Here is a 53,098-nt window from a genome sequence, read left to right as displayed (position 1 = left end):
TGTCCCGCAGATTACCGGGCACGATGAGCTCACGGCCAGCCAGGAATCTTCGTTCCGGGTCGTCGCCGACCTCGCGCGGGCGTACGGCGCGATCGCTGCCGGAGGCGCGCACGACGACCACCGCTGCCGCGCGCGTCTTCGCCGCTCGTATCGCACCGTGGTTCGTCCTGGCGGTGATCCTGGCGGCATGTAGCGGTCCGGGAGCCGACACGACCCCGATGCCGGCTACCGCAACGGCGACCGCCGCGCCACTGCGTTCCGTCGCCGTCGTCACCCACGGCAGTCCGGGCGACGCGTTCTGGAATGTGGTGAAGAACGGCGCCGAGGCAGCCGGCCGTGACCTCGATGTCCAGGTCGATTACAACTCCTCGGGCGATCCCGGTGAGCAGTCGCATCTCGTGGACAATGCGGTGGCCCGGCATGTCGACGGACTGGTGGTGTCGATGGCGAACCCGCAGGCGCTGCGGCCCGCGGTCGCACGCGCGGTGGCGGCGGGCATTCCGGTGGTCACGATCAATTCCGGCGCGGCCGACAGCGCGGCTGTCGGTGCGATCGGGCACGTCGGCCAGAGCGAGCGACAGGCCGGGACGGCCGCCGGAAAGCGCCTGCGCGAGGCGGGAAAGGCGAAGATGCTCTGCGTGATTCACGAAGCCGGCAATATCGGTGCCAACGAACGCTGCGCCGGGGCGATCGACGGGTTCGGTGGCAATGCCACCACGCTACAGGTGGATATCAACAATCCGACCGATGCGCAGTCGCGGATCAAGGGCGCACTCGAGGCCGACCGCTCGATCGACGCCGTGCTCACGCTGAATTCGCAGATCGCCGCGCGCGCGGTGGACGGAGCTCGGGAAGCGCACGCCCGCGCCGCCGTCGCCACCTTCGATCTCAATTCCGATGTGGTGGAGGCGATCCGGTCCGGCGCGCTGCTGTTCGCCGTCGACCAACAACAGTACGAACAGGGCTATCTACCGGTGGTGATGCTGCAGTTGTACCGGCGCAACCTCGACACCGTCGGCGGTGGGATGCCGGTGCAGACCGGGCCGGCGTTCGTGGACGCATCCGACGTCGACGCCATCGCCCCCCTCGTGGCCCAGGGCACGCGGTGAGCGGGGATCTGAAATGAGCGATCCCGCAACGGTTTCCGAACCCTCGCATCCCGTCGAACCCGCACCTGCGGGCGCGAACCGGCCCGCCCTGGTCGATCGGCTGATCGTGCGGCCCGAGCTCGGGGCCGGGCTCGGTGCGCTGGTGGTCTTTATCTTTTTCGCCGTCGTCACCGACCGCTTTCTCAGCCCGCTCGGGGTGTCCACCTGGCTCGACGACGCCTCCACGCTCGGCATCATGGCGGTCGCGGTGGCACTGTTGATGATCGGTGGCGAATTCGATCTCTCCGCCGGCGTGATGACCGCCTCCACCGCGATCGTGACGGCCTTGCTCGCCGTGCACGCCGGCTGGAACGTCTGGTTCGCCCTCGGGGCGTCGCTGCTCTTCGCGCTCACGGTCGGGGCGCTGAACGGCTGGGTGGTCGTGCGCACCGGGCTGCCCAGTTTCATCGTCACGCTCGGCACATTCCTGGCCCTGCAGGGTCTCAACCTCGGGGTCACCCGGCTGGTGACGGGGACCGTGCAGGTCTCGGGCATCCGTTCCGCGCCCGGATACTCCTCGGCCGGCTGGGTGTTCGCGGCCACCACGCGGGTGGGCGACGCTCGCATCCAGGCGTCGGTGCTGTGGTGGATCGCGGCCACCGCGGTGGCGCTGCTGCTGTTGGTCCGCACCCGGTTCGGGAATTGGATCTACGCCGTCGGCGGCTCGCTGCCCAGTGCCAGGGCCGTCGGTGTTCCGGCGGCGCGGACCAAGATCCTGCTGTTCATGGGTACCGCTTTCGCCGGCTGGATCGTCGGAGCGTGCAATCTGCTGCGCTTCGCGAGTGTGCAGGCCAATCAGGGTGTGGGACTGGAGTTTCAGTACATCATCGCCGCGGTGGTCGGCGGCTGCCTGCTGACCGGCGGCTTCGGCTCGGTGCTGGGTGCGGCGATCGGCGCGTTGATCTTCGGGATGGCCCGACAGGGAATCGTGTTCGCCCGCTGGGACAGTGACTGGTTCATGCTGTTTCTCGGCGTGCTGCTGCTGGCGGCGGTCTCGGTCAACGACGCCTTCGCCAAACATGCGGAAAGGTTGCGCCGATGATCGCGCCCGTGGACCCACCGCTGCTCGAACCGCCGCTCATCGAAACCGTCGGCATCGGAAAGAGTTACGGCCGTGTCGTGGCACTGCAGGGCATCAACCTGCGAGTCGAGGCCGGACGGGTCACCTGCGTCCTGGGTGACAACGGCGCCGGAAAATCGACGCTGATCAAGATCCTCGCCGGAGTCCACCAGCACGACGCCGGCGAATTGCGCGTCGACGGGGAGCCCACGCGGTTCGCCTCGCCCCGTGCGGCTCTGGATCGAGGGATCGCCACCGTGTATCAGGATCTGGCGGTCGTGCCGCTGATGAGCGTGTGGCGCAATTTCGTGCTCGGGTCCGAACCGACCGTCGGTGTCGGGCCGTTCCGCCTGCTGGATCGCGGAACCGCCCGCGAGATCACCCGAAAGGCACTGTCCGACATGGGTATCGAGATCCAGGATCTGGAACGACCCGTGGGCACCCTGTCCGGCGGCCAGCGCCAATGTGTGGCGATCGCCCGCGCGGTGCATTACGGCGCCAGGGTCTTGATCCTCGACGAACCCACCGCCGCGCTCGGGGTCAAACAGTCCGGGGTGGTGCTGCGATACGTCGCGCAGGCGCGCGATCGCGGGCTGGGGGTGGTGCTGATCACCCACAATCCGCACCATGCCTACCCGGTCGGGGATCGCTTCCTGCTGTTGCGGCGAGGCCGGGAGCTCGGAAGTTACGACAAGTCCGAGATCGACGTCGCGGAGTTGACACGGCAGATGGCGGGCGGCGCGGAACTGGAAGCGCTGCAACACGAATTGCGGCGTCCGGAGCGGTAGGAAGGGGCCGAGCGCCGGCGGCGCTGGACTGTCGGTGAGGGGCCGGTTACCCTCTGGCTGGCCCGATATCGAGAAGAAGTGAGAAGCATAGTTGCACGGCACCGTGAAGTGGTTCGACAGTGAGAAAGGCTTCGGTTTCATAATCCCGGACGGCGGGGGACCGGAGGTTTTCGTCGAATACACCGAGGTCTTCGGCGATGGTTTCCGTCGATTGGTCCAGGGCCAGCGCGTGGAGTTCGATGTCCGCCACACCAAGGCCGGCCCGGAGGCCAAGAGCGTGCGAATCCGCCCCGTCGGATAGTTGTGGCGTTACCCACACATCGCTCGATGTGTCAGCGGGATCACTTTTCCCGAAATCGGGTTAACGCGCCCTGTGGGGACCTCGATATGTTGATCGTCAGTTTGTACGACCGAATTGAAACAACGAAGAGGTATTTATGATCCCCGTTATCATCGACACCGGTAGCGCTGCTGTGAACGGCCTGTTCGACACCCTGGGTGCGGCCTTCCACGGCCTGGTCAACACCCTGTGGACCGGCTCGTTCGGTGGCTGATCGCTGATTTCGGTCGCACGACGCGATCTCGGGTCGACCCCGGGCCATGGTGCCCGGGGTCGACCCGTTTCATCGGGGAAAGGGCGCTCCCGCGCCATTTCGATATATCGTCCGGGCGCTACTCGGCCCTCGGGTCCGCGCTATCACGGGACAATCACGGCCGAACATTGTGAAATGTTACCACTTCGGAAATGTTGCCGGGGCGGCGTGGTTTTCCGTCCACCATGGTGGCGCGCGGTCACGGTCCGTGGCAGGCTGGATGATCGAGACCGGCCCGATCGTGACGTTGATCGGCTCGGCTCGTCTACAGAAGGTATGAAATGGCGCAAGGCGTAGTGAAGTGGTTCAACAGCGAGAAGGGCTTCGGGTTCATCGCTCAGGACGACGGTGGTCCCGATGTGTTCGTGCACTACTCGGCTGTGAGCGGTAGCGGATTCCGGTCCCTCGACGAGGGGCAGCGCGTGCAGTTCGAGATCGGGCAGGGCCAGAAGGGCCCGCAGGCTCAGAACGTGAGCGTTATCTGATCGAGTCCGCCGACCGCACGCCACTCCACGTAGCGTGAGAAGGTCCGCGACTTAACTTGGGGCCCCGCACCTTTCGAGGTGCGGGGCCCCTTCGCATCTCCTGAACCGGCGCCTGTTCGCCCGCCGCGTCGCGCGGGCCGCGCCGGACCGGGTGCCGGTGCGGGCGCGCTCCGGACGCGGTGTGAGGGCGCCTGCCTACCGGGCGGTACATCGGCGCCGGAGCGCGCCCATTAAGCTGGGCCGCGGTAAATGCCGACCTCTTTCCCCAGGAGTGCCCCACAGTGAGCCAAAATGGCCGTCCTGTTGTTCTGATCGCCGACAAGCTCGCCCAGTCGACCGTCGATGCGCTCGGTGACGGTGTCGAGGTTCGCTGGGTCGACGGCCCCAATCGACCCGAGCTGCTGGCCGCCGTGCCCGAGGCCGACGCGCTGCTGGTCCGCTCGGCCACCACCGTCGACGCCGAGGTGCTCGAGGCCGGTAAGAACCTGAAGATCGTCGCCCGCGCGGGCGTCGGCCTCGACAACGTCGACGTCCCGGCCGCCACCGAGCGCGGTGTCATGGTCGTCAACGCACCGACCTCCAACATCCACACCGCCGCCGAGCACGCGGTGACCCTGCTGCTGGCCGCGGCTCGCCAGATTCCGGCCGCCGATGCCACCCTGCGTGAGCACACCTGGCAGCGCAGCAAGTTCAACGGTGTCGAGATCTTCGGCAAGACCGTGGGCGTCATCGGCCTGGGCCGCATCGGCCAGTTGTTCGCGCAGCGTCTGGCCGCGTTCGAGACCAAGGTCATCGCGTACGACCCCTACACCTCCCCGGCACGCGCCGCCCAGCTGGGCATCGAGCTGCTGAGCCTGGACGAGGTGCTCGAGCGCGCCGACTTCATCTCCATTCACCTGCCCAAGACTCCCGAGACCAAGGGCATGCTGAATCGGGAGACCCTGGCCAAGACCAAGAAGGGCGTGATCATCGTCAACGCCGCCCGTGGCGGTCTGATCGACGAGCAGGCGCTGGCCGACGCCATCACCTCCGGCCACGTGCGCGCCGCCGGCATCGACGTGTTCGAGACCGAGCCGTGCACCGACAGCCCGTTGTTCGAGCTGCCGCAGGTCGTCGTGACCCCGCACCTGGGCGCCTCCACCGCCGAGGCCCAGGACCGCGCCGGCACCGATGTCGCCAAGTCGGTCCAGCTCGCCCTCGCCGGCGAGTTCGTGCCGGGCGCGGTGAACGTCGCCGGCGGGGCGGTCAACGAGATCGTCGCCCCCTGGCTGGACATCGTCCGCAAGCAGGGTGTGCTGCTGGGCGCCCTCGCCGACGAGCTGCCCGTCTCGCTGGAGATTCAGGTCCGTGGCGAGCTGTCCTCGGAAGATGTTGCGGTGCTGGAGCTCTCGGCGCTGCGGGGTGTGTTCTCCGCACTCGTCGAGGACGCCGTGACCTTCGTCAACGCCCCGTCGCTTGCCAAGGAGCGGGGCCTGGAAGCCACCGTCAGCACGCACAGCGAAAGCCCGACGCACCGCAGCCTGGTCGACCTGCGTGCGGTTTTCGGCGACGGCCGCACCCTGAACGTCGCCGGCACCCTGACCGAGCCCGCTCAGGTCGAGAAGATCGTCAACATCAACGGCCGCAACTACGACATGCGGGCCGAGGGCCTGAACCTGGCCGTCCTCAACTACGACGATCGCCCCGGCGCGCTGGGCAAGATCGGCACCAAGCTGGGCGAGGCCGCGATCGATATCCAGGCCGCGCAGCTGAGCCAGGACATCGACAAGGAAGGCGCGACCGTCATCCTGCGTGTCAACGAATCCGTCCCGGCCGATGTGCAGTCCGCGATCGCCGAAGCGGTCGGCGCCGCGAAGGTGACGCAGGTCGACCTGAGCTGAGTGATCCGAGCCGGAATCGGCTCGGTCACAGCGCTTTCCGGTGCGCGCGAATCCCACCGCGGTGACGCGGAACGGGATTCGCGCGCACTGCGCTTTTCGGTCGGTGCGAATCGTGGTTCCGGGGGAGATCTCCGCGCCGACATCGGGCGTCTCGCGGATCGGCACTGTGCGGGAGCGCGTGGATCTCACTCATTGGGAGCGGCTTGCCCTGGTTAGCGGGGTGATCCGCCCGACCGATAGTGTGGCGGGGTCGGCGATTCGGCCGGGCGTTGCGCCGCCGATCGACCGCCCTTTGGCTGATTCGGCCGCATAGGCGTTGTGCGGGCCGCGAGCAGGAACGAACGGAGCGTTGTCATATGAAGCTGGCTGTCATCGCCGGTGACGGTATCGGGCCCGAGGTCATCGCCGAGGCGCTCAAGGTGCTCGATGTGGTCGTGCCGGGGGTCGAGAAGACCCACTACGACCTGGGCGCCAAGCGGTATCACGCGACCGGTGAGGTGCTGCCGGAATCGGTGCTGCCGGAGCTCAAGCAGCACGACGCCATCCTGCTCGGCGCGATCGGCGACCCGTCGGTGCCCAGCGGCCTGCTCGAGCGTGGTCTGCTGCTGCACACCCGGTTCGCCCTCGACCACCACGTGAACCTGCGCCCGTCGAAGCTGTTCCCGGGAGTGACCAGCCCGCTGACCGGCGAGCCGGAGATCGATTTCGTCGTCGTGCGCGAGGGCACCGAGGGCCCGTACACCGGCACCGGCGGGGCGATCCGCGTGAACACCCCGCACGAGGTGGCCACCGAGGTCTCCACCAACACCCGCTTCGGCATCGAGCGCGTCGTGCGCTACGCCTTCGACAAGGCCCAGCAACGTCGCAAGCACCTCACGCTGGTGCACAAGACCAACGTGCTGAGCTTCGCCGGGTCGCTGTGGCAGCGCACCGTCACCGAGGTGGGTGCGGAGTACCCCGACGTCGAGATCGCCTATCAGCACATCGACGCCGCGACCATCCACATGGTCAACGATCCGGGTCGCTTCGACGTGATCGTCACCGACAACCTTTTCGGAGACATAATCACCGACCTGGCCGCGGCGGTGTCCGGTGGCATCGGCCTGGCCGCGTCGGGCAATATCGACGCCTCCGGCACCAACCCGAGCATGTTCGAACCGGTGCACGGTAGCGCTCCCGATATCGCCGGGCAGTCCAAGGCGGATCCGACCGCCGCCATCCTCTCGGTCTCGCTGCTGCTGAACCACCTCGGCCGGTCGGAGGAAGCCGCCCGCATCGAGGCCGCGGTGGCCAAGGACCTCGCCGCCCGGTCGGGCGCGGCCTCCACGGTCGAGATCGGCGACCGCATCGCCGCCTCGCTCTGAGCCGGGAACGAACGATCCCCCTGCCGCGAATTGCTTTGCGCGACAGGGGGATCGGTCGTATCCGGGGACGCCGGTGATCAGTTCCCGGTGAGCAGCCGGTTGAAGGTGGCGTTGATCTCGCCGCTGTTGGGGCTGGTGAGCGCACCGCCGATTGCCGCGCCGATGGCGCAACCGGGGATGACGAACAGCCAGAAGCCGAGCAGGCAGCCGACGATGGCGCCGACCGCGCCGCCGTTCTGCACACCCCAGACCCACTGGTTGATGAGCTGGTTGGCGGTGTCGGTGAAGGCGATCTGCTTCAGCGTCAGCGTCTGCCCGTCGTTGCTCACGACGGCGGAGACCGGAACCGCGGTGTCGTGCACGGCGAGCGGGATGCTCTCCACGACGGCGCCGGCGGCGTCGGTGATGTCGATCGCGCGAGCGGCGTCATTGGCGACGAAGCGGCCGGAGGCGAGGGTCGCGGACACCGTGTGGGCGGCCGTGTCGGTCGAGGTGGTCAGCTGCTGGGTGGCCGCCGGCTGAGGCTGCTGCGGAGCGGCGGGTTCGGCGCTCGCCGTGCCGGCTCCGATTGCCAGGGCACCAGCGGTGATCGCGGCGATGGCCATGGTGCGGCCGAAGGTGAGTTGAAAAAGTGACACAGTCTGTCCTTCATCAGGTGAATGGAGCTAAGTCATAGTACGCATCGCGCACCGGAAGGGAATGCTGCTCGGCACAACATCTATCGATCGGATTACGGTCCGACATGCCGGATCACCCCCCTTCGGACGACGATCCGCGAATCTCGCCGGCCGTCGTCGATAGGCACCGTACCGCCGAAATACCCGTCCCGCGTGTGAGTTTCACGACAGCCGGGCTCGCGGTCAGCCGTCACGGTCGGGTCGAAACGCGAACGCCCGCAATCCTTCCCGGAAGGATTGCGGGCGTTCGGCGGGGACGTTATCGGCCGCGTCCGATCGGCACCAGTGGCACCGCGATCGCCGCGATCACGGCTGCGACGAGATAGGTCGCCGGGAAACCGGCGGCGGTGATCAACGCGCCGAAAATCGGTGCGACAGCGGCGGATGCCAGATTCTGACCCGTGTTCTGAATACCCAGGCCGCGGCCGCTCCAGTAGGGGCCCGCGATCTCGGCGACCGCGGTGAAGGCGAGGCCGTTGTCGGCCACGGTGATCACCGAGGCCGCGAACAGGATCGGAATCGCCGCCCACCACCAGTGCAACCACGCGGCGCCGGCCAGTGCCGCCATCGAGATCAACGCCGCGATCGCAACGGTGTGCAGCGGCCGCAGCCGGCTACCGACCCGATCCGACCAGACCCCGGCGCCGATCCGCCCGGCCGCGCCCAGAATCTGGGTCGCCGTGACGATGGCACCCGCGGTCGGCAGTGACAGCCCCGCATCGCGATGCAGCCACAGCAGCGCGAAGGTCCACAGCGTGGCCTGTGGAATCACCAGCAGCACCGACACGGCGTGAATGCGCCACAGGGTGGAATCGCCGCGATAAGGATTGTCCGGATGCTCGCCGTTGCTCGCCGGCCGGGGCGGATCGACGATGCCCACCAGGCAGCCGATCGCGGCCACTCCCGCCATCGCGGCCGGCACCAGGATGGCGGTGGAAAATCCGTGTGCCGCAGCGACGGCCGGAATCGACAGCGCGGCGATCGCCACCCCCAGTGGTTGCGCGGTCTGGCGGATACCCATCGCCAGTCCGCGCTGGTCGACGGGGAACCAGCCCACGATCACCCGACCACTGGCGCCGTTGGTGCTGGCCGCGCCCATTCCGGCCAGAAACAGCAACACCCCGAGCAGGCCGTAGTGGGTGACGGTCGCAGCCGCCACACCGGCCACACACATCACAACCGGACCGGCGACCAGGACTGTGCGTTCGCCCACCCGGTCGACGACATAGCCCCACGCGATCAAGGTGCATACCAGGCCGACGGTGGGCATCGCGACCAGCAGTCCCGCTGTGGCCAAGGGCATTCCGCGATCGGTCAACGCGGGCAGCAGGAACGGAGTGCCGTGCACGATGACCGCGCTCGAGCTCTGGGCGAAGACTCCGAGGGCGAGCATGGTCCACCGCCGGGTCGCGCGCACTTGTGTCACGGTGGTCATCACCCTCACCTCGAATCTCATATTTTGGGATCAGAGTCTTACTCTGTGAACTCGCTCCTACCGTACACCCAGGATGTGCCCGGTGGGCAACTCGAAATTCGTCACAGCGTCGGGTCGCAGACCGGGTGGTCGGCAGCATTCGGGCAGGTGGATAGACTCTTCGCCATGCGTCTAGGTCGTGTTGCCAGCCCCGACGGGGTCGCGTTCGTGAGTATCGAAACCGACGGTTCCGGCGAGATCGCTCGGGAGATCGCCGAGCATCCGTTCGGTACCCCGACCTTCACCGGCCGCACCTGGCCGCTGGCCGATGTCCGCCTACTGGCTCCGATCCTGGCCAGCAAGGTGGTGTGTGTCGGTAAGAACTACGCCGCGCACGCCGCCGAGATGGGCGGGCCGGCGCCGGAGGATCCGGTGATCTTCCTCAAGCCGAACACCTCGATCGTGGGCCCGAATCTGCCGATCCTCTTGCCGCCCAGTTCCTCTCAGGTCGAATACGAGGGCGAACTCGCCGTCGTGATCGGCCGGCCGTGTAAGGACGTACCGGCCGCCCGGGCCGCCGATGTTGTCCTCGGCTACACCGTCGCCAACGATGTGACCGCGCGTGACCAGCAGCGTCACGACGGTCAATGGACGCGGGCCAAGGGGTACGACACCTTCTGCCCGCTCGGGCCGTGGATCGAAACGGAGCTGGATCCGAGCGATCTGGAGATCACCACCGAGCTCGACGGTGAGGTGCGCCAGCGCAGTCGGACTTCGCTTCTGCTGCACGATATTCCGAAGGTGATCGAATGGGTCAGCCGGGTGATGACACTGCTGCCCGGCGATGTCATCCTCACCGGAACTCCGGAAGGTGTAGGACCGATGACGGATGGGCAAACCGTATCCGTGACGGTTCAGGGCATCGGCACCCTCACCAATCCTGTTGCCGCCAAACGCTGATCGAGAGAAGGACTATGACTGACGTACGGGTCCGCTTCTGCCCGTCACCCACCGGCACACCGCATGTCGGCTTGATCCGCACCGCGTTGTTCAACTGGGCGTTCGCTCGGCACCACGGCGGCACCTTCGTCTTCCGCATCGAAGACACCGATGCCGCACGCGATTCCGAGGAGTCGTATCACGCGATCCTGGACGCATTGCGGTGGCTGGGGCTCACCTGGGACGAGGGGCCGGAGGTCGGCGGGCCCTACGGACCGTACCGTCAATCGCAGCGGCGCGAACTCCATCTCGATGTCGTCCAGCGGTTGCTGGCGGCCGGTGAGGCCTACGAATCCTTCTCCACCCCAGATGAAGTCGAGGCCCGTCATCGCGCCGCCGGCCGCGATCCCAAGCTCGGTTACGACAATTTCGATCGCGATCTGACTCCCGAACAGATCGCCGCCTACCGGGCCGAGGGCCGGCCGGCCGTGGTGCGGTTGCGGATGCCCGACGAGGATCTGGTGTGGCACGATCTGGTCCGCGGCGAAATCGTCGCCAAAGCGGGGACGGTGCCCGATTTCGCCCTCACCCGGGGTACCGGCGATCCGCTCTATACGCTGGTGAATCCCGTCGACGACGCGATGATGAAAATCACTCATGTGTTGCGCGGGGAAGACCTGCTTTCCTCCACGCCGCGACAGCTGGCGTTGTATGCGGCATTGCAGCGGATCGGGGTCGCCGAGTTCACGCCCGAGTTCGGGCATCTGCCCTTCGTGATGGGCCAGGGCAACAAGAAGTTGTCGAAACGTGATCCGGAGTCGAATCTGTTCGTTCACCGCGATCGCGGATTCATTCCTGAAGGTTTGCTGAATTACCTGGCTTTGCTCGGATGGAGCCTCACCGACGACCGTGATGTCTTCTCGATGACGGAGATGGTCGAGGCCTTCGACATATCGAAAGTAAATTCGAATCCGGCCCGCTTCGACCAGAAGAAGGCCGATGCGATCAACGCCGAACACATTCGTTTGCTGGAGGCGGGAGATTTCGCCCGTCGGTTGCGGGAGTTCCTCACCGCGCAGGGCCACATCGGTGCGGAAGTGGATGAGCGAGTTTTCGCTTCGGCAGCGGAGTTGGTGCAGACCCGGATCGTCGTCCTCGGCGATGCCTGGGACCTATTGAAGTTTCTGTTCGTCCCGGCCGCGGACTTCCGGGTCGACGAGGCGGCGGCGCAAAAGAATCTCGGCCCCGACGCGGTGCCCGTGTTGCAGGCCGCGATCACTGCTCTGGACGGTGTTTCGGAATGGACACCGCCCGCGCTCGAGGAGGCGCTGAAAAAGGCCCTGGTGGACGATCTGGGCCTCAAACCGCGGAAGGCGTTCGGTCCGGTGCGGGTCGCGGTGACCGGTTCACACATCAGCCCGCCACTGTACGAATCGCTGGAGTTGCTCGGCCGCGAGGTGACCATGCAGCGGTTGCACGCGGCGCTGGCCTGAGTCCGGTCCGGCCCGGTGCGCGCCCGCGCCGGGCCCGGCGGGCGGGCCGGATCGCCCAGTAAGCGAAAAATATGGCTCTGACCAGCCGATTTGTATAAGTCGGGGAGGGGTTTGGTACTCTTCTTCTCGGCCCGGAACGAGGCCTCGAACCGCCAGGGGAGAGACCGAAAGCCCAGGTCATTGGGGTATGGTGTAATTGGCAACACAGCTGATTCTGGTTCAGCCATTCTAGGTTCGAGTCCTGGTACCCCAGCGGAGAATGTTGATTCGCTTCGTTCGGTCGAGACGGAACAGCATCCCCGGCGATTTGGTCGCCGGGTCTCGGCCGGTTAAGCTTGCCGAGCCTCCTCGATCGAAAGATCACGGAGTTCTCCCCTCGGGGAAGTCCTCTGGCCCCGTCGTCTAGCGGCCTAGGACGCCGCCCTCTCAAGGCGGTAGCGCGGGTTCAAATCCCGTCGGGGCTACAGTCGAAAGCCCTCCAGCTCCAGCTGGAGGGCTTTTTCGTGCCACACTCAGTTCTCGACCGGCCAGGTCGATCCGCCCGGGGGCATGGCCGGCATGCCGAGCTTGCGATGATCCCAGCTGCGGATCCGCTCCGCCACGACGCGGATCGCGACGCGCTTGTTCAGCATCGCCTCCACCATCGGGCGCACGTCCTCGGTGTAAGGGCCCGTGTAGCGCTCCCAGACACTGACACCGACCTTGAACAGCGCCTCCGGATCGTCGACGATTTCCGCCCGGCCTTCGATCGACACGCCTCGCAACTGGTCGTAGGTGTCGCCGGCCTCGACGAGAACGCTCACGCGCGGATCGCGGCGCAGATTCACCGCCTTCTGCGATTTCGCCTTGGTCTCGAACCAGATCTCGCCGTCGACCAGGCCGTACCACATCGCGGTCAGGTGCGGCATGCCGTTCTTGCCCAGCGTGGCCAATGTGATGATCCGGTTGCGTTCGAGAAATTCGGTGATCTCCGTCTCGGACATCACGATCTGTGCGCGTTGGTTCACTCCCATGCGGTCACCATACTTTACGGCGTATGGCCAACGTCACAGCTCGGGAATCCGGTGCTCAGAGCCGCTTGTGCAGAGCCTCGGCGGCAGCGACGAGATCGGCTGCCCAGCGCGCCCCCGGCCTGCGGCCCATCCGATCGATCGGCCCGGAAACCGAAACCGCCGCGATCACCTGCGCGTTGCCGTCGCGGACCGGCGCCGAGACGCTCGCCACCCCGGCCGATCGTTCGGCGGCGCTCTGCGCCCAGCCGCGGCGGCGGACCTCGGTGAGCGCGCGTTCGCCGAAGACCGCATCGGCCAGTACGCTGCGCTGCAATTCCGGATCGGCCCAGGCCAGCAGCACTTTCGCGGCCGAACCGGCGGTCAGTGGCAGACGCGCGCCGACCGGAACGGTGTCGCGTAGCCCGGCCGCCGGCTCCAGCGCGGCCACGCAGATGCGGGAATGGCCGTCGAGCCGGTAGAGCTGCACGCTCTCCCCGGTGATCTCGCGCAGTCGCGGCAGGATCACGGCGGCGGCATCGAGCAGGGGATCCTCGGCGGTCGTGGCCAGTTCCGACAGCGCCGGTCCGGGCCGCCAGGAGCCGGCGGTGTCGCGCGCGAGCATGCGATGGGTCTCCAGGCCCACGGCCAGGCGATGCGCGGTGGCCCGGGGCAGTCCGGTGCGGGCGCACAGCTCGTTGAGGCCGCAGGGTTGTTCGGCGACCGCGTGCAGGACCGCCATGGCTTTGTCGAGCACCCCGATACCGCTATGCTGTCTCATAGAACGATATTAGCGTCTCGCATAGTGAGATGCGCAAGTTCGACCCGAACCGAGGATCGACAACTGAATCGCAGCCCGCGGCGGGCGAGCGGGCCGCCGCCGGTGCCCATCGGGCGGCGCGGGCGGCGAATGTCCGCTCACCGCTCGCCTCCGCTCCGCACAGCCCGCGGAGCGGGGTCGGGTGTCGCGACCGCCCACGCGCGGCGCCACGGGCCGGGAACGGGCTCCGGCCGGTATCGCGAACCGGGGGCCGTGCCGGGCGACATTGTCGCAATCGAACAGAGAAAGGTGAATGACATGGCCGAGCGGCCACGCACGCTGGCGGAGAAGGTCTGGGATCAACATGTCGTCGTACGGGGTGCGGGTGACGGGGATCAGCGGGAGCCGGACCTCATCTACATCGATCTGCATCTGGTGCACGAGGTGACGAGCCCGCAGGCCTTCGACGGGCTGCGGGCGGCCGGCCGGCCGGTGCGGCGACCCGATCTGACGATCGCGACCGAGGATCACAATGTCCCGACGGTCGATATCGATAAACCGATCGCCGATCCGATCTCGCGCACCCAGGTGGAAACCCTGCGGCGCAATTGCGAGGAATTCGGCGTTCGCCTGTATCCGATGGGCGATATCGAACAGGGCATCGTGCACGTGGTGGGCCCGCAGCTGGGTTTGACCCAGCCGGGGATGACCGTGGTGTGCGGTGATTCGCACACCTCGACCCACGGTGCTTTCGGTGCGCTGGCAATGGGTATCGGCACCAGCGAGGTCGAACACGTGATGGCGACCCAGACGCTGTCGCTGCGGCCGTTCAAGACCATGGCCGTCAATATCGACGGTCAGCTGCCGCCCGGGGTCACCAGCAAGGACGTGATTCTGGCGGTCATCGCCCGGATCGGGACCGGTGGCGGCCAGGGGTATGTGCTCGAATACCGCGGTGAGGCCGTGCGCGCCATGTCGATGGAGGCGCGGATGACGATGTGCAACATGTCGATCGAGGCCGGTGCCCGGGCGGGCATGGTGGCCCCCGACGAGACCACCTACGAGTTCCTGAAGGGCCGCGAGCACGCCCCCAAGGGCGCGGACTGGGACGCCGCGGTGGCGGCCTGGGAGGCGCTGAAGACCGATCCGGACGCGGAATTCGACGCCGAGGTTCACATCGACGCGAGCACGCTGACCCCGTTCGTCACCTGGGGAACCAATCCCGGCCAGGGCGCCCCGCTGGGGTCCGTGGTGCCGAATCCGGACGATTTCACCGACGAAAACGAGCGCGCGGCTGCCGAGAAGGCATTGAGTTACATGGACTTGGAGCCGGGTACTCCGCTTCGCGATGTCGCCGTCGACACCGTTTTCGTCGGTTCGTGCACCAACGGCCGGATCGAGGATTTGCGCGCGGTCGCCGACGTTTTGAAGGGTCGCAAGGTCGCCGACGGCGTTCGGATGTTGATCGTGCCCGGTTCGATGCGGGTACGGGCGCAGGCCGAATCCGAGGGGTTGGGCGAGATTTTCACCGCGGCGGGCGCGGAATGGCGGCAGGCGGGCTGTTCGATGTGCCTGGGAATGAACCCGGATCAGCTTTCCCCCGGTCAGCGCTGTGCGTCGACCTCCAACCGCAACTTCGAGGGCCGGCAGGGTAAAGGCGGGCGTACACATCTGGTTTCGCCGCAGGTCGCGGCCGCTACGGCGGTCCGGGGCCGGTTGTCGGCGCCCGCGGATCTGAACTGACCGGCCGGAATTCACTCGAGGACTACAGGAGCAGCCATGGAAGCCTTCAAGGTGCACAAGGGGATCGGCGTGCCGCTGCGCCGGTCGAATGTCGATACCGACCAGATCATCCCGGCGGTCTATCTGAAACGGGTGACTCGAACGGGATTCGAGGACGGTCTGTTCGCCGCCTGGCGCAACGATCCGTCGTTCATTCTCAACACCAGCCCGTTCGACCGGGGAACAGTGTTGGTCGCCGGTCCGGATTTCGGTACGGGATCATCGCGAGAGCATGCGGTTTGGGCGTTGATGGACTACGGCTTCCGGGTGGTGATCTCTTCCCGCTTCGCCGACATCTTCCGGGGCAACGCCGGTAAGGGCGGCTTGTTGGCCGCGCAGATGTCACAACATGATGTCGAATTGCTCTGGAAGTTGATCGAAGAACACCCGGGCCTGGAATTGATCGTCGATCTGGAGGCCCGCACGGTGACCGCTGGAACCACCGTGTTGCGCTTCGATATTGATGACTACACCAGGTGGCGTCTGCTGGAAGGTCTGGACGACATCGGACTGACGCTTCGGCAGGAAGACGCGATCGAGCAGTTCGAAAAGGCAAGGCCAACTTGGAAACCGACCACCATTCCGCAGGCTATTTCTCGGGACTGAACGGTCTCGAGCGTTAGCTGAGAGCAACCAATCGAGGTTGCTGCGCGTGTGCCACGCCACATGAAATTTGGCGTGGCACATAGACTCTTGCCCATTCAGGGTTTACCGTGGTACCTAGTCGGTCCGACGACGGGCCATTAGTCTGCGGAGGATTCAATGAACAAGGCGGAACTGATCGATGTTCTGACCGAGAAGTTGGGTACTGACAGGCGCACGGCCACTGCGGCAGTCGAGCACATTGTCGACACGATCGTGCGTGCGGTGAACAAGGGTCAGAGCGTCACAATCACCGGATTCGGTGTATTCGAACAGCGCAAGCGGGCGGCACGGGTAGCGCGTAATCCCCGTACCGGCGAGACGGTGAAGGTGAAGCCCACTTCGGTGCCCGCGTTCCGCCCGGGTGCGCAGTTCAAGGCGATCATCTCGGGCAAGCAGAAGATCGCGGCCGCCGGTCCGGCCGTGAAACGCGGTGTGGCAGCGCCGGTGTCGGGTGCGGCGAAGAAGGCCGCCGCCAAGAAGACCACGGCCAAGAAGACTGCCGCCAAGAAGACGACGGCGAAGAAGGCAGCCCCGGCCAAGAAGGCGACCGCGGCGAAGAAGGCCCCGGCCAAGAAGACGACCGCCACGAAGGCCACCGCCAAGAAGACGACGGCCGCGAAGAAGGCCCCGGCCAAGAAGACCACGGCCACCAAGGCGACCGCCAAGAAGACCACGGCGAAGAAGACGACCGCGGCCAAGAAGGCGCCCGCCAAGAAGACCGCTGCCAAGCGCACGGCGACCAAACGCACCACGCGGCGATAGCGAGTGATGCGACGCCGATGACCCCGGCCGTTTCCGGACCGGGGTCATCGCGTTTTCGAGCGGGATGTGGCCATGGTCGCCGGCCGGCGTCGGTGGCCGGCGTGCTCAGTGGGTGCGTAGCGATCGATCGAGATGGTCGGCGGCCACGAGCCGCCCGTCGGCGACCGACAGCACCCATACGCTGCCCTTGCGATTTCGCGCGGGCGGCAGCGTGAGCCCGTCGGCCTCGGCCCACCGGCCCAGCAGATCCGGAATGACCTTGCCCTGACTACACACCACGGGCACGGAACGGGGGACGACGAGTTCCCGCAACCGATCCAGACCGGCCTGCGGAGCTGCGGCGTAACCGGTTTCCGACAGCAGCGGCTCGCCGGCGATCTCCAGGTCGAGGGCCTGCGCCACCGGTTCCACGGTTTGTACGCAGCGCAGCGGCGGAGCGGAATACACGGCGGTGGGGCCGAATGCGAGCAGATTCGGCGTCAACGCCCGAACCTGTTCGCGACCGGCCTTTTCCAACGGCCGTTCGTCGTCGGGCCCGCTGAACCGCTCGCGGCGGCCCGCTTTGGCATGCCGCACCAGCAACAACGTGGCGGTATCCGGCGGCAGACGCAGGAAATTACGGATGATTCGGCGATCCATGGGGTAGGACAGCTGATCCATCACCCGATCCACGCGATGCCACCGCAGTTGGTCGACTTCGGAATTGGTCACGAATTCACCGCTGGTGGCGGTGGCGGTCCAGTAGTCGACACGTTTGAGTTTGCGGTGCCCGGGTACGGGATATGTGACCCGACCGAGATAGCGACCCAGACGGCAGTTCAGGCCGGTTTCTTCGGCCACCTCGCGGACCGCGGCCACCATCGCGGTTTCGCCCGGATCGAGTTTTCCTTTCGGCAGCGACCAATCGTCGTATTTGGGTCGATGCACGAGGGCGACCTCGATCGGGCCGCCGTCGCGCGGCCGCCGCCACACCACCGCGCCGGCGGCGATGATGTTGGCGGTGACGCGGGGATCGGAGATGCTGCCCTCGACGGCCAGGGCGTCGTCCGCCGCGTCGGTGGCGCCGCCCCGGCCGTCGAAGGCGGCATCGCCCTGGTCGGAGTAACGGTCGAAATCCCGTGTCGCCGAGGATGTCACTGCTGTTCCGGTCGACGCAGTCGCATGAGGAACTCCTGATGGTCGCGTACTTCGACCCCGCGGCGTTCGGCGTCGGGGCTCGGTTGCGCCGCCCAACTGCCATCGGGCTGCAGTACCCAGCAGCGAGTGGCCGGATCGAGGGCGGAATCGAAGACCACGGCCAGACGCTCGCGCAGTTTCGGATCCTTGACCTGTGCCATGACCTCCACCCGGCGATCGAGATTGCGGTGCATCATGTCGGCGCTGCCGATCCAGTATTCGTCCTGCGCCTGGAGGTGCATGATGCGCGAATGTTCGAGGAAGCGCCCGAGAATCGAGCGCACCTCGATGTTGTCGCTCATCCCCGGCACGCCGGGCCGCAAACCACAGATACCCCGGACCACGATCTGCACCGGCACGCCGGCCTGCGATGCCCGGTAGAGCGCGTCGATGATCTGCTCGTCGACGATCGCATTGGCCTTGAGACGAATTCGCGCGGGGACGCCCTGGTGGGCCAGTTCGGTTTCGCGCTGGATTCGCGCCACGATGCCCGAGCGCACACTGCTCGGCGCGACCAGCAGATTGCGGTAATTGGCCTTGCGTGAATAACCGGTCAGCGAATTGAACAGGTCGGTGAGATCGGCGCCGATTTCCGGTGCGGCGGTGAGGAGTCCGACATCCTCGTACAGCCGCGCGGTCTTCGGGTTGTAGTTCCCGGTGCCGATATGGCAGTAGCGGCGGATGGTGGCGCCCTCACGGCGAACCACCAGACAGGTCTTGCAGTGGGTCTTCAGCCCGATCAGGCCGTAGACCACGTGCACGCCCGCCTGCTCCAGGGCGCGGGCCCATTTGATGTTGGCCTGCTCGTCGAAGCGGGCCTTGATCTCCACCAGCGCGACCACCTGCTTACCCGCCTCGGCCGCGTCGATCAGCGCGTTCACGATGGGCGAGTCGCCGGAGGTGCGGTACAGCGTCTGCTTGATCGCGAGGACCTGCGGATCCGCCGCCGCCTGCTCGATGAAACGCTGCACGCTGGTGGAGAACGAGTCGTAGGGGTGGTGCACCAGCACATCGCCCTCGCGCAGCGCGGCGAAAACGTTTCGCGGCGTTTCCCTTTCGCCGAACGCGGGCGGCGTGGCCGGCACATAGGGCGCGTTCTTGAGACCGGGCCGGTCGACGCCGTAGACCTGCCACAGACTGGACAGATCGAGCAGCCCGGGCACCTGGATGACATCGCCGGGATCGACGTCCAGCTCGCGCAGCAGCAGCTCGAGCATGTGCTCGGTCATATCGTCGGAGACTTCCAGACGGACCGGCGATCCGAATCGGCGACGCGCCAGTTCCCGCTCGAGCGCCTGCAGCAGATCCTCGTCGCGATCCTCGTCGACCTCGAAGTCGGCGTTGCGGGTGATCCGGAACGAATGGTGTTCCACCACTTCCATTCCCGGGAACAGCTGATCCAGATGGGCGGCGATCAGATCTTCCATCGGCAGGAAGGCGGCCAGCGGGGGGAGCGCGGCGGATTCGGAATCGCGCCGGGCACCGGCGTTTTCGGCCTGCGTGCGCCGGACGCGGACGAAGCGGTCGACATTGTCGGGCACCTTCACGCGGGCGAAATGCTCGCCGCCGGTCTCGGAATCCTTCACTGTGACAGCCAGATTCAGGCTCAGGCCGCTGATGTAGGGGAAGGGGTGGGCGGGATCGACGGCGAGTGGGGTCAGCACCGGGAAGACCTGGTCCAGGAAGTAGCCCGACAACCGGCGGCGCTCGTCGTCGTCGAGATCGGACCAGCCGATGATCGCGATGCCCTCGGCCGCCAGCGCCGGCCGCACCTGGTCGAGAAACACCCGGGCGTGCCGGCCGGCCAGTTCCTGGGTGCGCTCGGCGATCAGGGTGAGTTGTTCGGTGGGCGACAGGCCGTCGGCGGAGCGGACCGAGAGTCCGGCCTCGGCGCGGCGCTTCAGCCCGGCCACCCGGACCATGTAGAACTCGTCGAGATTCGAGGAGAAGATGGCGAGGAATTTCGCCCGTTCCAGCAGCGGCTCCGAGGGGTCCTCGGCGAGCGCGAGAACGCGGGCGTTGAAATCGAGCCAGCTGAGTTCGCGGTTGAGGTAGCGATCGGCGGGCAACTGTGCCGCGGCGGCCGTGGTGGGCGGTGGGGTGGCCGCCGGCGGGGCCGCCGGTAGCCGGGGCTGTTGCGGGACGGTCTCCGTTTCGCTCACGCTCACGATCTTTCCTTACGGCTGGGGTGGTGTCGCGCCCGACACCACCGTTGTGCGGCCCGTCATACCGGCCTGGCGATCATCTAGCACACGTGTGTCGCGGTGGCACACCTCCGGATGAGCTTCTCGTGAACAGCTACCGGCCAGCCGATGTCGGCCAGCAGAGCGGCCGTCGCCGCCCCGACCTCGAGCGCCAGTGCGCACTCGAGATCGGCGGCGGTGTCGACGTCCAGGCGCAGACCCGGCCAGTCCCCGCTCAACTCGACCGCACCGGACTCCCGGTGGCGGCGGGCCGAATCCGGTCCGAAGCGGGGGCGGAGGGCGGAGTCGTCGGCCGTCGCGCTGGTCGGCGAATCGGTGCCGGCACTTTCCGGCGCGCGGGCCAGCAGGGCCGCGGTTCCGTGACCGGTGTGGTCGACGACCACCGATCGGCCGGTGCGCGGAGCGGCGGCGAGCATCGCGCGCAGCTCCGCCGCGCGCAGGGCGGGCAGATCGGCCTGCAGCGCAAGCACGTCGGCCGCGTCGTGGCGCCGGCGCACAGCGGCTGCCGCCGAGGCGAGTGCGGTGTTGAGGCCGTCGCTGTCGCCGTGCGACGGGGCGGCCGCCGACGGGTCCGGATGGACGTCGGCGCCGAGTGCGCGCACGGTGTCGGCGACGCGTTCGTCGGGGGTCACGACGGTGACCGAGCCCAGTCCCGCCGCCAGCGCCGCGGTGACCGTATCCGACAGCATGGCGAGTACCAGCCGCGACCGTTCGGGCGCCGGCAATCGGTCGGCGAGTCGGCTCTTGGCTCGGTCGAGGTTCTTGACCGCGATCACGGCGTGGACGGCATCCGGACGCATGCGCCCATGGTCGCACGTTCCCGGCCCCGACAACCTGTGAGCAGTATCGGATCGAACACGCGACCGCCGAGTACGCGGCGGACGCCCCGCGCCGAGTGGCATATTGGAACGATGACGAGGGCGGCAGTGATGGGTGCGGGTTCGTGGGGTACCGCATTCGCGAAAGTGCTCAACGACGCGGGCACCGAGGTGACGATGTGGGCGCGGCGCCCGGAGATCGCGAAGGCGCTGGCCACCGAACACCGCAACCCCGGTTATCTGCCCGACGTGCGCCTCGACGGCATTTCCGCGACCGACGACCACCGGGTGGCATTGGCCGACGCCGATATCGTGGTGCTGGCGGTGCCCTCGCAGTCGCTGCGCGCCAACCTCGACACCTGGCGCGAGTCCATTCCCGCCGATGCCACCCTGCTCAGCCTGGCCAAGGGCATCGAGACCGGCACGCTGTTGCGGATGAGCCAGGTGATCGCCGAGGTCACCGGCGCCGACACCGGCCGGATCGCGGTGTTGTCCGGCCCGAATCTCGCCCGCGAGATCGCCGCCGAACAACCCGCGGCATCCGTGGTGGCCTGTTCCGACGCCGCCCGTGCCGAGGCCGTCCAGCATTCCTGCGCGACCGGCTACTTCCGGCCGTACACCAATACCGATGTGGTCGGCTGCGAGATCGGCGGTGCCTGCAAGAACGTGATCGCGTTGGCCTGCGGTATCGCCGCGGGGATGGGATTGGGCGACAACTCGGTGGCGAGCCTGATCACGCGCGGGCTGGCCGAGATCATCCGGTTGGGGGTGGCCCTGGGTGCGAATCCGGTCACGTTGGCCGGCCTGGCCGGAGTGGGCGATCTGGTGGCGACGTGCACCTCGCCGCTGTCGCGGAATCGCTCGTTCGGCCACGTGCTCGGCGCCGGCGGCTCCATGCAGGCCGCGCAGGACGCGACGAACGGGCAGGTCGCCGAGGGTGTGAAGTCGTGCACCTCGATCCGGGCGCTCGCCGAGGCACACGATGTCGAGATGCCGCTGACGACGGCGGTGCATCGGGTCTGCCACGAAGGTCTCGCGGTCTCGGATGCGGTCGGGCAATTGCTCGGCCGGCGGATCAAACCGGAATGAATGATTTCCGCCCGCCCGGGGTACGGTTCGGACTATGACAAACCGGATCAGGGTGGCGGTGGTGTTCGGCGGACGCAGCAACGAACACGCGGTGTCGTGCGTCTCGGCCGGCATGGTGCTGACCAACCTGGATCCCGAACGCTACGAGGCCGTGCCGATCGGCATCACCCGCGAGGGCGCCTGGATGCTGAGCGGGGCCGACGCGCGCGCCCTCGCCATTCAGGAGCGCGAGCTGCCGGCGGTGGATTCGACCGGGACGGCGCTGACGCTCGCCGCCGACCCGAGCCGCTCGGGGAGCCTGGTCGCCCTCGACGGCGCCGAGGCGGTGCTCGGCGTGGTCGATGTCGTCTTTCCGGTCCTGCACGGGCCGTGGGGCGAGGACGGCACCCTGCAGGGGCTGCTGGAACTGGCGGGCGTGCCGTACGTGGGTCCCGGCGTCCTGGCCAGCGCCACCGCGATGGACAAGGAGTTCACCAAGAAACTGCTTGCCGCGGAGGGACTTCCGGTCGGAACCCAGGTGGTGCTGCGACCCGGCACCGATACCGTGAGCGAGGCCGACCGCGATCGGCTCGGCCTGCCGGTGTTCGTCAAACCCGCGCGCGGCGGATCCTCGATCGGCATCACCAAGGTCGACGACTGGATCGACCTCGACACCGCGATCGCCGCCGCCCGCCGGCACGACCCGAAGGTGATCGTGGAGGCCGCCATCGTCGGCCGCGAAGTCGAATGCGGTGTCCTGGAATTCCCGGACGGACGGGTCCAGGCGAGTGCGATCGCCGAGATCCGGATGCCCGAGAACGAGGCCGCCGGTGGTGAAACCGGTTCCGCCGCACCGCAGTTCTACGACTTCGATACCAAGTACCTCGACGACGTCTGTGAGTTCGACATCCCCGCGAAGTTGAACGACGATGTCGCCCAGCAGATTCGGGAACTTTCGGTGCGCGCGTTCCGGGCCCTGGATTGTCAGGGCCTGGCCCGGGTGGACTTCTTCGTCACCGAGTCCGGCCCGGTGATCAACGAGATCAACACGCTGCCCGGATTCACCTCCATCTCGATGTATCCGCGCATGTGGGACGCCACCGGGATCGACAACCGCACCCTGATCACCACCCTGATCGAAACCGCGCTGGCCCGGGGCACCGGATTGCGGTGAAGCCGCCCGGCTCGCGCGTAATCTGGGCGGGGTGATACTCGCGATGACCCTGCCCGGGTTGGCGCTGCTGATCATTGCGGTCGCCTTCGCCGAGGTCGGTTACCGGAAACTGACCGGCCGCACCGCCCTGCCGTGGATGCGGGAGTCGACCGGATCGGGCGTTGCCGCCATCGGTTTCGAACAGTTCGACGCACTGTTCGGTAGTGGCAAACGGCACGAGTTCGAGGAACGGCAAACCGTCCTCATGCACCGCGAGAATCCGGGCGACGGTGCGCCCGGCGGCGCCGAGATCGATCTGAGCACCGGACGGGTCCGGTTGCCGAAGAGCGACTAGTTCGGCAGGGGCGCGGGGTCGATCGGCTTCGCGGGCAGGTTCCGGGCGATGGCGTTCGAAATCTCTTGCAGCGGAGACGGTCCGGCCTTGTTCGGCATGGTGACCGCGATGTAGGTGCCGCGGTCGACCGCGTACCACGTGCCCGAGGTGACGCCGCTGGTCTGGTCCCGCACCTCGAACCAGTTGACGCCGTTGACGACCTGAAGGGTGGCGGCCTTGGTGAACTCCAGCGGACGGTCCAATCCGCAGCGCAGCACGATCGGATCGCCCCCGTCGGGCAGCTGCCAGGCGGCCGTCGCCGGGGGCGCGGGCTGGGCGAGTTCGGAACGTGTGTAATCGTCGCCGAGCGAGGCCGGCAGCGCTGCCAGCAGCGTGGTGCAGTCCTGGCTACCCGCGGCGGGCGCCGGGACCGACCCCAGGGCCAGCGGCTCGCGGCTGGTGGACTGGCGCGACATCGCCGCGATCACCAGGATGGCGACGATCAGCGCGACCGGTAGGGCGACGGCGGTGGCGATCAGCGCCGGATGCAGCTGGTGACCGGTATCGCCCTCGGATTCCCCTGGGGACGCGGCCGACGAGTCGACGGCGTCCTCCGACGACGCGGCGGACCCGTCCGGCGTTCCGGTGTCGGCCGGGGTCGTCGATTCGGCCGGGGCGTCCGGGTCCGGCCGGTCCGTCTCGCTGCTCATCCGGGATTCGTCTCCAGTCGTGCCGTCGGCGTCCGCCGGACCGGCTGATCGTCGGTGAAAGGCGATTTCGAGGGTATCGAATGCCGGTGCCGGCACCGGCGGGCGGCCGGGCTCCCGTCGCGAATACCGCAGGTGGGGCAGGTAGCGTCGGATCGTGAGGTGTCCGGCGCGTGCCGCCGGGAGTGCAGAAGGAGTTCGACATCACCGACAACAGCCCGCGCACCGTGCGCGAACTGGGCGAATTCGCATTGATCGCCCGGATGAACGCCGGGCGATCGTTCGGCCGCGACGTCCTGGTGGGCCCGGGCGACGACGCGGCCGTCGTGGCGGCGCCGACCGGCCGCTACGTCGTCAGCACCGACATGCTCGTGCAGGATCGGCACTTCCGGCTGGACTGGTCGTCGCCGGCGGATATCGGCGCCAAGGCCATCGCGCAGAACGCCGCGGACGTGGTGGCGATGAACGCGGCGCCGAGCGGATTCGTGGTGGCGCTGGGGTGTCCGGCCGAGACCCCGGTCGCGTTCGTCGACGGGTTGGTCGACGGCATGTGGGCGGAGGCGACGCGGGCCGGGGCGGCGATCGCGGGCGGTGATGTGGTGCGCAGCCCGCAGCTGGTGATCTCGGTGACCGCGTTCGGAGATCCGCGCGATCGCCCGGTACTGCGCTCGGGGGCACGCGCCGGCGACACCGTCGCGGTCGCGGGCGGACTGGGCTGGTCGGCGGCCGGGCTGGCAGTGCTGGCCGCCGGCGCCGACACCGAGCGGTTCGCCGATGTGGTTGCCGCACATCGGGTTCCGCGGCCACCCTATGCGGCGGTGCTGGAGCTGGCGCCCGCCGTCACGATCACGGCGATGACCGACGTGTCCGACGGACTACTCGCCGATCTGTCGCATATCGCCGAATCCTCGGGTGTCGCGGTCGATATCGACTCGGCCGCGGTCGCCGATCCCGCCCTGGACCCGGTCGCGACGGCCCTGGACGCCGACGCCTCGCGGTGGGTCCTCACCGGCGGCGAGGATCACGCATTCGCCGCCACCTTTCCCGCCGATATCCCGGTACCGCCGGGATGGCGTGCGATCGGGCGGGTGCGCACGGGCGCCGGGGTTTTCGTCGACGGTGCGGCATGGTCGGGGCCGCTGGGCTGGGAGTCGTTCGACGGGGGTGAGCGGCGTGTGGCCGGTGAGTGAAACAGCGGGTGGTCGGCGTGACGCGGCGGATCCGTGCCGACTATCTTGTCCCGACATGGGTGTGAAACCGCTGTCGGAGATCATCGATACCGGCTGGGCCGAGGCGTTGGCGCCGGTGGCCGACCGGATCACCGAGATGGGGGAGTTCCTGCGCGCGGAGAACGCCGCCGGACGCGGATACTTTCCCAAGGGGGAGAACGTGTTACGCGCCTTCACCCGGCCCTTCGACAAGGTGCGCGTGCTGATCGTCGGCCAGGATCCCTATCCGACACCCGGTCATGCGATGGGCCTGAGTTTCTCGGTGGCGCCGGATGTTTCACCGGTGCCGCGCAGCCTGGCGAACATCTTCTCCGAATATTCGCGCGACCTCGGTCATCCGACGCCCTCGTGCGGGGATCTGTCGCCGTGGTCGGATCAGGGTGTGCTGCTGCTGAACCGAGTGCTGACCGTCTCGCCGGGCCAGCCCGCCTCACATCGGGGCAAGGGCTGGGAAGCGGTCACCGAGCAGGCGATTCGCGCCCTGGTGGCTCGGGAGCAGCCGCTGGTGGCGATCCTGTGGGGTCGCGACGCGGCGACGCTGAAGCCGATGCTCGGCGACGTCCCGACCATCGAATCCGCCCATCCCTCACCGTTGTCCGCCTCGCGCGGTTTCTTCGGATCCAGGCCTTTCTCCCGAACCAACGAATTGCTCGGTACATTGGGGGCCGCCCCGGTCGATTGGCGCTTGCCCTGACCGGGGCGCAACAGTTCGAGCGAAACAGGAGCAGAGGTATGCAGATCACATCCGTGCGCGGCGCGGTCGTCGCCGTTGCCGCGGGCGCGGCCGTGCTGGGCGCCCCGGCGGTGGCTCAGGCCGCCGGCCTGCCGTTGGAGCCGGCTTCCCCGCAGGAGCAGGTTGCCACCGCACAGGCGGGACCGGTGCTGGCACTGTGGGATCCGCAGACGGGTTCGTCGTCGCTGTCGTCCAACGTGAACGCCCGCGGCCTGTGCATTTTCCAGAGCCTCAGTGCGCAGGGCGGGCTGGACTGCTTCAACGGCGCCCAGTGATCCCGCGGCGGGCGATCATCCGGATTTCGCTCGCCGCCGAGAACGGTTCGATTCGGCGGGCCTCGTCGGCGACGAATCCGAACTTTCGATAGAAATTCCGGGCGCGCCGATTCTCCTCGAACACCCATAACACGGTGTCGGTGTCGGGGAGGAGAATCGCGCGCAGCAATTCCGATGCGAGACCGGTGCCGTAGCTGTCGGCCCGGACGTAGAGCGCATACAGTTCCCGGTCGGCCACGCGCGGAACATCGCGCGGCGGTCCCGCATGGGCGAACCCGACGACTCGATCGCCGGGGGCACGGGTGTCGTCGACGGCCAGCACGACGGTGTGGGCCGTCGGCTCGGTCGGCGCGCGGTCGGCCGATTCGATGTGCGCGGCCCACCGGGCGGCCCGTCGGTCCACGTCGAATGCGGCGAGCAGGTGGTCGGGCACCAGCCCTCGATGGGACTCGCGCCAGGATTCGATATGACAGACCGCCACATCCCGGGCGTAGCCGGCGGAGGCCGGCACGATCCGCCAGGGCGATCCGGTCATCGGGACGTCCGGGGAGACGACGACGCCCCGGCCACCCTGTCGGGTGCCGGGGCGTCGGAGATGTCTACGCAGCTCAGCCGCGAACGACCTTCCCGGCCTTCAGGCAGGAGGTGCAGACGTTCATCCGGCGGGTGTTGCCCGGGGCAACCTGCGCACGAACGGTCTGGATGTTCGGGTTCCAGCGACGGTTGGTGCGCCGGTGCGAGTGCGAAACCGACTTACCGAAGCCGGGGCCCTTGGCGCAGACGTCGCAGACGGCAGCCATAGTCGCGAGCTCCTTCATGTCATGTGGGGACCGCTGTCGGCTAGGACAGCCTGTCCGGAAACTTTATCCTCAATGCCTACCGGCGAAACCGCCGGTGAACGCAACCGAGCAGCGGCCGCGTGAGGCAACCCTGCAAGAGTAGCGGGCGGCGATATTCGATGTCCAATCGCCTCCCCCGTCCCCGCCGCCGCGCCGCGTTCGCGAGCGGGATTCGGCTGCCGGAGGTGTCGGTGCGGGCGACTACCCTGGCTGGCGGGTTGGACGGTGCGATCACGTGGCGGCGGAAGGATGGTGACGGTGCTCGAGGTCCGGGAGACGCTCGATGCGGCCGCGCTGCGGCAATGGGGGTGGCTGTGTGTCGACCGGCTGTCGGCACACCGGGACGAGATCAATTCCCTGAACGTCTTTCCGGTCGCCGACTCCGATACCGGGACCAATCTGTTGATCACGATGCGTGCCGCGATGAAGGCGGTGGCGCACGAGCCGTCGACCGCGGCACCCACCGGCGGGGTCGCGACACTGCTCACGGCGATGGCACGGGCGGCGACGGTCGGCGCGTGCGGGAATTCCGGCATCATCCTTTCGCAGGTCCTGCGCGGGCTGGCCGAAGTGGCCGGCGAGCCGTTCGACGCGGCGGCGCTGCGCGGCGGACTGCGCCGTGCCGCCGCGCTGGTACGGGCCTCGCTGAGCGATCCGGTGGACGGCACCATGCTCACCGTGCTGGAGGCCGCCGCGGACCGGGCCGCGGATTCACCGGAACCGACCGTGGCCGCGATCGCCGCCGCCGCCGCGGAGGGTGCGGCGAAGGCGCTGGGAGAAACCCCGTCGCAACTGGGCGTACTGCGCGCGGCCGGGGTGGTCGACGCGGGTGCGCGCGGACTGGTTGTGCTGCTCGATGCGCTGGTGCAGGTGTGCACCGGTATCGCACCGAACCGCCCCACGTACGGCCGGGCCGGAGCCGAGGATGCGGGTCGCGGCCGCACCCGTCTGGTCGCCGCGCCGGATACCGGGACGCCGCTCGCGGACCACGACCGGCTCGCCTCCTGTGGCGAGACCGAGGCGAGCGGTGCGGACCGGGCGGCGCGGGCGGGGCGTTCGGCCTGGTCGCAGTACGAGGTGATGTACCTCGTCGCGGACACCGACACCGCGCGGATCGACGCCTTGCGCAATGCGCTTGCGGCGCTGGGGGATTCGGTGGTGGTGGTCGGCGACGGCGCCGATCTGTGGTCGGTGCACGTGCACTGCGCCGACGCCGGCGCGGCGGTCGAGGCCGGGCTGGCCGCCGGTGCCGTGCGCAAGATCCGGATCGAGGGGCTGGTAGTCGAGTCGCCGGCCGCGGCCGGGCCGGCCGACCGGGGCATCCTCGCGATCGCCAGCGGCGCCGGGGCGGTGCGGTTGTTCGAGGATTCGGGTGCGGTGGTGCTGACCGGTGAGGTCACCGCCGATCGGTTGCTGGACGCGATCCGGGCGATGCCGCAGCGTGAGGTGCTGGTGCTGCCCAACGGCGCCCTGCCCGCTCCCGATCTGGTCGCGATCGGCGTCGCCGCGCGCGACGGCCGGCGCGAGGTGCTCATGCTGCCCAGCCTGTCGATGGTGCAGGGGCTGGCCGCCCTGGCCCTGCACGACAGCGGCAGCCTGGCCGTCGACGATGCGCTGACCATGTCACAGTCGGCCGCGAGCACCCGCTGGGGTGCGGTGCGGATCGCCGCCGAACGCGCGCTGACCATCGTCGGCACCTGCGAACAGGGCGATGGACTCGGTCTGGTGGGGCACGACGTCGTCGTGATCGATCCGGATCTGCGCCGGGCGGCCCGTACGCTGCTCGATCGCATGCTCGGGCTGGGCGGGGAACTGGTGACCCTGCTGCTGGGCGCGCAGGCGCCGGACGGGCTGGCCGACGAACTCACCGAACACATCACCACGGAATTTCCCGGCGTCGAAGTCGTCACCTACGACGGCGGGCAGGCCGTGGACCTGGTCCAGATCGGGGTGGAATAGATGGCGACGTTGAGCGATCGGCTCGACCACGTATTGGGTGTGAAGGCGGCCGAACCGCTGGCCGACGCCTTCGATATGCATATCGTCGAGGATCTGCTGCGCCATTACCCGCTGCGCTATGCCACCCAGGGGCAGCCGCTCACCGAGGAGGCCCCGGAGGAGGGCGCCCACATCACGGTCGTCGGCCGGGTGAGCCGAACCGAGTTGCGGCCGATGCGGCAGCGGCGCGGCAAACTGTTGAAGGTCGATCTCGATACCGGCTCCGCGAAACCTGTGGAGATCACCTTCTTCAACGGTGACAAGGTGAATTACCTGGTGAAGCAAGGGGTTCGAGCGATGATGTCGGGCACCGTGCACTGGTGGCGGCCGGATCGCTGGAATCTGTCCCACCCCTCCTACCTGATCCTGCCCGAGAGTGCCGAATCGGTGGACAGCCTCACCTCGGTGCGCGGCGGCGGTGCCCTGCGCGGTCTCGCGGAGAGCGCGAAAGGCGCGGGCGGCGTGGACATTTCGTTCTTCGAGCGGGAGTACATCCCGGTCTACCCGGCCACCGCGAAGGTGCAGAGCTGGGACATCCTGGCCTGTGTGCGGCAGGTCCTCGATCAGCTCGATCCGATCGACGATCCGCTGCCCGCGCCGCTGCGCGAGGAACACGAACTGCTGGCGGTCTCCGATGCCCTGCGGCTGATCCACCTGCCCGAGCGGAAGTCCGATATCGACCAGGCTCGGCAGCGGCTGCGGTTCGACGAGGCGTTGGCGCTGCAACTGGTTCTGGCTCAACGCCGCCACGACGCGGCCGGCCGCACCGCCCGGCCCTGCCCGCCGCGCGCCGACGGGATCGCGGCCGCTTTCGAACAGCGACTGCCGTTCGAACTGACCGCAGGGCAGAACAAGGTGATCGCCGAGATCTCCGGTGACCTGTCGCGGACACATCCGATGCACCGGCTGCTGCAGGGCGAGGTCGGCTCCGGTAAGACGATCGTGGCATTGCACGCGATGTTGCAGGTGGTCGATTCCGGGTTGCAGTGTGCGTTGCTCGCGCCCACGGAAGTCCTTGCCGCCCAACATTATCGATCGCTGCGCACCATGCTCGGCGATCTGGGTGCGGCGGGTGAGCTGGGTGCCGCCGAGCCGGCCACCAAGGTGGTTCTGCTCACCGGCTCGATGTCGGCGAGTGCCCGGAAGGCGGCACTGCTGGATGTGGTCACCGGCACCGCGGGAATCGTCATCGGCACCCACGCGCTGATCCAGGACGCGGTGGAATTCTTCGATCTGGGCATGGTGATCGTCGACGAACAGCACCGCTTCGGGGTCGAACAGCGAGATGCGCTGCGCGCCAAGGCGAAAGATGGCATCACCCCGCATCTGCTGGTGATGACCGCGACCCCGATTCCGCGCACCATCGCGATGACGACACTCGGCGATCTGGAGACCTCCACCCTTACCGAACTGCCGCGTGGCCGCTCACCGATCACCACCCGGGTGGTGCCGGCCCGGATGAAGCCGGCCTGGGTGGAGCGCGCATGGGAGCGGATCCGCGAGGAGGTGGCGGCGGGCCGGCAGGCGTACGTGGTGTGCTCGCGCATCGGCGACGAGGAGGACGACGGCGCCGGTAAGTCGAAAGCCAAGGGCCGCAAGCGAACCGCCGACGACGATGCGGGTGAGGCGCCGACCACCCACGCCGCGGTCGACGTGTACGAGACGTTGCGCACCGGTGCGCTGTCGGATCTGCGACTCGGTCTGTTGCACGGCCGGTTGCCGACCGAGGACAAGGACCGGGTGATGCGCTCGTTCAACGACGGCGAACTCGACGTCCTGGTCTGCACCACGGTGGTCGAGGTCGGTGTCGACGTGCCCAACGCGACGGTGATGGTCATCGTGGACGCCGACCGCTTCGGCGTCAGTCAGCTGCATCAGCTGCGGGGCCGCGTGGGCCGTGGTAAGCACCCGGGGCTGTGCCTGCTGATCACCGAGACCTCGCCGATGGGTACCGCGATGGCGCGTCTGGAGGCGGTGGCCGCCACCTTGGACGGCTTCGAACTGTCGGTGCTGGATCTGCGCCAGCGCAGGGAGGGCGATGTGCTCGGCTCGGCACAGTCGGGTACCGCGCGCAGTCTGAAGCTGCTGTCCCTGCTGGACGACCTCGATGTCATCACCGCCGCACAGCAATTGGCGCGCGAGGTGGTCGACGCCGATCCCGGTCTGACCCGCCATCCGGGCCTGGCGACGATGATGCACGCCGCCGTCGACTCCGAACGACTGGAGTATCTGGCGAAGTCCTGACCGGCTACCGGGTCGAGGGCGGATACGGCAGGTCGACGCTGGTGTTCTCGGTCACCGCCAGCGGCCGGCCGATCTGCGGGAACGCGCGCTGTGGGCAGGCCGGTCGTTCGCATACCTTGCATCCGGCGCCGATCGGCACCGCCGCATCCGGGTCGTCGAGCTGCAGTCCCTTGGAGTAGACCAGCCGGTCGGCGTATTCGATATCGCAGCCGAGGCCCACCGCGAATTCCTTGGTGGCCGTGCCGAACCCCTGCGGACTCTGATGCGTGGTCCGGGCGATCCACAGATAGCGTCGTCCGTCGGGCATCGCGGCGACCTGGGTGAGGATGCGGCCGGGGTGGGAGAAGGCCTCGTGCACCACCCACAGTGGGCAGCTGCCACCGACCCGGGAGAAGTGGAAAGCCGTGGCGGACTGGCGTTTGGAGATGTTGCCCGCTCGATCGGTGCGCACGAAGAAGAACGGCACCCCGCGCTGCCCCTGCCGTTGCAGCGTGCTCAGCCGATGACACGCCGTCTCGAAACTCACCTCGAACCGCAGCGCGAGCAGATCGATGTCGTAGGACAGTTCCTCGGCCGAACGCAGGAACTTTCCGTAGGGCAGGACCAGCGCCCCGGCGAAATAGTTGGCCAGCCCGACCCGGGCCAGCGCCCGCGATTCCCCGACCAGTGCCGGAGTGGCATCGAGGACCTCGTCGAGCAGGTCTCCGTGCAGGAGAAAGGCGAGGGTGGTGGCGATCTGGAAGGCCCGCTGCCCGGGGCGCAGCCGGCGGGCGAGGATGAGGGTGCGGGATTCGGGATCGTAGCGGCGTTTCGGAATCGTGGGATCGGCCCCGTCTCCGCGTACCAGCACGGTGACCCCGGCCCGTTCCTCCGCCACTCGGGCCAGCTGGCGATCGATCGAGCCGATGGTCAGCCCGCATTCGTCGAACAGCCGTTCGGCGGCCAGGTCCAGCTGCGGGATGTGATTGTGATGGTCGTAGAAGAAGTCGCGCACGTCCTCGTAGGGCATGGGGACACCGGGTGCGCCGGTCGGGGTGGACACCTTGGACGACAGCAGATCGAGCTGGTCGGTGGTGGCTCGCAGCCGCCGATGCATGGCGACGATGGTCTTCGCGACCTCGGGTAGGCGGGTGGCGAGATCTTCGACCTCCGCGGCCGGTGGCGCGGTACCGCCGGCGGCTTCGACCAGCACCTCGTGCAGGTCCGACACCAGGCGAGCATCGGAATCGGCGGCGAAGAACTGGACATCGAGATCGAAGGTCGAATTCAGTTTCAGCAGAACGGGAATCGTCAACGGTCGCTGGTCGCGTTCGAGCTGATTGAGATAGCTGGGCGAAAGCTCCAAGGACTTGGCCAGGGCGGCCTGGGTCATCCGTCGTTCTTCGCGCAACCGCCGTAACCGGGCACCCGCATACATCTTGCGCACCCGCAGATGGTACCCACAAGCCTTCGCAATCATTGCAATTTCGCTCGTTGTCGCGAACTCGGGGCGGGCGTTTCAAGGACTTTTGATCTTTCCGGCAGATGCGTAGCGTGCGAAGGATGTCGCGTCAAGTAGCTCGGGATCGGACGGTGCGAACGGCGGGGGCGCCGGGCACCGGCGTCTGCGGCATCGGCCGGCGCGGATGGTGCTGGACAGATGCCCGGCAACCAGTGCCACGGCACCCGCCGGGATTGCCGGCGACCCGGACCGGCCGGGCCGCCGGCTGCGATCAGCGCACCGACCGCGCCGCGGTCACCATATTCCGCAGCGCCGCCGTCACCTCGGCGCGGTCGCGGGTCTTGAGTCCGCAATCCGGATTGACCCACAACCGTTCGGCGGGAACCGCTTTCATCGCCTCCCGCAGCGCGTTCTCGATCTCCGAGACGCTCGGCACCCGCGGGGAGTGGATGTCGTAGACACCCGGTCCGATACCCAGCGCGTACCCGGCCGCGGTGAGGTCGTCGAGGATCTCCATATGCGAGCGGGCCGCCTCCACCGAGGTGACGTCCGCATCGAGTGCGGCGATGGCGCCGATGATGTCGCCGAACTCCGAGTAGCACAGATGGGTATGGATCTGAGTGTCGTCCCGGACGCCGCTCGTGGCCAATCGGAATGCGGCCACCGCCCATTCCAGGTAGCCCTGCTGATCGGCCCGACGCAGCGGCAGCAGTTCCCGCAGTGCCGGCTCGTCGACCTGCACGATGCGGATCCCGGCGGCCTCGAGATCGACGGTCTCGTCGCGAATGGCGAGCGCCACCTGGCGCGCGGTGTCGGCGAGCGGCTGATCATCACGCACGAATGACCAGGCCAGAATCGTGACCGGGCCGGTCAGCATGCCCTTGACCGGTTTGTCGGTCAGTGATTGGGCGTAGGTGATCCACTCGACGGTCATCGGCGCGGTGCGGACGACGTCGCCGTAGAGGATCGGTGGTCGCACGCAGCGCGTCCCGTAGGACTGCACCCAGCCGTTGCGGGTGGCGGCGAAACCGTCCAGCTGTTCGGCGAAGTACTGCACCATGTCGTTGCGTTCCGGTTCGCCGTGCACGAGCACGTCGAGGCCCAGTTCCTCTTGCAGGGCAACGACATCGGCGATCTCCGCGCGCATCCGCTCGCGGTACTGCGTCGGCGTGATCGACCCGGCGCGCAGCGCGGCGCGGGCGGCGCGGATATCGGAGGTCTGCGGATAGGAGCCGATGGTGGTGGTCGGCAGCAACGGCAGGCGCAGATGTTCGCGCTGCAGTTCCCGGCGTCGCTGTGCCGGTGCGCGATGCCCGCCGTCGACTTCGGCCAGACGGGCCCGCACGGATCGGTTGTGCAAGCGTGGGTCGCGGCGACGGCTCTCGATGGCGGAGCGCGCCTGCGCGAGTTCCGCGGCGACGGCCTCGGCGCCGGACTCGACCGCCCGAGCCAAGATCCGCACCTCGGCGATCTTTTCGGCTCCGAACGCCAGCCAGGATCGCAACACCGGGTCCAGGTCCGGTTCGGCCGCCAGCGAGTACGGCACATGCAGCAGCGAACACGAGGTCGACACCGCCGGACGGCCGACCGTCTTACGCAGCGCGTCCAGCTCGGGCACCGCCGCGGCCAGATCCGTGCGCCAGATGTTGCGGCCGTCGACCACACCGGCCACCACCAGCTTGTCCGCCAGCGCGGGAAGCTCCGCGATCTCGGATACCGTCGTCCCGGAACACAGGTCGAGGGCAATGCCGTCGACCGCCGTGGCCGCGAGGGCGCCCAACGCCGGCCCGGGTGTTCCGAAGTAGGTGGCCACCAGCAGGTTCGGCCGCCGGTAGGCGGCGCTCAGCTCGGTGTAGGTGGTCCGGGCGGCGGCCAGTTCGGTGGCATCGAGATCCCGCACCAGGGCGGGCTCGTCGAACTGCACCCAGGTCGCGCCCGCCTCGGCGAATCGGGTCAGCAGCTCACGGTAGAGCGGAATCAGCTCGGGCAGACGGTCGGCCGGATTCACGCCGTCGACGCCCTTGGCGAGGGCGAGGAAGGTCAGCGGCCCGATCACCACGGGCCGCGCGGCAATGCCGAGGTCGAGTGCCTCCCGCAGTTGTCGCAGCGGTCCGGCCGGGTCGAGGGCGAACCGGGTGTCGGGGCCGATCTCCGGCACCAGATAGTGGTAGTTCGTGTCGAACCATTTGGTCATCTCCAGCGGTTCGATGCCTTCGGCGCCGCGGGCGGCCGCGAAATAGCGGTCCAGCGGGTCGGCGATATCGGCGACCCGAGGCGGCAGCGCACCCAACAGCACGGCCGTATCGAGCATCTGGTCGTAGAGCGAGAAGGTGCCCACCGGCACCGAATCGAGTCCGGCGGACTGGGCCGCGGTGAGGCTCTCGACCCGCAGCCGCCGACCCACCCGGTCGAGCTCTGCGGCGTCGATCCTTCCGGCCCAATAACTTTCGACGGCGCGTTTGAGCTCGCGGCGCGGCCCGATTCGCGGGAGGCCCAGAACCGTTGCGGTGAAACGATCGGTCGATGTGACAGTCACGGTGTTCTCCAGTACTGGAAGCCACTGGTCACCGCCCTACGACGGACGAAGCCCCGAAAAACCGTGTCGCACCGGATGATCCGGTGGGCACCGGGCCCGACCGCCCGATCCACGAGGCGGTGGCCGCCGAATACGGCGTATCCGGCACAACCGGCAGGTCTTCGGACTCACAGGCATCGTCTGCGGGGATATGCCCCGGATCGGCCTACTGGCCGTCGCTTCCCGGAAGTTCCAGTGCTCATGACGGCGGTCGTTCCTGTTCACCGCTGCGGGACAGTCCCGGATTCCCACCGGGTTCCCTCTCGCCGGCCCGTGGTGGGCCGGTTTCGACACTGCGCGCGACGCTCGGGGCTCCAACTCGTCGTTCGCAGCGAACCAGCTGCGTCACCGACAATAATCGACACCGCCCGCGGTGTGAAACGGCCCCGGCCGTGGTGTGCGGAAATGTTTCGGCGAGGACAACACAACTTCGCAGATCCCGGAGTGCGGTTTGTGAGGATCGCTGCGAAGCCGCATTCACGTTTCGCCCCAGCTCACCGGCCAGGTACCTTGGTCGAATGTTCTCCAAAGTGCTGGTCGCCAACCGGGGGGAAATCGCCATTCGCGCTTTCCGCGCCGCCTACGAACTCGGCATCGGAACGGTGGCGGTGTTCCCGTACGAGGACCGCAACTCGGTGCACCGGCTCAAGGCCGACGAGTCGTACCAGATCGGCGTCCCCGGTCATCCGGTGCGGGCGTATCTGTCGATCTCGGAAATCGTGAACGCGGCGAAGTCGGCCGGCGCCGACGCCGTCTACCCCGGTTACGGGTTCCTGTCGGAGAATCCGGATCTGGCCGCGGCGTGCGCGGCCGAGGGCATCACCTTCATCGGCCCCTCGGCCGAGGTGCTCGAACTCACCGGTAACAAGGCGCGGGCGATCGCCGCGGCCAAGGCCGCCGGGCTGCCGGTGCTGACCTCCAGCGCGCCGTCGGCCGATGTGGACGAATTGCTCGCCGCGGCGGAGTCGATGCAGTTCCCGGTCTTCGTCAAAGCGGTTGCCGGCGGTGGCGGCCGCGGTATGCGTCGCGTCGGCGACCGGGTCCAGCTGCGGGAGGCGATCGAGGCGGCGATGCGGGAGGCCGAGTCCGCCTTCGGCGACCCGACCGTCTTCCTCGAGCAAGCGGTGATCAATCCGCGCCATATCGAGGTGCAGATCCTCGCCGACCAGCACGGCAATGTGATGCATCTGTTCGAGCGCGACTGCTCGCTGCAGCGGCGGCATCAGAAGGTGATCGAGCTCGCGCCCGCGCCGAACCTGGATCCCGCACTGCGCGAACGGATTTGCGCGGACGCGGTGGCCTTCGCGCGACAGATCGGCTACTCGTGCGCCGGGACCGTGGAATTCCTGCTCGACGAGCGCGGACAGCACGTGTTCATCGAGATGAATCCGCGGATCCAGGTCGAGCACACCGTCACCGAGGAGATCACCGACGTCGACCTGGTGCAGGCGCAGCTGCGGATCGCGGCGGGGGAGACGCTGACCGATCTGGGACTGAGCCAGGAGACGGTATCCATCCACGGCGCCGCACTGCAGTGCCGGATCACGACCGAGGATCCGGCCAACGGATTCCGTCCCGACACCGGTCGCATCACCGCTTATCGGTCGCCGGGCGGCGGCGGTATCCGGCTCGACGGCGGCGCGAACCTCGGCGCCGAGGTCGGCGCGCACTTCGACTCCATGCTGGTGAAGCTGACCTGCCGCGGGCGGGACTTCGGCGCGGCGGTGGCCCGGGCCCGGCGCGCGGTCGCGGAATTCCGGATTCGCGGTGTGGCCACCAACATTCCGTTCCTGCAGGCGGTGCTCGACGATCCGGATTTCCGGGCCGGACGGATCACCACCTCGTTCATCGACGAACGGCCCGAACTGCTGACCCAGCGCGGTTCCGCCGACCGCGGCACCCGCATCCTGCGCTACCTCGCGGACGTGACCGTGAACAAGCCGCACGGCGAACGCCCGACCGCGGTCTATCCGCACGACAAACTGCCGGCCATCGACCTGAGCGCGCCGCCGCCGGACGGGACGCGGCAGCGGTTGCTCGAACTGGGTCCGGAGGGTTTCGCGCGGTGGCTGCGCGAACGGGACGCGGTCGGGGTGACGGATACGACCTTCCGCGACGCCCATCAATCCCTGCTGGCCACCCGGGTACGCACGCGCGGCCTGCTGACGGTCGCGGGCCACGTCGCTCGGATGACCCCGGAGCTGCTCTCGGTCGAATGCTGGGGCGGCGCGACCTACGATGTGGCGCTGCGGTTCCTGTACGAGGATCCGTGGGAGCGCCTGGCCGCCCTGCGCGAGGCGATTCCGAACATCTGCCTGCAGATGCTGCTGCGCGGCCGCAACACGGTGGGCTACACCCCGTACCCGGAGGAGGTGACCCGGGCCTTCGTGCGCGAGGCCACCGATACCGGGATCGATATCTTCCGTATCTTCGACGCGCTCAACAACGTGGACCAGATGCGGCCGGCGATCGACGCGGTCCGCGAAACCGGTACGGCGATCGCCGAAGTCGCCCTCTCCTACACCGGCGACCTGTCGGATCCGAACGAGAACCTCTACACCCTCGACTACTACCTGAAACTGGCCGAGCAGATCGTCGAGGCCGGTGCGCATGTCATCGGCATCAAGGACATGGCCGGGCTGCTGCGGGCGCCGGCCGCGCACACCCTGGTGACGGCGCTGCGGAGCAACTTCGATCTGCCGGTGCACGTCCACACGCACGACACCCCGGGCGGTCAGCTCGCGACCTATCTCGCGGCGTGGCAGGCCGGTGCGGACGCCGTGGACGGGGCGAGTGCGCCGATGGCCGGCACCACCAGCCAGCCCGCGCTGTCGGCGATCGTCGCCGCGGCCGCGCATTCGCCGTACGACACCGGGTTGAGTCTCGACGCGGTCTGCGATCTGGAGCCGTACTGGGAGGCGCTGCGAAAGGTGTACGCGCCGTTCGAGTCCGGCTTGCCGGGGCCGACCGGCCGCGTCTACCACCACGAGATTCCCGGTGGGCAGTTGTCGAATCTGCGGCAGCAGGCGATCGCGCTCGGGCTGGGTGACCGGTTCGAAGAGGTGGAGGCGAAATACGCGGCCGCGGACCGTCTGCTGGGCCGGCTGGTGAAGGTGACACCGTCGTCGAAGGTGGTCGGTGATCTGGCGCTGTCGCTGGTGGGATCGGGTGTCGACGTCGACGACTTCGCCGCCGACCCGGCCCGCTACGACATCCCCGATTCCGTGATCGGCTTCCTGCGTGGCGAACTCGGCACCCCCGCCGGTGGCTGGCCCGAACCGTTCCGCAGCCGCGCCCTCGAGGGCCGGGGCCCGGCGAAGCCGGAAGTGCCGCTCACCGCCGAGGATTCGGCCGCCCTGGCCGGCACCTCGCAGCAGCGACGAGAAACGTTGAACCGCTTGCTGTTTCCCGGACCGACCGCCGAATTCCTGGCGCACCGGGAGAAGTACGGCGACACCACCGGACTGTCGGCGAACCAGTTCTTCTACGGTCTGCGCCACGGTGAGGAGCATCGGGTCGAGCTGGAGAAGGGCGTCACGCTGCTCATCGGCCTGGAGGCGATCTCCGAGCCGGACGAGCGGGGTATGCGCACGGTCATGTGCATCCTCAACGGTCAGCTGCGGCCGGTGCAGGTGCGTGACCGGTCGATCGCCAGCGAGATCCCGGCGGCGGAGAAGGCCGACAAGAACAACGCCGGTCATATCGCGGCGCCGTTCGCCGGTGTGGTCACTCTGACCGTCGGCGAAGGCGATACGGTCTCCGCCGGTGAGACGGTGGGCACCATCGAGGCGATGAAGATGGAGGCCGCGATCACCGCACCTCGTGCCGGTGTCGTCGCCCGCGTGGCGATCGGACCGGTGCAGCAGGTCGAGGGCGGTGACTTGCTCGTGGAACTGCGCACGAACGAGACCGCGGCCGAATGACGGTGCGGATCGGCCACAATCGGGCGCGGGACGAGGGCGGTCGGTGATCGGTCACGCGCTCGCTTGCGCCCACCAGCTGCCGGCGGGCCGGTCGCTGTCGTCGCGCGGTCGGAGCCGACCGCGCCGCGCGGCTCGGCGTGCGGTGGCGGAGGAACCGCGGTGACTCGGATCGTCGCGGGCACGGCCGGCGGCCGGCGGTTGCGGGTCCCGCCCGCGGGCACCAGGCCCACCTCGGACCGGGTGCGCGAAGCGCTGTTCAACGCGCTCGCCGCGCGCATGGATTTCGACGGCATCCGGGTGCTCGACCTCTACGCCGGTTCCGGTGCTCTGGGGCTGGAGGCGCTGTCGCGCGGTGCGTCCCATGCGCTGCTGGTCGAATCCGATCGCAAGGCGACCGCGGTGATTCGCGGAAATATCGCGGATCTGGATGTACCGGGCGCCGAATTACGCTCGGGCGCAGTCGCTTCCGTGCTGGCGACAACACCAGCCGAACCGTACGACTTGGTGCTGTCCGACCCGCCGTACGCGGTTGCCGACGCAGCCGTCGAGGCCGACCTGCGGGCGTTGTCGACCAACGGCTGGCTGTACGAGGACGCGCTGATCGTCGTCGAACGGTCGGCTCGATCACCGGAAACTACCTGGCCGACAGGGTATTCGCCGCTGAAACCGCGGCGATACGGCGAAACCCGGATCGATCTCGCGGAATACCGCGGTTGACGCCGGACCTGGGACCGGCTCGGGCAGCGTCGCCCGTGGCGGGCGGGTCACCGCGGCGGTCGCTCCCGCCGCGGCGGTGACGACTCAGCCGCGGCGCTCGGCGATACGGGCCAGCAGGCGCTTGTGCACGGCCGGCGGCAGCATGTCGGTGACATCGCCGCCGAAGGTCGCGACCTCCTTGACCAGCGAGCTGGACAGGAAGCTGTAGGCCGGGTTGGTCGCCAAGAAGTAGGTGTCGACACCCGACAGCTTCTTGTTCATCTGCGCCATCTGCAGTTCGTAACCGAAATCGGTGGCATCGCGCAGCCCCTTCACGATGGCGGTGATGCCCTGCTCCCGCGCGAAATCGACCAGCAGTCCGTACCAGGATTCGATCCGCACGTTGGGCAGGTCCGAGGTCGCCTCGCGCAACATCTCGATCCGCTCGTCGACGCTGAACATGCCCTGTTTGCTCTTGTTGATCATCACGGTCACGACCACCTCGTCGAATTGCGCGGCCGCGCGCGAGATGACATCGAGATGCCCGTTGGTCACCGGATCGAAGGACCCGGGGCACAGTGCTCCAGCCATGGTGCGACGCTAACAGGTCCGCACCCGGCGCAGCGGACGGGAGTGGCCGCTTCCACACCCGCAATTCGGCCCGGAAGCCTGGATCCGCCCGGCCCGCGCAACGGCGCCCAGCGGGCCGGTGGTTCCGCTCGGCGGTGGCCCGGTCGCCGACCTTCACAGCGGGCGCAGCGGTAGCGGCGTCGCCGGCGGCAGCGGCGCGGGCCGGATGTCACCGTGCGGGGGCGCCTGCCTGCTCTCGGCGAGTGCGGCACGGATTCGGCTCGCCGCCGCTCCATTTCGCAACTCGCGCCCTGTGGTGCGGATGTGGTGAAAGCCGTAGCGCCGCAACAGCGTAGCGTCGGGTGGCGGTGCGGGCCGACTCGCACCGGCGACCGGGTGGGGTGGCCCGGTGGGGTCGGCGAGGGTGATCACCACACCGGTGCCACGCAGATACAGGTCCACCCAGCCCAGTACCGATCCGTCGCCGCAGACCAGCCCGCCCGCGGCCGCCGGCGGGAGCCCGAGGTGATGCAGCAGTACCCGGGCCCGGGAGTGGGCGACGCCGCCGCTGCGCGGATCGAGGAAGGCCACCACTCGCCGGCCCACCTCGGCTCCGCGCCGTCGCCGAGCGAACTCGAGCTCTCGCCCGAGACCGTCTGCGGTGAGACCGAATTCGCGGACGAGCGCGTCACCGACGACGACGGCGGCGGCGAACGGAATGGTGCGGGCCAGGTCTACCACCGTTCGCGCCGGCGACGTGATCAGCCGGCCGCCCAGTTCGGCCACCCGGTCGACCGGCGCGCAGTGGACTTTGAGCCCGGCCTTGATCCGGCCACCGTAGCGGCGGTTTCGGGTGACGTGGACGCGGTCGAGCAGGCCGGGCGGGATTGGCGCGCCCAGCAGCACCGCCGCGGACTGATGGCTCACCACGGCGCCCGCCGCCATCTCCGGCAGCAGTGCCGCGACCTGCAGCCGGTGGCGGGCGACCGCATCCAGTCCGGTGAGCATCGCCGATTCCGCGTACGCGCCGCGCCGCAGGCGTCGCCAACTGCCCCCGGCGCACCGGCGCCGAATCTCGTGGTCGCTACCTCCGACCGAGACGACGTCCCGGCGCCGATGCACTCCGTCCTGGAGCCATCGACCCGGCGCGTGATCCGAGACCGCCCCGCCCCCAGCCCGATTCCGCCCGGCAGCGGATCCGTTTCCGCTGTTCATCGCGGACCGGGATCGGTGTGCGGGCGCCGGTGCGGATGCGCCGGCAATGCCCGGCACGGCTCGGCCCGGCGAAATCCCGCCCGGGGCAACGACGAAACCGTGCGCAGACCGGTGCGCCAATCCGTCCGGCATCCCGAATTGTGGTGCATAGGGCGAACCTCCCACGATGAGAACCCGCAACGACGTTTGCTGAGTTAGGACGTGGGGTAACCCGCCTCGGTTCCTTGCACAAATGACCAGGTTGCAGCCGCACCCCGTACATAACTGTCGAGGTCGCGGTGCGCGCGGTCAGAACACCCAGAGGCGCAGGGTGAGAAAGCGCAACGTGCCGACCGCCGCGGTGATCCCGATGACCGCCATCGCCTCGGTGACATCGCCCAATCCGGGCGCGACGATATCCAGAATCGCCAACGCTCCGGAGGTGATGGCCAGGCCCGCCAGTGCCAGTCCGCCGCCCTCGAGCTGTGCGGCCAGCCAGCCGACCCGATCGGCGGCATGGAAGGTGAGGCGGCGATGCAGTTCGTTGGCCAGGGCGGTGCTGATGATGGAACCGACGAGGTTGGCGAGCTGCGGACCGCCGCCGTAGCAGGCCAGGAACAGCAGGAAATAGCCGATATTGCTGAAGCCGCCGACCAGGGCGAACCGAATCAGTTGCGGAAGCCAGTGATCCCCGCGCAGATAGTCGGCGAATCGGGCGGCCGAGGCGCGAACGCCGAGGGTGCGGCCGCGGGGCGGGGAGTGCTGCGGTTCCGGGGTCTCGGCCGACAGTTCGCTGTGTAGGCGGGATACGCCCGGGCCGGGTTGTGGGTCCACCCACAGCCCCGGAGGTGCCGGATAAAGGACAACCATTGTCGTTCCGATCGCACAGTGCCGGGCGTCGAGCGTCGACGGTCCGGCTGGTCTACCGCTCGGTAGAAAGATAGCACCAAGCGGAGAGATTCCCTCCACTTGATTCCTGTGGGATAGGAAACACCATCCGACACACCGATGGTGATCTGGGCAGACACGCGGCAGACGGGCAGACTGGGCCAAGGCAGTAAAAGGCCGTCGTGGCACGTATTCGCCGCGAAAGTTCGGCAGGAGAGTGGGGTCAGCAGGATGTACCGCGTATTCGAGGCACTCGACGAACTGGTCGCGATCGTCGAAGAGGCACGGGGTATCCCGCCGACCCGCAATTGCATCGTGCCGCGCGGCGACGTGCTCGAGCTCCTCGACGATGTGCGGGAAGCCCTGCCCGGTGAGCTCGACGACGCCCAGGACGTCCTCGATCATCGCGACAAGATCGTCTCCGACGCCCGCAATTCGGCCGAGGCGACCGTCACCGGCGCCAACGAGCAGGCCGAGCAGACCGTCGGCAGCGCGCGGGAAGAGGCCGATCGGCTGCTCGCCGATGCCAAGGCGCACGCCGACCGCATGGTCGCCGAGGCGCGGGCGCACGCCGACCATCTGGTCGCCACCGCGCAGGCCGAGGCCGAGCGGATCGTGGCCGACGGCAAGGCCGAGTACGAGGCGGTGACCGGTCGCGCCCGCACCGAATCGGAGCGGATGATCGCCGCCGGTCAGGCCTCCTACGAGCGCTCGGTGGCCGAGGGGCAGGCCGAGCAGGAACGCCTGGTTTCGCAGACCGAGGTGGTCCGGGCCGCGCACGCCGAATCCGCGCGCCTGATCGATGCCGCGCAGACCGAGGCGGACCGGCTGCGAGAAGAGTGCGATCAGTACGTCGACTCCCAGCTGGCCGATTTCGAGGAGACGCTGCATTCCACCCTGCGCACGGTGGGTCGTGGCCGCCAGCAGTTGCGTTCGGGCACCGGCATTCCGGACTACGCCGCCGACTTCCGGCGCTGAGCCGGCCGGCGATCCGGGATTTGGGGGGATCGGCGCAGTTCGCGTACTGTGGAGTGGTTGCCCAAACCCCCTCGAAACGTGGAGTGAGTGTCCGATGTCCGCCCAGTCCGGTTCCGGTTCGCGTCGTCGTCAGACGGACGCGGATTTCGTGCTGGACACCCGCAGTCTGGGGCGTGCCCCGGGCTCGATCCGGCAGGTGCATCGCGTCGTCACCGCCCCCGAGAAGATCGGCCTGGATCTGATCGCGATTCCGGCCGGTGCCGAGATCGACCTCGATCTGACCCTGCAGGCGGTCTCGGAGGGAGTGCTGGTCACCGGTTCGGTGTCGGCACCGATCGAGGGGGAGTGCTCGCGCTGTCTGGAGTCGTTCGCTGATGATCTGGAACTCGAGATCACCGAGCTGTTCGCCTACCCGGACAGCGCGACCGAGCAGACCACCGAGGAAGACGAGATCTACCGGATCGTCGACGACATGATCGACATCGAGCCGGTGCTCACCGACGCCGTCGGCCTCGAACTGCCGTTGCAACCGCTGTGCGAACCCGACTGTGCCGGGCTGTGCCCGCAGTGTGGGGTGCGGATGGCGATTGCGGGTCCGGATCACACGCATGAGATACTGGACCCTCGCTGGGCGGGACTTGCGAAATTCGCGAGCGAAACCCCCGGCATCGGCGTCTCCGACGCCCCATCAGACGTAGACCGATCTCTTGCCGACCGCAATGGTGCGGCAAGTTCGACGACAGAGGAGAAGTAGTCGTGGCCGTTCCGAAGCGCCGGATGTCTCGTGCCAACACCCACTCGCGGCGCAGCCAGTGGAAGGCCACCGCGCCGACCCTGATCACCTGCCCGAACCGGGCGTGCGGTCAGAAGACCCTCCCGCACATCGCGTGCCCGAACTGCGGTACCTACAAGGGCCGTCAGGTCACCTCGGCCATCTGATCCGTCGATCGGGTAGCCACGAAGTGACCGCCGGTAAGGACGAAGCGGAGGCGCCCGCCGCCGGTGATGCCGCCGACCACACCAGCCTGCTCGAAGCGCTGGGTGTGGAGGTGCGTCCGGACCTGCTCCGGCTGGCGCTCACCCACCGTTCCTATGCCTATGAGAACGGTGGTCTGCCGACCAACGAACGTCTGGAATTCCTGGGCGATTCGGTGCTCGGCCTGAGCATCACCGAGCGCCTGTACCTCGAGCATCCGGACAAATCCGAGGGCGAGCTCGCCAAGCTGCGGGCCAGCGTGGTGAATATGCACGCCCTGGCCGAGGTCGCTCGCGGCCTGGGTGAGGGCGGCCTCGGCCGCCATCTCCTGCTCGGAAAGGGCGAGGAGCTCACCGGCGGTCGCGACAAGGCCAGCATCCTGGCCGACGGCATGGAATCGTTGCTGGGTGCGGTCCACCTGCAGCACGGGATCGAGGTCGCGCGCGGGGTGGTGCTGCGTCTGTTCGCCGAACTGCTCGAGCGCGGTCCGCGGATGGGCGCCGGACTGGACTGGAAGACCAGCCTGCAGGAGCTCACCGCCGAACGCGGCATCGGCGTGCCCAGTTACGAGATCACCTCGACCGGACCCGACCACGACAAGGAATTCACCGCGACCGCCGTGATCGGCGGCCAGGCCTACGGTCAGGGTGTCGGCCGGTCGAAGAAGGAAGCCGAACAGAAGGCTGCCGGCGCCGCCTGGCAGGCGCTCACCGCCGACAGTCCCGCCAAAGCTGGGGATTGATGCCCGAACTACCCGAAGTCGAGGTGGTGCGGCGCGGACTCGCCGAACACGTCGTCGGCCACACCATCGAATCGGTGTTGGTCAAACATCCACGGTCGGTGCGTCGGCACGAACTCGGTGGCGATGATCTCGCCGCCCGGATGACCGGGTTGCGCATCGAATCGGCCTGCCGCCGCGGCAAATTCCTCTGGCTGACCTTCGACGACCCCGATGCCGCCCTGGTCGTCCATCTCGGGATGAGTGGGCAGATGCTGGTCCAGCCCGCACAGGCGCCGCTGGAGAAGCACGCCCATATCGTCGCCGCGCTCGACAACGGGACCCAGCTGCGGTTCGTCGATCAGCGCACCTTCGGCGGCTGGGCGCTCAACCGCCTGATCACCCTCGACGGCACGGACGTGCCCGAATCGGTTGCCCACATAGCGCGCGATCCGCTGGATCCGCAGTTCGACACCGAGGCCGTGGTCGCCCGCATCCGAGGGAAGTCCTCGGAGATCAAGCGGGTGCTGCTGGACCAGACGGTGGTCTCGGGGATCGGCAACATCTACGCCGACGAGGCGCTGTGGCGCGCCCGGATCCATGGCGAACGCAGTGCCGCGGCGCTCACCCGCCCGGCCGTGCGGCGGCTGCTGGGCGATGTGCAGGCCGTGATGGCCGAGGCGCTCGACGCCGGCGGCACCTCGTTCGACGCCCTGTATGTCAACGTCAACGGCAGTTCCGGCTACTTCGAGCGGTCGTTGGCCGCCTACGGTCGTGCGGACCGGCCGTGCCGGCGTTGCGGGGCCCCGATTCGCCGCGAGAAGTTCATGAACCGCTCCTCGTTCTCCTGTCCCCGGTGCCAGCCGAAGCCTCGCCGCTAGCCGCGACCACGCGCTACCGTTTCAGTGTGTCCGACGACGCCACTTCGCTGGAAGGGAGAACGGATGCGCAAGCTCACCTACTACGTCGCCTCGACCATCGACGGCTATATCGCCACCCCGGACGGCTCGGTGGACTTCTTCCCGGTCGGTGGTGACCACGGCCCCGCCATCACCGCGCAATATCCGGAAACTCTGCCGACGAAGGTGCGCGAATCACTGGGCATCGACAGCCCTGGCGAAAGTTTCGACACCGTGATCATGGGCCGCAAAACCCACGATTTCGGCGTGCGTACCGGCACCTCGAGCCCCTACTCGCATCTGCGTCAGTTCGTCGTCTCGACCACACTGCCCGACGATCCCGACCCCGATGTCACGCTGATCTCCGCCGACCCGCTGGGGCGGGTGCGCGGGCTGAAACAGGAGAAGGGCTCCGGCATCTGGTTGTGTGGCGGCGGTGAATTGGCGCAGGCGCTCCTGCCGGAGATCGATCAGATTTTCCTGAAGATGTATCCGATCGTGCTGGGCCACGGCCGGCCCCTGTTCGGCGCCGGGCCTCGACTGCCGGAACCGGCGCTGTTCCGGGTGCTCACCAGCCGCGTATTCGAGGACGGAGTCGCGTTCATCAAATACAGCCGGATGCGGTAGTGGCGGTGGGCAATCCGGATCCGGTGGCGGCGCTGCGCGAGATCGCGTTCTGGATGGAACGTGATCGCGCGCAGACGCATCGGGTCAAGGCGTACCGGCGGGCCGCCGACACGGTGGCGGAGCTGTCCGATGCCGACTTCGCGAGGTATCGGAATTCCGGTTCCTGGCAAGAGCTTTCGGGTATCGGGCCGAAAACCGCGGCGGTGATCGAACAGGCATGTGCCGGCGCGGTGCCGAAGCGGTTGGCCGAATTGCGTTCCGCGGCACAGCCGATCGCCCCGGCTGGCGCCGCCATCCGCACGCTGCTGCGCGGTGATCTGCATACGCACTCCGACTGGTCCGACGGTGGCAGCCCGATCGAGGAGATGATGCGGACCGCACAGGCCCTCGGCCACGAATACTGCGCGCTGACCGATCATTCCCCGCGGCTGACCGTCGCGAACGGGCTGTCGGCGGATCGGCTACGCCGCCAGCTCGACGTGGTCGCCGAACTCAACGAGAAATTGACGCCGTTTCGCATCCTGACCGGGATCGAGGTCGACATCCTCGACGACGGCACCCTCGACCAGCAGGCCGATCTGCTGGCCCGGCTGGATGTCGTCGTGGCGAGCGTGCATTCGAATCTGCGCGCCGATTCCGACACCATGACCAAGCGCATGGTGTACGCGGTGGCGAATCCGAATGTCGATGTGCTCGGGCACTGCACCGGGCGTTTGGTCGCCGGCAATCGCGGGATCAGACCGGAGTCGTCCTTCGACGCCGAACTGGTCTTCGAGGCCTGCCGGCGGTACGGGACGGCGGTCGAAATAAACAGCCGCCCGGAACGTCTCGATCCGCCGCGTCGCCTGCTGCGGCTGGCCGTCGAGATGGGCTGCTGGTTCAGTATCGATACCGATGCCCATGCCCCCGGCCAGCTGGACTGGCAGGGCTACGGCTGCGAGCGTGCAGTCGAATGCGAGGTCCCGCCCGAGCGGATCATCAATACCCGGCCGCTGTCCGAACTGCTGGAATTCACCGCCCGAAGTCCGCAACCGCACTGACGGCGCGGCCGGTGACTTCAGAGAATCGCGAACGCGACGACCATACCGATGGCCAGATGCGCGGCGGCCACCAGCAGCGACTGAATCTGGTAGGTGGGCGATTTCAGCAGATCGCCGATGTGCAGGCCGACCAGCCATTCCAGCAACCGGATCGACGCTATCTGCGCGATGATGCCTACCAATCCGTAAATCGCGGTGGCGATCAGGCCCTCGGCGAGCCGGCCGCCGGAGGAGTAGATGGCCAGCACCACGATCAGCGCCATACTGACCATGCCGGCGGAAGCGATGACGACTGCATTCGGATTACCCGCGGCGACCATCTTGCGCAGCGGTCCCGGCGTGGAGCTGTCGATCGCCTGGAATCCGATCAGCATCAGGACCAGACCCAGTACCGCATACGACGCGATCGCGCCGACGCCGTGACCGACGGAGCTCCAATACCCTGATTCGAGCGCGAGGGTGGACGTCACAGATTCCTCCGGTGATGTTGATCGGGTCGCTGAATGCTACTTGGTGGGGATGCGGTGCGGGACGAAGGTCGATCCGTCGTCGGTGATCAGTCCGGGGGATTCCCGGATGCCCAGGCCCGCCGATGTGTCGCCGACGATCCAGGCGCCCAGCACGGGACGCAGACCGTCGAAATCCGGTAGCGGGTCGAGCAGTTGGTAGACGAAGCCCTCTTCGCCGTACACCCCACCGGTCGAGGTTTCCATTCCGGCGCCGACGATCGTCATGTTCGCGCCCTCGCGACCCAGCTTGGGTTTGCGGATGTACTCGGTGAGTTCGTGCGGATCGTCGAGGTAGGCCGGCAGCAGATTCGGATGCCCCGGATACATCTCCCACAGCACCGCCAGCAGCGCCTTGTTGGAAAGCAGTGTCTTCCACAGCGGTTCGACCCACGCGGTAGCCGGGATGGATTCGACCACCCGCTTGCCGAAATCGTCGTCGAGCGCCCACTCCCACGGGTACAACTTGAAGATCGAATCGATCGGGGCCTCCGCCAGATCGACGAAACGCTCCAGCTCGGTGTCGAATCCGATCTCCTCGATCGGCAGCGCGACGGTGTCGAAACCCGCTTCGGCGGCGGTCTCCTGCATATAGGCGGTGGTGACGTTGTCCTCGCCGGAGGCGTCGGCCGCGGACCAGGTGAAGTGCAGCTGATTGGTCGGCAGCTGATTCAGCAGTTCACCCCAACGCTCGACCAGCTTCTCGTGCAACGAATTCCACTGATCGTCGTCCGGATAGACGTCGGTCAGCCAATGCCACTGCACGATCGCCGCCTCGAGCAGGGAGGTCGGGGTATCGGCGTTGTACTCCAGCAGTTTCGCCGGGCCCCGGCCGTCGTAGCGCAGATCGAAACGTCCGTAGACGTAGGGGTCGCTACGCTGCCACGACTTCTTGATCGGCTCCCAACTCCATTCCGGCAGACCGAAATCGGCGAACCGTTCGGTGAGCACGATCTGCTCGACGGCGTGCAGGCACATCGAATGCAGGACCTCGACCTGGGCTTCCAGCGCCAGGATCTCGTCGAGATCGAATTCGTAGTGCACCGACTCGTCCCAGTACGGCCGCGCGGCGCCGTTGGCGTCGCGGCCGGGGGAGCCGAATACCAGGCCCTGATCGGCGACGATCTGCTGCCAGCCGGGACGTTGCGGGTTGCGCATCCGGCGCATCTACGAGCCTCCACTGGTGGAACCGGATTTACTGCCGAGACCGCCGCGCACGATGGTCCCGCTCTTGGTGCTGACCGACGCCTTCTTCGGCGCGACGGTGCTGCCGCCGCTCGGCGGGCGGCCCACGGAGTTGTTGCCCCCGTAGTAGTAGCGGTACTGGTGGCCGTTGTAGAAGAAGATGCCCGGCGAGTGGTATCCGCCGTAGTAGCCGCTGGTGGTGGCGTAGGACTGGGCGCGGACACAGTCGTCGTCGGGTACGACCTGCTGCTGACCGTTGTCGTCGGTGATGCAGTAGGCGGTGACGTCGGGCTTGTGCACCGCCTGGTACGCCAGATAGCCCGCGCCCACGACCGCCGCAATTCCGGCGACCGCGACGCCGCCGATCAACAACCGGCGACGGGTGCGTTTCTTGGCTTCCAGCGCTTCGGCCGCGGCCCGCTCGGCCTCCTCGGCCCGCTTGCGTGCCTTGTCCCGGGCTCGGGCCTCGGCCACGGTCGGCGGTCGCGGCTGGGTGACGCCGGCCTCCTGGCGCTGCATGCTGCCGCGCATCCGCCGCGGCGATTCGGAATCGCCCGCGCCGCCGGGGGTTTCGCTCGGAGCCGCAGCCGCGGGCGTACCGGCGGCCTCCGTCGCACCGACGGGCTGGTCCGGCAGTGGATTCGGCATACCGGGGATCTCCGGCAGACCGGGAAGCGTCGGGGCCGGTGCCGGATTCGGCGGTTCGGCCGCCGCCGGAAATCGCACGGTGGGCTCGGCTCCGCCGACATCCGCTGTGCCACTGGCCGATTCCGGACCGTGTGCGCTGTCGTCCCCCGCGGGCGGTTCGGCACCGGGATCGTGCGAATCGCGATCCCCGGGCCCGCCGCCCGGCTCATTTTTTGCCAACGATCGACTCCTGTTTCCCCGCCGCTACCGTTCCTCGAAGCCTGTGAACTCACCGAGGGCGGCGCCCCAGTTTTCCACAACCAGATCGACGCGACCAGGCGTGTCACCCGACCGCAACAATGCCAGCAAACGTTCACCCGCGGGCCGCGGGCCCTCGGCCACCACATGCACCCGGCCGTCCCTGGTGTTGCGGGCATATCCGACGAGTCCGAGTTCCAGGGCCCGCGATCGGGTCCACCAGCGGAATCCGACGCCCTGGACGTAGCCGTGCACCCAGGCGCTGAGCCGGACGGGTTCGGCGGTCACGAGTCGATCTGGAAGGTCAGGTTCACGGTGGAGCCGGCCTTCAGCGTGCGACCCACGGTGCACACCTTGTCGATGGCACGCTGCACGGTGACCAGCAGTCGCTGCCGACCGGCCTCGTCCAGCTCGGACAGATCCAGTTCGACGACCTCGTTCAGCTGGGGGTAGACCTCGTTCTCGCGGTCGGCGTCCCCGGAGACGCGGATCGTGACGTCGTAGTTCTCGCCCAGCCGGTTGGACAGCGGGAAGTCCGAACTCATGCCGGTGCACGCCGCCAGCGCGATCTTCAGCAACTCACCGGGGGTGAAAACACCCTCGACACCATCGGATCCGATGAGGACCTCGGCGCCGCGGGAACTGCGGCCGGTATAGCGGCGGGTGCCGGTGCGCTCGACCCACAGGCTGGTCGCCGGCTTGGTGGCGGCGGACGCCTTCGCGGCCGACGCGGTCGCCGCGGGAGCCGTCGAGGTGGGAGCGTTGGCAGCGGTCTGTTCGGACATACCGTCGATCCTGCCATCGCGATTGCCGAACGCGCAGCGGGCATCCGATCACGGCGTGGTGGACCCGACGCGTTGTGGCAGATCTCACGACCGAATCAGGCCTGGAAGCGATAACCCATACCCGCCTCGGTGAGCAGATGTTTCGGCTGCGACGGATCGTCCTCGAGCTTGCGGCGCAGCTGGGCCAGATAAACACGCAGGTAATGCGTTTCGGTGGCATACGACGGGCCCCACACCTCGCGCAGCAGCTCCCGGCGGCCGACGAGTTTGCCCTGGTTTCGCACCAGCATTTCCAGCACCCCCCATTCGGTCGGGGTGAGGTGGACGTCGTGACCGCGGCGGGTGACCTTCTTGGCTGCCAGATCGACGGTGAAGGAGGAGGTCTCCACCACCGGTGCGATGTCTTCCACCGCCGAGGTGGACCGGCGCACGGCGGCACGCAATCGCGCCAGCAGTTCGTCCATCCCGAACGGTTTGGTCACGTAGTCGTCGGCGCCCGTGTCGAGCGCCTCCACCTTGTCCGCGGAATCGGTACGCGCCGACAGCACGATCACCGGCATCGAACTCCAGCCGCGCAACCCGGCCAGTACCTCGATGCCGTCGATATCGGGCAGTCCGAGATCCAGCACCACCACGTCCGGATGCTTCTCCGCCGCGGCACGCAGCGCCGCGGCCCCGGTGGCGGCGGTGATCACGTCGTATCCGCGCACCGACAGATTGATCCGCAGCGCGCGCAGGATCTGCGGTTCGTCGTCGACCACCAGCACCCGGACCGCGGGCGCGCCGCGTTCGGCCGATGTCGTCACCGCACCTCCTGGATTCCGCGCGGCAGCCGCGCTCGGCTGCTGTGCCACCTCACTCACGGGTCTGCTCCGCGGGTAGTTCGACGACCATGGTGAGACCACCTCCCGGGGTCGGTTCGGCATGGACCGTCCCGCCCATCGCATCGACGAAACCGCGTACCACCGACAGGCCGAGGCCGACACCGGTGGAGTTGTCTCGATCGCCCAGCCGTTGGAACGGTTCGAACATCTGGTCCTCCAGCCCGGTGGGCACGCCGGGACCGTAGTCGACCACAGTGATGGATACCCGGTCGCCGTCGCGTTCGGCGCCAACCCGCACCGGTGTGTCGGGCACTGCGGCATCCGAGGAGGCGACCGGTCCGGAATAGCGCAGCGCGTTGTCGATCAGATTGGCCAGCACCCGCTCCAGCAACCCGCTGTCGGCGTACACCGAAATATCGCCGACCTCGACCTTGACCCGGTCCATCGCCGCCTGGCGGACGCCACGGGTGCCCATCCCGACCCCGACCACCGCGCGATTGACGACCTCTTCCAGGTAAACCTGTTTCAGCGTCGGTTCGACGGCGCCCGCCGCCAGCCGGGACGAGTCGAGCAGATTGCCGACCAGCGCGGTCAGCTGATCGGTGGATTCCTCGATCGTCTCCAGCAGTTCGGCGGTATCGGCGGGGGAGAACTGCACGTCCTCGCTGCGCAGACTCGACACCGCGGCCTTCGCGGCGGCCAGCGGGGTGCGCAGATCGTGGCTGACGGCCGACAACAGCGCACGGCGCAGTCGGTCGGCCGCCATCACCCCGGCGGCGGCCTGCGCCTGCTCGGCGAGTTCGCGCTGGCGCACCAGCCCGGCGGCCTGCC

Annotated in this window: 52 protein-coding genes, 2 tRNA genes and 1 riboswitch; of the genes, 32 read left to right on the top strand and 22 right to left on the bottom strand. The window is 68.0% G+C overall.

Annotated features, from left to right (window positions below; translation table 11 throughout):
* From ON37_RS34225 to ON37_RS17060, 8 genes are all read left to right on the top strand, one after another.
* Positions 1-193, top strand: a 193-nt coding sequence (locus ON37_RS34225) for a hypothetical protein (RefSeq protein WP_245553236.1), incomplete at its 5' end; no start/stop codon positions are given.
* Between the two features lie 25 nt (positions 194-218).
* On the top strand, positions 219-1,109 hold the full coding sequence (locus tag ON37_RS17090) for a substrate-binding domain-containing protein (protein ID WP_245553235.1): 891 nt from the start codon (positions 219-221) through the stop codon (positions 1,107-1,109).
* Positions 1,110-1,122: 13 nt separating this feature from the next.
* Positions 1,123-2,190, top strand: a complete 1,068-nt coding sequence (locus ON37_RS17085) for an ABC transporter permease (protein ID WP_083893061.1) — start codon at positions 1,123-1,125, stop codon at positions 2,188-2,190.
* Entirely contained in the window at positions 2,187-2,996 is an 810-nt protein-coding gene (locus tag ON37_RS17080) for an ATP-binding cassette domain-containing protein (protein WP_051031689.1), read from the top strand. The genes ON37_RS17085 and ON37_RS17080 overlap by 4 nt, the downstream gene beginning before the upstream one ends.
* A 91-nt stretch (positions 2,997-3,087) precedes the next feature.
* Positions 3,088-3,297 carry a cold-shock protein gene (locus ON37_RS17075; RefSeq protein WP_040720584.1) on the top strand — a complete coding sequence of 70 codons (210 nt, stop codon included), beginning with the start codon at positions 3,088-3,090 and terminating at the stop codon, positions 3,295-3,297.
* Positions 3,298-3,870: 573 nt separating this feature from the next.
* A complete protein-coding gene (locus ON37_RS17070) occupies positions 3,871-4,074 on the top strand; it encodes a cold-shock protein (protein WP_040720582.1) in 204 nt (67 codons plus the stop codon).
* A 281-nt stretch (positions 4,075-4,355) separates the two neighbouring features.
* The gene (gene serA, locus ON37_RS17065; RefSeq protein ID WP_040720581.1) at positions 4,356-5,954 is read left to right on the top strand and encodes a phosphoglycerate dehydrogenase; all 1,599 of its coding nucleotides are present in this window, start codon (positions 4,356-4,358) and stop codon (positions 5,952-5,954) included.
* Positions 5,955-6,310: 356 nt separating this feature from the next.
* Positions 6,311-7,318 carry a 3-isopropylmalate dehydrogenase gene (locus ON37_RS17060; RefSeq protein ID WP_040720580.1) on the top strand — a complete coding sequence of 336 codons (1,008 nt, stop codon included), beginning with the start codon at positions 6,311-6,313 and terminating at the stop codon, positions 7,316-7,318.
* A 77-nt stretch (positions 7,319-7,395) separates the two neighbouring features.
* Here ON37_RS17060 and ON37_RS17055 read toward each other — a convergent pair whose 3' ends face one another.
* Together ON37_RS17055 and ON37_RS17050 are read right to left on the bottom strand one after the other, a co-directional pair.
* Positions 7,396-7,956, bottom strand: a complete 561-nt coding sequence (locus tag ON37_RS17055; RefSeq protein WP_157171473.1) for a DUF8020 domain-containing protein — start codon at positions 7,954-7,956, stop codon at positions 7,396-7,398.
* A 298-nt stretch (positions 7,957-8,254) separates the two neighbouring features.
* Entirely contained in the window at positions 8,255-9,430 is a 1,176-nt protein-coding gene (locus tag ON37_RS17050) for an MFS transporter (RefSeq protein ID WP_040720578.1), read from the bottom strand.
* Positions 9,431-9,595: 165 nt separating this feature from the next.
* Here ON37_RS17050 and ON37_RS17045 point away from each other — a divergent pair, with 165 nt between their 5' ends.
* The 4 genes from ON37_RS17045 to ON37_RS17030 all read left to right on the top strand — a co-directional run bounded on the left by ON37_RS17045 (position 9,596) and on the right by ON37_RS17030 (position 12,305).
* On the top strand, positions 9,596-10,369 hold the full coding sequence (locus tag ON37_RS17045; RefSeq protein WP_040720594.1) for a fumarylacetoacetate hydrolase family protein: 774 nt from the start codon (positions 9,596-9,598) through the stop codon (positions 10,367-10,369).
* Positions 10,370-10,383: 14 nt separating this feature from the next.
* A complete protein-coding gene (gene gltX / locus ON37_RS17040) occupies positions 10,384-11,841 on the top strand; it encodes a glutamate--tRNA ligase (protein ID WP_040720577.1) in 1,458 nt (485 codons plus the stop codon).
* Positions 11,842-12,022: 181 nt separating this feature from the next.
* Positions 12,023-12,094, top strand: a tRNA-Gln gene (locus tag ON37_RS17035).
* Between the two features lie 138 nt (positions 12,095-12,232).
* Positions 12,233-12,305, top strand: a tRNA-Glu gene (locus ON37_RS17030).
* A 48-nt stretch (positions 12,306-12,353) separates the two neighbouring features.
* On the opposite strand, the gene ON37_RS17025 is transcribed toward ON37_RS17030, so the two are convergent.
* Both ON37_RS17025 and ON37_RS17020 read right to left on the bottom strand, forming a co-directional pair.
* Positions 12,354-12,854, bottom strand: coding sequence for a pyridoxamine 5'-phosphate oxidase family protein (locus tag ON37_RS17025; RefSeq protein ID WP_040720576.1), 501 nt, complete (start codon positions 12,852-12,854; stop codon positions 12,354-12,356).
* Between the two features lie 55 nt (positions 12,855-12,909).
* The gene (locus tag ON37_RS17020) at positions 12,910-13,611 is read right to left on the bottom strand and encodes an IclR family transcriptional regulator (protein WP_040720575.1); all 702 of its coding nucleotides are present in this window, start codon (positions 13,609-13,611) and stop codon (positions 12,910-12,912) included.
* 297 nt (positions 13,612-13,908) lie between these two features.
* Between ON37_RS17020 and leuC the strand changes: the two genes are divergently transcribed.
* The 3 genes from leuC to ON37_RS17005 all read left to right on the top strand — a co-directional run bounded on the left by leuC (position 13,909) and on the right by ON37_RS17005 (position 16,779).
* On the top strand, positions 13,909-15,333 hold the full coding sequence (leuC, locus tag ON37_RS17015; protein ID WP_040720574.1) for a 3-isopropylmalate dehydratase large subunit: 1,425 nt from the start codon (positions 13,909-13,911) through the stop codon (positions 15,331-15,333).
* Between the two features lie 36 nt (positions 15,334-15,369).
* The gene (leuD, locus tag ON37_RS17010; RefSeq protein ID WP_040720573.1) at positions 15,370-15,978 is read left to right on the top strand and encodes a 3-isopropylmalate dehydratase small subunit; all 609 of its coding nucleotides are present in this window, start codon (positions 15,370-15,372) and stop codon (positions 15,976-15,978) included.
* Positions 15,979-16,134: 156 nt separating this feature from the next.
* Entirely contained in the window at positions 16,135-16,779 is a 645-nt protein-coding gene (locus ON37_RS17005; protein ID WP_040720572.1) for an HU family DNA-binding protein, read from the top strand.
* 105 nt (positions 16,780-16,884) lie between these two features.
* On the opposite strand, the gene ON37_RS17000 is transcribed toward ON37_RS17005, so the two are convergent.
* From ON37_RS17000 to cofC, 3 genes are all read right to left on the bottom strand, one after another.
* Complete coding sequence (locus tag ON37_RS17000) at positions 16,885-17,817, bottom strand: NUDIX hydrolase (RefSeq protein ID WP_083893065.1); 933 nt, start codon at positions 17,815-17,817, stop codon at positions 16,885-16,887.
* Positions 17,818-17,912: 95 nt separating this feature from the next.
* Entirely contained in the window at positions 17,913-20,117 is a 2,205-nt protein-coding gene (locus tag ON37_RS16995; protein ID WP_040720571.1) for an RNA degradosome polyphosphate kinase, read from the bottom strand.
* An 83-nt stretch (positions 20,118-20,200) separates the two neighbouring features.
* Complete coding sequence (gene cofC / locus ON37_RS16990; RefSeq protein ID WP_040720570.1) at positions 20,201-20,959, bottom strand: 2-phospho-L-lactate guanylyltransferase; 759 nt, start codon at positions 20,957-20,959, stop codon at positions 20,201-20,203.
* A 111-nt stretch (positions 20,960-21,070) separates the two neighbouring features.
* Here cofC and ON37_RS16985 point away from each other — a divergent pair, with 111 nt between their 5' ends.
* From ON37_RS16985 to ON37_RS16975, 3 genes are read left to right on the top strand one after another with little or no spacing between them, the layout of a single operon-like run.
* Entirely contained in the window at positions 21,071-22,066 is a 996-nt protein-coding gene (locus ON37_RS16985; RefSeq protein WP_040720569.1) for an NAD(P)H-dependent glycerol-3-phosphate dehydrogenase, read from the top strand.
* Between the two features lie 34 nt (positions 22,067-22,100).
* Positions 22,101-23,219 carry a D-alanine--D-alanine ligase family protein gene (locus ON37_RS16980; protein ID WP_040720568.1) on the top strand — a complete coding sequence of 373 codons (1,119 nt, stop codon included), beginning with the start codon at positions 22,101-22,103 and terminating at the stop codon, positions 23,217-23,219.
* Between the two features lie 43 nt (positions 23,220-23,262).
* Positions 23,263-23,553 carry a DUF6191 domain-containing protein gene (locus ON37_RS16975; protein WP_040720567.1) on the top strand — a complete coding sequence of 97 codons (291 nt, stop codon included), beginning with the start codon at positions 23,263-23,265 and terminating at the stop codon, positions 23,551-23,553.
* Here the strand turns inward: ON37_RS16975 and ON37_RS16970 are convergent.
* Positions 23,550-24,242, bottom strand: a complete 693-nt coding sequence (locus tag ON37_RS16970; RefSeq protein WP_040720592.1) for a DUF3515 domain-containing protein — start codon at positions 24,240-24,242, stop codon at positions 23,550-23,552. The two genes, ON37_RS16975 and ON37_RS16970, sit on opposite strands and share 4 nt — an antisense overlap.
* A gap of 170 nt (positions 24,243-24,412) precedes the next feature.
* Between ON37_RS16970 and ON37_RS16965 the strand changes: the two genes are divergently transcribed.
* From ON37_RS16965 to ON37_RS16955, 3 genes are read left to right on the top strand one after another with little or no spacing between them, the layout of a single operon-like run.
* Positions 24,413-25,429 carry a thiamine-phosphate kinase gene (locus ON37_RS16965; protein WP_281004688.1) on the top strand — a complete coding sequence of 339 codons (1,017 nt, stop codon included), beginning with the start codon at positions 24,413-24,415 and terminating at the stop codon, positions 25,427-25,429.
* Positions 25,430-25,484: 55 nt separating this feature from the next.
* The gene (locus ON37_RS16960) at positions 25,485-26,162 is read left to right on the top strand and encodes a uracil-DNA glycosylase (protein WP_040720566.1); all 678 of its coding nucleotides are present in this window, start codon (positions 25,485-25,487) and stop codon (positions 26,160-26,162) included.
* A 38-nt stretch (positions 26,163-26,200) separates the two neighbouring features.
* Entirely contained in the window at positions 26,201-26,476 is a 276-nt protein-coding gene (locus ON37_RS16955; protein ID WP_040720565.1) for a hypothetical protein, read from the top strand.
* On the opposite strand, the gene ON37_RS16950 is transcribed toward ON37_RS16955, so the two are convergent.
* Both ON37_RS16950 and rpmB read right to left on the bottom strand, forming a co-directional pair.
* Complete coding sequence (locus tag ON37_RS16950; protein ID WP_040720564.1) at positions 26,460-27,011, bottom strand: GNAT family N-acetyltransferase; 552 nt, start codon at positions 27,009-27,011, stop codon at positions 26,460-26,462. The genes ON37_RS16955 and ON37_RS16950 overlap by 17 nt on opposite strands.
* A 73-nt stretch (positions 27,012-27,084) precedes the next feature.
* Positions 27,085-27,276: a 50S ribosomal protein L28 gene (gene rpmB / locus ON37_RS16945; protein WP_011210730.1), complete on the bottom strand. Its 192-nt coding sequence runs from the start codon at positions 27,274-27,276 to the stop codon at positions 27,085-27,087.
* A gap of 288 nt (positions 27,277-27,564) precedes the next feature.
* Between rpmB and fakA the strand changes: the two genes are divergently transcribed.
* Together fakA and recG are read left to right on the top strand one after the other, a co-directional pair.
* Complete coding sequence (fakA, locus tag ON37_RS16940; protein WP_051031688.1) at positions 27,565-29,274, top strand: DAK2 domain-containing protein; 1,710 nt, start codon at positions 27,565-27,567, stop codon at positions 29,272-29,274.
* Positions 29,275-31,557, top strand: coding sequence for an ATP-dependent DNA helicase RecG (gene recG, locus ON37_RS16935; protein WP_040720563.1), 2,283 nt, complete (start codon positions 29,275-29,277; stop codon positions 31,555-31,557).
* Between the two features lie 4 nt (positions 31,558-31,561).
* Here the strand turns inward: recG and ON37_RS16930 are convergent, their stop codons facing one another.
* On the bottom strand, positions 31,562-32,983 hold the full coding sequence (locus ON37_RS16930; RefSeq protein ID WP_174362112.1) for a short-chain fatty acyl-CoA regulator family protein: 1,422 nt from the start codon (positions 32,981-32,983) through the stop codon (positions 31,562-31,564).
* A 286-nt stretch (positions 32,984-33,269) separates the two neighbouring features.
* Complete coding sequence (metE, locus tag ON37_RS16925) at positions 33,270-35,534, bottom strand: 5-methyltetrahydropteroyltriglutamate--homocysteine S-methyltransferase (RefSeq protein WP_040720561.1); 2,265 nt, start codon at positions 35,532-35,534, stop codon at positions 33,270-33,272.
* Between the two features lie 135 nt (positions 35,535-35,669).
* Positions 35,670-35,874: riboswitch (cobalamin riboswitch) on the bottom strand.
* A gap of 217 nt (positions 35,875-36,091) precedes the next feature.
* Here metE and ON37_RS16920 point away from each other — a divergent pair.
* Both ON37_RS16920 and rsmD read left to right on the top strand, forming a co-directional pair.
* Positions 36,092-39,496, top strand: coding sequence for a pyruvate carboxylase (locus tag ON37_RS16920; protein ID WP_040720559.1), 3,405 nt, complete (start codon positions 36,092-36,094; stop codon positions 39,494-39,496).
* Positions 39,497-39,655: 159 nt separating this feature from the next.
* A complete protein-coding gene (rsmD, locus tag ON37_RS16915) occupies positions 39,656-40,213 on the top strand; it encodes a 16S rRNA (guanine(966)-N(2))-methyltransferase RsmD (protein WP_040720558.1) in 558 nt (185 codons plus the stop codon).
* An 84-nt stretch (positions 40,214-40,297) separates the two neighbouring features.
* Here rsmD and coaD read toward each other — a convergent pair whose 3' ends face one another.
* The 3 genes from coaD to ON37_RS16900 all read right to left on the bottom strand — a co-directional run bounded on the left by coaD (position 40,298) and on the right by ON37_RS16900 (position 42,745).
* Positions 40,298-40,783, bottom strand: a complete 486-nt coding sequence (gene coaD, locus ON37_RS16910) for a pantetheine-phosphate adenylyltransferase (RefSeq protein ID WP_040720557.1) — start codon at positions 40,781-40,783, stop codon at positions 40,298-40,300.
* A gap of 153 nt (positions 40,784-40,936) precedes the next feature.
* The gene (locus ON37_RS16905; protein WP_157171472.1) at positions 40,937-41,770 is read right to left on the bottom strand and encodes a hypothetical protein; all 834 of its coding nucleotides are present in this window, start codon (positions 41,768-41,770) and stop codon (positions 40,937-40,939) included.
* Positions 41,771-42,265: 495 nt separating this feature from the next.
* A complete protein-coding gene (locus tag ON37_RS16900) occupies positions 42,266-42,745 on the bottom strand; it encodes a GtrA family protein (RefSeq protein ID WP_306306490.1) in 480 nt (159 codons plus the stop codon).
* A 330-nt stretch (positions 42,746-43,075) separates the two neighbouring features.
* On the opposite strand from ON37_RS16900, the gene ON37_RS16895 reads away from it, so the two are divergent.
* The 7 genes from ON37_RS16895 to ON37_RS16865 all read left to right on the top strand — a co-directional run bounded on the left by ON37_RS16895 (position 43,076) and on the right by ON37_RS16865 (position 48,082).
* On the top strand, positions 43,076-43,822 hold the full coding sequence (locus tag ON37_RS16895; protein ID WP_040720555.1) for a DivIVA domain-containing protein: 747 nt from the start codon (positions 43,076-43,078) through the stop codon (positions 43,820-43,822).
* A 94-nt stretch (positions 43,823-43,916) separates the two neighbouring features.
* Positions 43,917-44,576: a YceD family protein gene (locus tag ON37_RS16890; RefSeq protein ID WP_051031686.1), complete on the top strand. Its 660-nt coding sequence runs from the start codon at positions 43,917-43,919 to the stop codon at positions 44,574-44,576.
* A gap of 2 nt (positions 44,577-44,578) precedes the next feature.
* Positions 44,579-44,761 carry a 50S ribosomal protein L32 gene (rpmF, locus tag ON37_RS16885; protein WP_030513024.1) on the top strand — a complete coding sequence of 61 codons (183 nt, stop codon included), beginning with the start codon at positions 44,579-44,581 and terminating at the stop codon, positions 44,759-44,761.
* Between the two features lie 23 nt (positions 44,762-44,784).
* The gene (gene rnc / locus ON37_RS16880; protein WP_040720554.1) at positions 44,785-45,540 is read left to right on the top strand and encodes a ribonuclease III; all 756 of its coding nucleotides are present in this window, start codon (positions 44,785-44,787) and stop codon (positions 45,538-45,540) included.
* The gene (gene mutM / locus ON37_RS16875) at positions 45,540-46,397 is read left to right on the top strand and encodes a bifunctional DNA-formamidopyrimidine glycosylase/DNA-(apurinic or apyrimidinic site) lyase (protein ID WP_040720553.1); all 858 of its coding nucleotides are present in this window, start codon (positions 45,540-45,542) and stop codon (positions 46,395-46,397) included. Before rnc ends, mutM begins: the two co-directional genes overlap by 1 nt.
* A 63-nt stretch (positions 46,398-46,460) precedes the next feature.
* Positions 46,461-47,042: a dihydrofolate reductase family protein gene (locus ON37_RS16870; protein WP_040720552.1), complete on the top strand. Its 582-nt coding sequence runs from the start codon at positions 46,461-46,463 to the stop codon at positions 47,040-47,042.
* A complete protein-coding gene (locus tag ON37_RS16865; protein WP_040720551.1) occupies positions 47,042-48,082 on the top strand; it encodes a PHP domain-containing protein in 1,041 nt (346 codons plus the stop codon). Before ON37_RS16870 ends, ON37_RS16865 begins: the two co-directional genes overlap by 1 nt.
* Before the next feature lie 17 nt (positions 48,083-48,099).
* Here ON37_RS16865 and ON37_RS16860 read toward each other — a convergent pair whose 3' ends face one another.
* The 7 genes from ON37_RS16860 to ON37_RS16830 all read right to left on the bottom strand — a co-directional run.
* On the bottom strand, positions 48,100-48,552 hold the full coding sequence (locus tag ON37_RS16860) for a DUF350 domain-containing protein (protein WP_040720550.1): 453 nt from the start codon (positions 48,550-48,552) through the stop codon (positions 48,100-48,102).
* Between the two features lie 36 nt (positions 48,553-48,588).
* The gene (locus ON37_RS16855; RefSeq protein WP_040720549.1) at positions 48,589-49,755 is read right to left on the bottom strand and encodes a glutathionylspermidine synthase family protein; all 1,167 of its coding nucleotides are present in this window, start codon (positions 49,753-49,755) and stop codon (positions 48,589-48,591) included.
* On the bottom strand, positions 49,756-50,640 hold the full coding sequence (locus tag ON37_RS34220; protein ID WP_245553234.1) for a hypothetical protein: 885 nt from the start codon (positions 50,638-50,640) through the stop codon (positions 49,756-49,758). It lies immediately after the preceding gene.
* A gap of 24 nt (positions 50,641-50,664) precedes the next feature.
* A complete protein-coding gene (locus ON37_RS16845; protein WP_040720548.1) occupies positions 50,665-50,946 on the bottom strand; it encodes an acylphosphatase in 282 nt (93 codons plus the stop codon).
* The gene (locus ON37_RS16840) at positions 50,943-51,443 is read right to left on the bottom strand and encodes an OsmC family protein (protein ID WP_083893059.1); all 501 of its coding nucleotides are present in this window, start codon (positions 51,441-51,443) and stop codon (positions 50,943-50,945) included. Before ON37_RS16840 ends, ON37_RS16845 begins: the two co-directional genes overlap by 4 nt.
* Before the next feature lie 95 nt (positions 51,444-51,538).
* A complete protein-coding gene (locus ON37_RS16835; RefSeq protein ID WP_051031690.1) occupies positions 51,539-52,249 on the bottom strand; it encodes a response regulator in 711 nt (236 codons plus the stop codon).
* Positions 52,250-52,298: 49 nt separating this feature from the next.
* Positions 52,299-53,098, bottom strand: an 800-nt coding sequence (locus ON37_RS16830; protein ID WP_040720547.1) for a sensor histidine kinase, incomplete at its 5' end; no start/stop codon positions are given.

Origin of the sequence: Nocardia veterana NBRC 100344 (genome assembly GCF_000308855.1) — a bacterium.
Taxonomy (GTDB): domain Bacteria; phylum Actinomycetota; class Actinomycetes; order Mycobacteriales; family Mycobacteriaceae; genus Nocardia; species Nocardia veterana.
The sequence above is the reverse complement of the archived record's forward strand: the minus strand, read 5'-3'. Positions and strand labels throughout refer to the sequence as shown.

Excerpts from the sequence above, each read along its gene's own strand:
- ON37_RS17085 (WP_083893061.1), top strand. The coding sequence starts at position 1,123 with ATGAGCGATCCCGCAACGGTTTCCGAACCCTCGCATCCCGTCGAACCC.
- cofC (WP_040720570.1), bottom strand. The coding sequence starts at position 20,959 with ATGCGTCCGGATGCCGTCCACGCCGTGATCGCGGTCAAGAACCTCGAC.
- ON37_RS16960 (WP_040720566.1), top strand. The coding sequence starts at position 25,485 with ATGGGTGTGAAACCGCTGTCGGAGATCATCGATACCGGCTGGGCCGAG.
- ON37_RS16905 (WP_157171472.1), bottom strand. The coding sequence starts at position 41,770 with ATGCTCACCGGACTGGATGCGGTCGCCCGCCACCGGCTGCAGGTCGCG.
- ON37_RS17090 (WP_245553235.1), top strand. The coding sequence starts at position 219 with ATGCCGGCTACCGCAACGGCGACCGCCGCGCCACTGCGTTCCGTCGCC.
- ON37_RS17080 (WP_051031689.1), top strand. The coding sequence starts at position 2,187 with ATGATCGCGCCCGTGGACCCACCGCTGCTCGAACCGCCGCTCATCGAA.
- ON37_RS16920 (WP_040720559.1), top strand. The coding sequence starts at position 36,092 with ATGTTCTCCAAAGTGCTGGTCGCCAACCGGGGGGAAATCGCCATTCGC.
- ON37_RS16970 (WP_040720592.1), bottom strand. The coding sequence starts at position 24,242 with ATGAGCAGCGAGACGGACCGGCCGGACCCGGACGCCCCGGCCGAATCG.
- ON37_RS16980 (WP_040720568.1), top strand. The coding sequence starts at position 22,101 with ATGACAAACCGGATCAGGGTGGCGGTGGTGTTCGGCGGACGCAGCAAC.
- ON37_RS17045 (WP_040720594.1), top strand. The coding sequence starts at position 9,596 with ATGCGTCTAGGTCGTGTTGCCAGCCCCGACGGGGTCGCGTTCGTGAGT.
- recG (WP_040720563.1), top strand. The coding sequence starts at position 29,275 with ATGGCGACGTTGAGCGATCGGCTCGACCACGTATTGGGTGTGAAGGCG.
- ON37_RS16895 (WP_040720555.1), top strand. The coding sequence starts at position 43,076 with ATGTACCGCGTATTCGAGGCACTCGACGAACTGGTCGCGATCGTCGAA.
- ON37_RS16870 (WP_040720552.1), top strand. The coding sequence starts at position 46,461 with ATGCGCAAGCTCACCTACTACGTCGCCTCGACCATCGACGGCTATATC.
- fakA (WP_051031688.1), top strand. The coding sequence starts at position 27,565 with ATGGTGACGGTGCTCGAGGTCCGGGAGACGCTCGATGCGGCCGCGCTG.
- ON37_RS17060 (WP_040720580.1), top strand. The coding sequence starts at position 6,311 with ATGAAGCTGGCTGTCATCGCCGGTGACGGTATCGGGCCCGAGGTCATC.
- gltX (WP_040720577.1), top strand. The coding sequence starts at position 10,384 with ATGACTGACGTACGGGTCCGCTTCTGCCCGTCACCCACCGGCACACCG.
- ON37_RS16975 (WP_040720567.1), top strand. The coding sequence starts at position 23,263 with ATGACCCTGCCCGGGTTGGCGCTGCTGATCATTGCGGTCGCCTTCGCC.
- ON37_RS17070 (WP_040720582.1), top strand. The coding sequence starts at position 3,871 with ATGGCGCAAGGCGTAGTGAAGTGGTTCAACAGCGAGAAGGGCTTCGGG.
- ON37_RS16955 (WP_040720565.1), top strand. The coding sequence starts at position 26,201 with ATGCAGATCACATCCGTGCGCGGCGCGGTCGTCGCCGTTGCCGCGGGC.
- ON37_RS16840 (WP_083893059.1), bottom strand. The coding sequence starts at position 51,443 with ATGTCCGAACAGACCGCTGCCAACGCTCCCACCTCGACGGCTCCCGCG.
- leuD (WP_040720573.1), top strand. The coding sequence starts at position 15,370 with ATGGAAGCCTTCAAGGTGCACAAGGGGATCGGCGTGCCGCTGCGCCGG.
- leuC (WP_040720574.1), top strand. The coding sequence starts at position 13,909 with ATGGCCGAGCGGCCACGCACGCTGGCGGAGAAGGTCTGGGATCAACAT.
- coaD (WP_040720557.1), bottom strand. The coding sequence starts at position 40,783 with ATGGCTGGAGCACTGTGCCCCGGGTCCTTCGATCCGGTGACCAACGGG.
- mutM (WP_040720553.1), top strand. The coding sequence starts at position 45,540 with ATGCCCGAACTACCCGAAGTCGAGGTGGTGCGGCGCGGACTCGCCGAA.
- ON37_RS17050 (WP_040720578.1), bottom strand. The coding sequence starts at position 9,430 with ATGACCACCGTGACACAAGTGCGCGCGACCCGGCGGTGGACCATGCTC.
- ON37_RS17020 (WP_040720575.1), bottom strand. The coding sequence starts at position 13,611 with ATGAGACAGCATAGCGGTATCGGGGTGCTCGACAAAGCCATGGCGGTC.
- ON37_RS17005 (WP_040720572.1), top strand. The coding sequence starts at position 16,135 with ATGAACAAGGCGGAACTGATCGATGTTCTGACCGAGAAGTTGGGTACT.
- ON37_RS16985 (WP_040720569.1), top strand. The coding sequence starts at position 21,071 with ATGACGAGGGCGGCAGTGATGGGTGCGGGTTCGTGGGGTACCGCATTC.
- ON37_RS16855 (WP_040720549.1), bottom strand. The coding sequence starts at position 49,755 with ATGCGCCGGATGCGCAACCCGCAACGTCCCGGCTGGCAGCAGATCGTC.
- rpmB (WP_011210730.1), bottom strand. The coding sequence starts at position 27,276 with ATGGCTGCCGTCTGCGACGTCTGCGCCAAGGGCCCCGGCTTCGGTAAG.
- ON37_RS16890 (WP_051031686.1), top strand. The coding sequence starts at position 43,917 with ATGTCCGCCCAGTCCGGTTCCGGTTCGCGTCGTCGTCAGACGGACGCG.
- ON37_RS16950 (WP_040720564.1), bottom strand. The coding sequence starts at position 27,011 with ATGACCGGATCGCCCTGGCGGATCGTGCCGGCCTCCGCCGGCTACGCC.
- ON37_RS17025 (WP_040720576.1), bottom strand. The coding sequence starts at position 12,854 with ATGGGAGTGAACCAACGCGCACAGATCGTGATGTCCGAGACGGAGATC.